Below are 57,671 nucleotides of genomic sequence, written 5' to 3' on the forward strand. Positions count from 1 at the left end.
ATGTAGCACTAGTAGGCGACTTTGCAAAAATACTTCCTGAGTTCGTAGCTCAATATAAAGAAATGAATAAATAGAATAAAAATAATTAGCAAAAAGGGGTATATAATATATACCTCTTTTTAATTTGTAAAATTATTATTATTAAGTATATATTTCTGATATAATTATGATAAGATTTTGTTAAATTCATTTTGAGTAGAATGAATTTATAAGTTACAATATTTAGAAAAAGTCATCATTAAATATAAATAATAAGTTAGAAAAATCTTAATAAATATGGTGTGAAACATAGTGAAAAAAACATGTACACTTCATAAATACTTAGTGAGGTTGATTAGATGTGGATATATTAAGTACAAGTTTATTTGGAGTAGCTGTAGTTCGAGAAAATTCTATAGAACAATATAATTTACTATTTGAAGAATTACTTGCTATGAGTCATGAAGAAATTTTAAAAATAAATATAGTAGAAATGTTCAATAATTGTGAAGATAATGTAATTACCGTGAATGGTAGAATATTAAAATATGAATTTGTTCAATGCTGGTTATTTGTCATAGACATAAGTAAAGAAAAATATTTGATTAAAGAGGTAAATTTATTAAAGAGTTCTTTAGATAGCATAGATGCTGTAATCAATTCTTCTTATGATGGTATATATATTACAGATGGTAGTGGAAATACTTTGAGAGTAAATGAAGCTTATGAAAAAATTAGTGGGATTAAGAGAGAATTAATCCTAGGAAAAAATATGAGAAAATTGGTAGAGGACGGAACTATATCGGTTTCAGCTACAATGATGGCTTTAGAGCGAAGAGTGGCTATAACACTAGAACAAGAGTATAGTACGGGGAAACAAGCTGTAGTTACGTCCAATCCTGTATTTTATGAGGGTACTGATGAAATAAATATTGTAGTTACTAATGTTAGAGATGTAACTGAAATTGTTGCGTTAAAGGATGAAATAAAGGAAAAGGAATATTTAGCTAATAAGTATTTTTCAGAGTTAGAAGAACTTAGAATTGAGGTTTTAAAAGATGGAGAAATCATAGCTCAGGATAAAAAAATGCTTCAATTATTGCAAATGTGTAGAAGAATAGCAAAAGTAGATACAACAGTTTTACTAACGGGTGAAACTGGAGTTGGAAAAGAAGAGGTGGCCTCATTCATTCATAGAAATAGTAAGAGAAGCACGAAAGCTTTTGCTAAAATAAATTGTGGAGCAATACCTGAGAATCTTATTGAATCTGAGCTTTTTGGATATGAAAAAGGAGCATTTACAGGAGCCAGTAAAGATGGAAAAATGGGAGTATTTGAAGCTGTTAATAGTGGAACCTTGTTTTTGGACGAGATAGGAGAACTACCACTAAATATGCAGGTCAAATTACTTAGAGTGCTTCAAGAAAGGGAAGTTGTTAGGATTGGTGGAGTAAAGCCTAGAAAAATTGATGTAAGAATAATAGCAGCTACAAATAGAGACTTAGAAGGAATGATTGAGGCTAATGAATTTAGAGAAGATTTATTTTATAGACTTAATGTAGTTCCTATAGTTATTCCAGCATTACGAGATCGAAGAGATGATATAATTCCCCTTGTAAATCATTTTTTACTTAGTTTTAATACTAAATATGGATTTAAAAAGATATTTTCTAAGGATGCATTAGACAATATGTGCTTCTACAGGTGGCAAGGAAATGTAAGAGAGCTTAAAAATATGGTGGAAAGGCTTGTGATACTTAGTAAAGGGGATATTATATCAGCAAAAGATTTGCCCCCTAAGATATTTGACATAAAGGTTGAAGATGATATTAGTAAAGTTTATGGCACTAGACAGGAAAGTGGGGATATAAGTAGTGAAATTACTTTAAAAGAGGCAGTTGGTAGATTAGAAAAAGAATTAATAGAAATTAGTTATAAAAAATATGGTAATGTTAGAGCAGCAGCAAAAGCTTTAGGAATTGATGGAGCTACATTCGTGAGAAAAAGAAAGAAGTATAGTGAAATACATAGAGCTATTAATGGGGAATTTACTGAATTATTATAAAAGTCATAAAAAATCGAATATTAAGGCTTTGTGTTGCATTTGTGCAACTAAATTGCGTAAATGCAACACAAAAATATATTTAATGGATGATTGAAAACAAAAGGTTCAGAGGAAATAAAAGAATAAGTTCATATATTTAATGATAAACCGTTGCATTATTGCAACGGTTTTCTTGAATTTACTGGGTTATAGGAGAAGAAAATTGGCATGAAAATTGCTTATTAAATATAATATTAAAATATATTTTGGAGGTAACATTTTATGAAAATGTTTAGTTTAAAAACAGAAATGCACAAGTTTTCTACAGTTAAAGAGTTTGTAGAGGAATTTAATATTTGTCAAACAGATTTATTAGTTACTAATGAATTTCTATACACACCATTCATGAAGGATTTAAACCTTAAGTGTCAAGTATTATTCCAAGAAAAATATGGGGTTGGTGAGCCAACATTAGAAATGATTGAAGCTATCTTTAATGATATTCAAAGTAAGGATGTAAAAAGAATTATTGGTATTGGTGGAGGAACAATCATCGATATATCAAAAATATTAATACTTAAAAAGCCAAATAATTTCTTAGATTTATATGATAAGAAAGAGGTTCCGGTTAAAGATAAAGAATTGGTAATAGTTCCTACAACTTGTGGAACAGGAAGTGAAGTTACAAATATATCAGTTGCTATAATTCCAGAAAGACACTCTAAAATTGGATTGGTATCAAATGAACTTATTCCAGATTTTGGTGTATTAATTCCGGAATTAGTTAAAACTTTACCTTATAAATTCTTTGCTCATAGTTCAATAGATGCATTAATTCATGCAGTTGAATCTTATATTTCACCAAAGGCTATAAGTTATACAGAGTTATATAGTGTTAGTGCTATAGAAATGATATTAAATGGATATAAAGAAATATTAGACAAGGGACCAGAGTATAGAACTGAAATTATGGAAGAGTTCTGTGTTGCTAGTAACTATGCAGGTATTGCTTTTGCAATCGCTGGATGTGGTCCAGTACATGCACTTTCATTTCCACTAGGTGGACAATACAAAGTTCCTCATGGTGAATCAAATTATCAATTGTTTACTGAAGTACTTAAAGCATATTACAGACTTGATCCAACAGGAAAAATAGTTGAATTGAACAATATGTTAAGAACATTAATAGGTGCTGATGAAAATGTAGATATTTACCAAGCACTTGAAGTTGTGCTTAATGATATAGTTCCTAAGAAACAATTAAGAGAATATGGGATGAAAGAGGAAGAAATAGTAACATTTACTGATAGTGTTATTGCAAGTCAACAAAGATTGCTAGTAAATGCCCATTCACCATTGTCAAAAGAAGATATGATGGAGATATACAGAAACTTATATTAAAATATTAAATTTGATAATATGAAACATATAGCATCTACACTAAGAAGAACTTAGCGTAGATGTTTAAAATGAAAATTAGGTATATAAAGAGATTTTAAAGTAAAAGGAAAATTAATACAGTATATAAATTGATTTTATAAAAAGCTATAGAAATATATAGCTTATTTAGGGGGAAATGAAAATGGCAATTAAAACAAGTGAGCAATATGTTGAAAGTTTACGCAAGTTAAATTTAAATGTGTATATGTTTGGTAAGAAGGTTAAAAATACAGTGGATAATCCGATAATACGTCCATCAATGAATTCTGTAGCAATGACTTATGAACTTGCTAACAATCCAGAGTATGAAGATTTAATGACTGCAACCTCAAGTCTTACTGGAAATAGAATAAACAGATTCACACATTTACATCAAAGTACCGATGATTTAATTAAAAAGGTTAAAATGCAAAGATTACTTGGACAAACTACAGGTGCTTGCTTTCAAAGATGTGTTGGTATGGATGCTGCTAATGCTGTATTTAGTACAACTTTCGAAGTAGATAACGCTCACGGTACAGCTTATCATGAAAACTTCAAAAAGTTTTGGATAAGAGTACAAAACGAAGATTTAACAGTTGATGGAGCAATGACTGATCCAAAAGGAAACAGAGGATTATCTCCAAGCCAACAAGCAGATCCAGATCTTTTCTTAAGAGTTGTTGAAAGAAGAGCAGATGGAGTTGTTGTTAGAGGTGCAAAAGCTCACCAAACTGGTATGATTAACTCTCATGAAGTTTTAGTTATGCCAACAATAGCAATGAGACCAGATGATAAAGATTGGGCTATTTCATTTGCAGTTCCAACTGATACAGAAGGAATAAAAATGATTTATGGACGTCAATCTTGTGATACTAGAAAACTAGAAGAAGGTGTAGATATAGATCTTGGGAATAAATGTTTTGGTGGACATGAAACATTAGTTATATTTGAAGATGTATTTGTACCAAATGAAAGAATCTTCTTAAATGGAGAAACAGAATTTGCAGGAATGCTTGTAGAGAGATTTGCAGGATATCATAGACAAAGTTATGGTGGATGTAAAGTTGGAGTTGGGGATGTACTTATCGGAGCTACAGCTCTTGCAACTGAGTACGCTGGAGCAGAAAAAGCTTCACATGTTAAAGATAAACTTATAGAAATGGTTCATTTAAATGAAACGTTATATTCTTGTGGAATTGCTTGTTCTTCACAAGGATACAAAACAGAAGCAGGAAATTACTTAATAGATTTATTACTTGCTAACGTATGTAAGCAAAATGTAACTAGATTCCCTTATGAAATAGCAAGACTTGCAGAGGATTTAGCAGGTGGAATTATGGTTACTATGCCATCTGAGCAAGATTACAACAATGAAGAGTTGAAACCATATATTGATAAATACCTTAAAGGTGTAGATGGAGTTTCTACTGAGAATAGAATGAGAGTATTAAGACTTGTTGAAAATATCACATTAGGAACTGCAGCGGTAGGGTACAGAACTGAATCTATGCACGGAGCAGGTTCACCACAAGCACAAAGAATTATGATTGCACGCCAAAGTAACATGGGACACAAAAAATCTCTTGCTAAAGCTATAGCGGGTATAGATGAAAGTAGGAGTTAAATATTGTGGGGGGTGTAACCCCCTATTTAATCGAAGTAACTTTTTAAATCAGATTAAGAAAAATTCTAGATCAAATGTTGAATTTTATTCTGTGAAAAATGGTGAAGTATATGATGGAGTAGTTGTACTTTGTGGGTGTAAGTCACGTTGTGCAGAGTATAAAGATATACAATATAGAAATTTTTTAATAGTCGTGGACTCTCAGAAAGATTACCCAAAAGTTCTAGAAAAGGTAGGGGAAAGTAGTGAGTATTAAAGAAGAATATAAAAGTAAATTAGTTACCGCAGAAAAGGCTGTAACATATATTAAGTCAGGGGATAGAGTTGTATTGCAACATGCAGCTGGTGAACCTATAGCAATAGTTGATGCAATGGTTAAAAATAAAAATAGTTATGATAATGTTGAAATAGTTCATTTAGTTGCTCTTGGAAAAGGTGAGTATACTAAACCAGAGATGGAAGGTCATTTTATTCATAATTCTATATTTGTAGGTGGTTCTACAAGACAGGCAGTCTTAGAAGGAAGAGCTGATTTTACACCTTGCTATTTTTCTGAAGTACCAAGATTATTTAGACAAGGATATCTTCCTGTGGATGTAACACTTATAACAATTACACCACCTGATAAACATGGATATTGTAGTTTGGGTGTATCTGTAGATTACACAAAACCTTCATTAGAATGTTCTAAACTTGTCATTGCACAAGTAAATAAAAATATGCCAAGAACATATGGTGATTCTTTAGTGCATATTTCTCAAATAGATTATATTGTAGAATCTGACACAGATATAATAGAAATTACACCTCCAACTATTGGCGATGTTGAAAAAGCTATAGGAGAAAATGTGGCTACTTTAGTAGAAGATGGAGCTACGCTTCAACTTGGAATAGGAGCTATTCCAGATGCTGCACTTTTATTTTTAAAAGATAAAAAAGATTTGGGAATTCACTCAGAAATGATTTCTGATGGAGTTCTAGAACTTATTAAAGATGGAGTTGTGACAAATAGAAAGAAAACCATTAATAATGGTAAAAATGTGGTTACGTTTTTAATGGGTACTAAAAAATTATATGACTTTGTAGACAATAATCCATCAGTTGAAATGTACCCAGTTGATTATACAAATAATCCAACAGTAGTAATGCAAAATCATAAAATGACGTGTATAAACTCTTGTATTCAATTAGATTTAACTGGCCAAATATGTTCAGAAAGTATAGGAATAAAGCAATTTAGTGGAGTTGGTGGTCAAGTTGATTTTATGCGAGGGGCAAGTATGGCAGTGGATGGTAAATCTATAATTGCAATTCCATCAACAGCGGCTAAGGGTAAGATTTCAAGAATTGTACCAATTCTTGATGAAGGAGCTATTGTAACAACAACTAGAAATGATGTTCATTATGTAGTTACTGAATATGGTATTGCAGACTTAAGAGGAAAGACAGTTAAGGAAAGAGGAAGAGCCCTTATCAATATAACTCACCCCAACTTCAGAGAAAGTCTTATTAATTATTGGGAAGAAAAATTTAATACAGTATTTTAATTTTTAATCAATTTTTAATTGTCAAAATAATTTGTATTATATCGTAGAAATATTGTATAATAAGGTAAATTTATTTAATAAATATCTACTAAATTTGATTTAGTAGATATTTATTATTAATTAGTTGCAAGGAGAAAGAGGAATTATGAAGAAAAAGGTTGAAATAAAAAGTACTTTTAATAAATTGCTAATTTATTACACTATGGTGGTTTTTACAATATTACTATTTTCTATGATTGTATTTTATGTAGGTTATAAAGATAGAGCAATAAATCAAGCGATACATGATTCCAATAGAACTTTACTAAAAAGTAAAGAATACATAAACTCATCATTAAATTGGGCTAAAACATACATTTATCAGTACTACACAGATAAAGATGTAAATGAACTTATGTTTGGTAGTAGTGGTAATCCAGAAAAAGGAATTGAAAAAATAAAAGAAGTTCCATCTCATAACATTAGTGCACATTCAATATATGTTTATAATGATAATGATAAAAAAATATATACTTCTTCGGGTGAAATTGTAGATTATAATAATTTTAGAGATCAAGAATGTATAAAGCTACTACAAGGAAAACAAGATACAACAAGTACAAGAATTATACATAGAAGAATCGATGAGAACGCTAGCTATGACAATAAAGAAAGAGATGTATTTACTTTAATTCTAGCAAATAATATGACTGAAAATTCAGTTATGCCTCATGGAGCTTTAGTACTTAATATAAATATTTACGATATGAAAAATTATTTATCTATAGGTATAGGTGATGACAAAATATTAGTAATGGATAAGCAGGCAAAAGTTATTTTGAATTCATCTAATACAGATGAAGATATATCTGAGGAAGGTTATGTAAAGGACATACTTTCAGTTAATAAAGAAAAGGGTAATTTTATTACTAAAGTAAATGATGTAAAATACATTGTAAACTATGAGTATGATAAATATTCTGAGAATTATTATATATATCTATCATCCTATGAAAGAGTATTTGAAAATGTAATATATATTTTAAATTTAATGATAGCAAATTTTATAATTATGTCTATAGTGGGAATAATAATGATTTTTGTAGTATCTAAAAAAATCTATTCATCCATAGATAATACATTAAATATAATAAAGAGACATTTGAATTCTAATAAAGAATTCGAAAAGTATATAGACAGTGATGATGGCTCTAAGAGTGATATAGATTATATATCTACAGTAATTGAGGATATGTTTTCTAAGGCGGAAATAGAATCAATTGACTCATTAAATTTAAATGAAAAAGATTTAATCTTTATAAGAAAGTTTTGTCTGAAAAGTTTAATTTTTAATAGAAAAGAAGAACTAGAGAATTACAATGAAAGAATGAAGGATATGGGTATAGATTTAGATAATAACACTAAATCTCTTGTATCTATTATAAGTATAAATATAAATAATGCTGATAATTTAGAGGAAGCAGCAGAAAAGGTTTATGAGATAATTGATAAACATTTTGGAAGTTTGTGCGATTATTATACCTTAAATATGGAAAGTAAAGAGATTTGCATTGTTACAATGAACTTTGAAGACGGAGAGCAAATTAAAACTACACTTCATAAAGTGCAAAATAAGTTGTTAAATGAATTTGGAATAATAACTACAATATCAATGGGTAAAGAAGTCGAAAATTTAAAAGATTTAAATGAATCATATAAAATAGCAAAAACAAATATTAAATATAGTTTCAAATATGGTACATGTTCTCTAATAAATAATAAGGTTATAAAAAGAGATATTAATTCTGCCGTTAAATATGATGAAAATTTAGAAACACAAATGTTTGAAATTCTTAAAGAAGGGGACTTTATTAAGGCTAAGGATGTGCTAGATAAAATTTTTAAAACTATGGAGTATATGGATTATGATGATGTTATATTCTACACAAATGAAGTTATAAATAATTCCCTAATATTTATAAGTCAATTTAGTGTTACTGGTGATAATAGTGGTTTAGACGAAAAATCTATAAAACAAAAAGTAATGAAGATTGAAAAATATACAGATGGTAAGGATATATTAGTAGATGTTTTCGAGGAATTTCTTAATACAATGGATAAGAAGAAAAATACAAAAAAAAGCAAACTTATATGCAAGATTAAAGATTATATAGATAATAATTATTCAAATCAGTTATTATCGGTAGAATATATATCAAATGAGTTTAAAATATCATCTAATTATCTTAGAACTTTATTCAAAGAATCAGAAGGTAAGTCTATTTCTAGTTATATTAATGATACTAGATTTGAAAAAGCTAAGTGGTTACTTAAAAATACTAGTCTAACTGCAGGTGATATTAGTAATAAAGTCGGATTTACAAATCCGAATTATTTCTATACTTCGTTTAAAAAGGCTTATGGATTATCACCAACTCAGTACAGAAGTAATGAAATTGGTTGAAAATAAATATAAAAGTATAATTTATAGTAGAGTATTATGTTGTTAAAGTTAAATATTTATAGTTTTTATGAAAATTTAATGTTTTCAATAAAATGAATTTTCTGTATTATTGAGTTAAGTTTACAAGGGATGGATAATTCTTAACAAGAGCATCTTTATAGACTTATACTCAATTTTATTTAATTAGAGGGGGAAATGTAAATGATTAAAAGCAAACGTTTCAAGAAATTATTATGTTTACTTACAGCTACAGTAATTACTGCATCTTTAGTAGGATGTGGGAAAAGCACACCAAAAGATGGTGAGACAACTGATAATGGCGGGGATGACATTGAAGTATCAGTAGTACTAAAAGCATTAAACAGTGACTATTGGAAAATAGTTGAGGCTGGTGCCAAAGCTGCAGCTACTGAACTTGGTGTAAAGGTTAACGTACTTGGACCTAATGCAGAGACAGATATAGCTGGACAAACTTCATTGATGGAAGATCAAATTGTAAAAGGAGTAGATGCCCTAGTAGTAGCTCCATCTCAACCAAGTGCAGCTGTAACTATTTTTGACAAAGCTGATGAGGCTAAAATTCCAGTATTCTTAATAGATACTAATGCTGATTGGGATAAAAAAGTATCATTTATAGGCACTGGTAACTTAATTGGAGGAGAACTTGGTGGTAACTTTATAGCTGATAAATTAAAAGCAGGGGACGAAGTTGCTATAATTAGAGGAGCTTTGGGAGATAACACTCATGATCAGCGTGTTAAAGGAGCTCAAGAGGCTATGGAAGCTAAAGGCTTAAAAGTTATTAGTGTACAACCAGCTGATAGTGATAGAAATAAAGGTATGAGTGTTATGGAAAACATATTACAAACAAATCCTAACGTAAAAGCTGTATATTGCTCAAATGATGAAATGGCACTTGGAGCTTCAAGAGCTTTACAACAAGCAGGTAAAAAAGATGTTATAACAGTAGGATTTGATGGATCACCAGATGCTTTAAAAGCTATTCAAAATGGAGAACTTACTGCATCGGTAGCACAAAGTGCATATAACATAGGTAAATATGGTGTAGAAGCAGCAGTTAAACATATTAAAGGTGAAAAAGTTGAGTCTGTTATAGATACAGGAACAGAAATAATTGATACTAAAAATGCAAAGGCAAAAGAAGATGAAACTAATAAAATGTTAGGAAAATAACTTAAACAATTGCTCCTAGCAGTCAGTGTTAGGAGCAATATTAAAAGAAATTATCAGAAAAGTTTTTAAATTCATACTATCCATTACATAAAGAATGAGGTGAATAATATTGAAGCCATTTTTGGAACTTAATAATATATCTAAAATTTTTCCAGGAGTTAAAGCATTAGATTCTATAGATTTAGAAATTCATTCAGGGGAAGTCCATGGAATTATAGGAGAAAATGGAGCAGGAAAATCTACATTGATTAAAATACTTACAGGTGCTCATAAAAATGACACAGGTAAAGTTATTATAGAAGGTACAGAGGTTAATTTAACAGGTCCTAAGGATTCAATGAATTATGGGATAGGAGGAATCTATCAAGAATTAAATATAATACCTGAGCTTACTGTTTATGAAAATGTCTTTTTAGGAAGAGAAATTAAATGTGGTGGGAAACGTGGATTACTTAACAAAAGTGAAATGATTGAGAAATCTAAAGTATTACTAAAAGAGTTGGGTCAAAATATTGATGTAACAATGAATGTTGCTAAATTAGGGATGGGACAGCAACAGATGGTTGAAATTGCAAAAGCTCTTAGTATCAATACTAAGATGTTAATAATGGATGAGCCTACCGCTAGTTTAACTGGAAGAGAGGTTAAAGAACTTTTAAGAACAGTTAAAGAACTTAAGAAAAAAGGTATAGCTGTAATTTATATATCACATAGACTAGATGAGGTTATGGATATATGTGACAATATAACTGTAATGAGAGATGGTCAAAAAATTAAAACATTACAAAGAAGTAATATTAGTCACGTAGATGAACTAATTAAGCTTATGGTTGGAAGAGATTTAGAGCAACAATTCCCCAAAATAAAAGTTGAAATTGGAGAAGAAGCTCTAAGGGTAGAAAATCTTTGTAAAAAAGATGTATTTAATAACATCAATTTTAACGTTAGACGTGGTGAAATTATTGGTATATCTGGGCTTGTAGGAGCTGGTAGAACCGAGGTCGTTAGTACCATATTTGGTGCTGATAGATTTGATTCTGGGAATCTTTACATTCATGGTAAAAAGGTAGTTATTAAATGTCCTAGGGATGCTATGAAACAAGGAGTTGCATTCTTAACGGAAGATAGAAAAGGACAAGGTTTGTTATTGGATAATACTATTGATTTTAATGTTAATATTTCATCTTATGATAAGCTTAGTTCAAAGTTATTCTTAAGTTCTAAAGAAATGAAATTAAGAACCGAAGATAATATCAAAAAATTAGCTATACAACCACCAAGTGCAAGCTTTATAGCAGGACAGCTAAGTGGTGGAAATCAGCAGAAGGTTGTAATAGGAAAATGGCTTAACACCAAGGCAGATATATTTATTATAGATGAGCCTACGAGAGGTATAGATGTAGGTGCTAAAGTTGAAGTTTATAACGTCTTAAATGAATTGATAAAGAAAGGTGCTGCTATTATCATGGTATCTTCTGAACTTCCTGAGATATTGGGCATGAGCGATAGAATATACGTAATGCATGAAGGAAAGCTTACAGCAGAGATATCTCATGATGATGCTAATCAAGAAAATATAATGCAAGCTGCAACAGGGGGAATGTAAAATGGAAAAAGTGGAAATTAGCCAAGAAAAAAAATCTCGATTTGACTTATCGGAAAAATCTTCTAAAAAAGATATGTTATATAAGTTTGGTTCATTATTGGGGTTAATAATATTATGTGTTATTTTATCTATTGCATCACCTCAGTTTTTAACTAGTAGTAACTTAATGAACGTATTTAGACAATGTACTGTAAATGCATTAATTGCAGTAGGTATGCTTATGCCAATACTTACTGGTGGTATTGACCTTTCAGTTGGATCAATGCTTGCTTTCTCAACATGCTTTATGGGGATTGCAGTAATAAGCTGGGGAATGAATCCAATCCTAGCTATGATACTATCACTTATAGTAGGTGCTATACTGGGAATGTTAAATGGTTTAATGCTTACAAAAATGCATCTTCCACATCCATTTATATCGACTTTAGGTATGAAAAATATAGCTAGAGGGCTTGCATTAGTTATGACTGCAGCTTCACCTATATCTGGATTCCCTCAGTCAATACAATATTTAGGATCAAAAAGTGTGTTTGGAATACCTATAAGCTTTGTATTAGTTATAGTAGTATTTATAGTATTCTCTATATTTTTAAATAAAACGGCACAAGGAAGATATATATATGCAGTTGGTGGAAATAAAGAAGCTGCAAGATTATCAGGGATAAATGTAGATAAAACATTAGTACTTGTATATACAATTTGTGGATTCATGGCAGCATTAGCTGGTGTTATTCTTGTAGGAAGAGTTAACTCAGCATCACCGCTTGCAGGACTTGATTATGACCTTGATGCCATTGCAGCATGTATCATCGGAGGAGCTTCTTTCTTAGGTGGTAAGGGTAATGTTTCAGGAGTTATGATCGGAGTTATGATTATGGCAGTGCTTAGAAATGGACTTAACTTACTAGGAGTTTCTGCAGATATACAAAACGTTGCAGTTGGTGCTGTAATAATTATTGCAGTTTATGTTGATGTTTTAAGAATGAAAGCTTCAAAAAAAGTTAAATGTTAAACATTATTGAGATAAATTTCAATGTTGTTAGTACTGAAATTTAATAATTATAATGGCTAAATTTATCATTTGTGATGAATTGATTGAAAATAGTGAAATCTCAAACATTATAGTTGAAATAATTATGATACAATGAGCGTACAAGATTCAGAAGGGAATTTCCTTCTGAATTTTCTTATAACATTTATGAAAATAATGAAGGAGGATATTTTTATGTTACAAAAAGAAAAAATAAACGACCTTAAAAAGTTGGCTATTGAAATTAGAATTGAAACATTAAGAGCAGTAGGTAATTTAGGGTTCGGCCATATTGGTGGAGCACTATCAATAGTAGATACACTTGCAGTGCTATATGGTGTAGAAATGAAATATGATTCTAAAAACCCTAAATGGGAAGAAAGAGATTGGCTAGTTTGTTCTAAAGGTCATGCAGGCCCTGCTGTGTATTCAAGTTTAGCGCTAAGTGGATTTTTCCCTAAAGAAGATTTATTAACATTAAATACTCCTGGAACTCATTTTCCAAGTCACTGCGATATGAATTTAACTACTGGAATAGATATGACAACAGGTTCTCTTGGACAAGGAGCATCTTTGGCAGTAGGGATAGCACTTGGTCATAAATATGATAAAAGAGACAATTTTACATATCTAATACTAGGTGATGGAGAAATACAAGAAGGTCAAGTTTGGGAATCAGCTTCATATGCAGGACATAAAAAACTTGATAATTTAATTACATTTATAGATGCAAATAAAAAACAATTAGATGGATTCACAAAAGATATAAATGATTCTGGCGATATTAAAGCTAAATTTGAAGCTTTTGGGTGGCATGGACAAGATATAGATGGTTCAGATGTAGAAGAAATCTATGATGCTATTGAAACTGCTAAGGCCGCAAAAGGAAAACCTTCAGTTATAGTATTAAACACAATAAAAGGAAAAGGTTGGGAGTTCGCTGAAACTACAGCATCAAACCATCACATGACAGTTTCAAAAGAACAAGCTGCTGAGGCTATAAAAATATTAGAAGAAGCATTGAAAGAGGTGACTAAATAATGAGACAAAAAGAATCTATGGAAATGAGAGCAGTATACTGTGAGACTTTAATAGAACTTGCAAAAGCAAACAAAAACATAGTTGCTTTAGATTCAGATCTTATGAGTTCTATGGGTATGGCTAAATTTGGAAAAGAATTACCAGAACAAACCTTTAACGTAGGCATACAAGAAGCAAATATGATTGGTGTAGCAGCGGGGCTTTCAGCTACTGGTAAGATACCTTTTGCTCATACATTTGGACCTTTTGCATCAAGAAGATGCTATGATCAACTATTTTTATCTATTGGATATGCAAAGCAAAATGTTAGAGTTATAGGAAGTGACCCTGGAATAACAGCTGCATTTAACGGTGGAACTCATATGCCATTTGAAGATATGGGATTAATAAGAAATATACCTAATGCTACAATACTTGAGCCAGTAGATTCGGTTATGCTTAAATCTTTACTTAAACAAACAGCAGATATGTATGGTTTCTTCTATATAAGATTACTTAGAAAAAATGCAATTGGAATATATGATGAAGGAACTAAATTTGAAATTGGAAAAGGTATAACTTTAAAAGAAGGAACTGATGTAACATTAATGGCATCAGGAATCATGGTTGATGAAGCTTTAACAGCATCAGAAATGTTACAAGAGAAAGGTGTTTCAGCTAGAGTTGTAAATATGTTCACATTAAAACCTATGGATAAAGAGTTAATTGTTAAATGTGCAGAAGAAACAGGAGCAATAGTAACTTGTGAGAATCATAGCATAATCAATGGATTAGGTTCTGCAGTTGCTGAAGTTTTAGTAGAAAATACATCTGTACCTATGGAAAGAATAGGAGCAAGAGACGTATTTGGAGAAGTTGGACCTGTAGATTACTTAAAAGAAAAATTTGAAATGGATGCAAAATCTATAGTAAACAAAGCATTATTAGCAGTTAATAGAAAGAAAGGTGTAAAGTAAATGTATAAGGTTAAACATGAAAATCCATTTAAGTTAGGATATAACTCTATAACTACAATGGAAGAAACAGAAAATAACACTATGATGGACTTCGGAATTTTAAGAGTTACTAAAGGCCATGTAGAAGTTTTACTTGAAGCTGAAAAAGAAATGGCATTGCTTTTAGTAATTGGAGAAGTAACTTTAAAATGGAATGGGGAAGAAAAAAACATAAAAAGAAGTTCTTGTTTTGATGAAGATCCATGGGTTCTTCATGTACCAAGAAATATTGAAGTTGTAGTTGAAGGTATTTCTGAGGAAACAGAAATAAATATTACTAAAGCTAGTAATGATGTTGACTTTGAAAGTAAGCTTTATACTCCAGAAGAGTGTAGATCAGAAGATAGAGGTAAGGGAACATTAAAAGAGTGTTCTACAAGAATAGTAAGAACTGTGTTTGATTATTCAAATGCACCTTACTCAAACTTAGTTGTTGGGGAAGTTGTTGACTATCCAGGTAAATGGTCAAGTTATCCACCACACCACCACCCACAACCAGAAATATATTACTATAAATTCTATCCTGAAAACGGGTATGGTTTCTCTCAATTAGGTGATTCTGCAGAGATGGTTAAGAATGACGATACAATAAAAATCTTAAATGATTTAAGTCATCCACAAGTAACTGCGCCAGGATATGCTATGTATTATATCTGGGTAATAAGGCATATAGATGGAAATCCATATATTACGCCAGTGTTTGAAGAAGAGCACTTATGGACTACAAATAAAGATGCCAAAATTTGGCCGGATAAATAAGGAGAAAGTGATAGAATGGAAACAATAAGACTTACGATGGGTCAAGCCCTAATGAAATTTTTAGATAATCAATACATCGAATTTGATGGCATAGAAACTAAATTCATTAAAGGTATATTCACTATATTAGGTCACGGTAATGTTGTGGGATTTGGTGAAGCTCTAGAAGCTTACAAAGGTGATATAGTAATGTACCAAGGAAGAAATGAACAAGGAATGGCACATGTGGCTATTGGATATGCAAAACAAAAGAATAGAAAAGAAATAATTGCATGTACATCTTCAATTGGACCTGGAGCTCTAAATATGGTCACAGCAGCAGGAACTGCTACTGCAAATAGAATTCCATTACTATTGTTTCCAGGAGACACTTTTGCATGTAGACAACCAGACCCAGTACTTCAACAAATGGAGCAAACTAATAGTGCTGCAACAACTGTAAATGATGCTTTTAAACCAGTTTCAAAGTATTGGGATAGAGTTTCAAGACCAGAACAATTAATGAGTGCTATGATTAATGCTATGAGAGTTTTAACTGACCCAGGAGATACAGGTGCAGTTACAATCTGTCTTCCTCAAGATGTAGAAGGAGAAGCATACGATTATCCAATTGAATTCTTTGAAAGAAGAGTACACCATATATTAAGAAGAATTCCTACTAGAGGAGAGATTGAAAGAGCTATTAAACTTATTTCAAGTAAGAAAAAACCTATGATGATTTGTGGCGGAGGGGTATTATACTCAGAAGCTGGCAAAGAACTTAAAGAATTTGCGAATAAGTTCAACATTCCTTTTGCAGAAACTCAAGCTGGGAAAAGTGCTCTTGTTTGGGATGAAAAAATGAACCTAGGAGGAATGGGAGTTACTGGTGGACTTGCTGCTAATAAAATAGCTGATGAAGCAGATTTAATTATTGCAGTAGGTACAAGACTTACTGACTTTACAACTTCTTCAAAATGGTTGTTTAAGAATCCAAATGTAAAATTTTTAAATATTAATGTATCTTCATTTGATGGTTACAAAATTAATGGTGATATGATTATTGCTGATGCTAAAGAGACATTATTAGCTTTAGAAGAAGCTCTTGAAAAGGTTAACTATAAATCTTCTTATATTAATGAAATAGCTGAAACTAAAGAAAACTGGAATAAGGAAGTAGATAGATTATTTGCTGATGAGCGTGAAAATGGTTTATCTCAAACTAGAGTTCTAGGAGAACTTGATAAATTCATAGATGACGATTCTGTGATTGTTGGAGCTGCTGGAAGTTTACCAGGAGATCTTCAAAGAGTTTGGAGACCTAAGAGTTATAATTCTTATCATTTAGAATATGGTTTCTCTTGTATGGGTTATGAGATAGCTGCTGCAATGGGAGTTAAACTTGCTGAACCTCATAGGGAAGTGTATTCAATGGTTGGTGATGGAAGTTTCATGATGCTTCACTCTGAGCTGGTTACTAGCATTCAAGAAGGAGTAAAAGTTAACGTTGTTTTATTTGATAACGTAGCAAATGGTTGTATTAACAATCTTCAAATGGGTCATGGAATTCCAAGCTTTAATACTGAATTTAATTTTAGAAATTCAGAAACAGGAAGACTTGATGGAGCGCCAATTCCAATAGACTTTGCAATGGTTGCAGCTGGATATGGTGTTAAGACTTTCAAAGTTAGCACTGTAGAAGAATTAAGAGAAGCACTAGCAGAATCTAAGAAATCAGAAGTATCTACATTAATAGATATTAAAGTTCTTCATAGGACAATGACTGGTGATTATGCAGCTTGGTGGAGAGTGGGAGTTCCTGAGGTTTCTGAAAGTGAATCTGTAAGAGCTGACTATGAAAAATTCCGTAAAGATGTAGCAGAAGTTAAACAATTCTAGAAAAATATTAATATTATAAGTCAAATAATTATTAATAATGTAAATAATGCTCATTATGAATGTTATTTTGCAATGAGCTTAATAAAACAATTACAAGGAGTGGACAAAATGTTTAATAGTGAAAAAGTAAAATTAGGAATTGCTCCAATAGCTTGGACAAACGATGATATGCCAGAATTAGGAGGAGAAAATACTTTTGAGCAATGCGTAAGTGAAATGGCATTAGCAGGTTTCACAGGTAGCGAAGTTGGGGGTAAATATCCAAGAAATACAGAGGTATTAAAAAAAGCTTTAGAGCTTAGAAGAATTAATATAGCTAGTGCTTGGTTCAGTTCTTTCTTAACAACGAAGCCACTTGAAGAAACCGTTATTGCATTTATAGAACACAGAGATTTCTTAAATTCAATGGGAGCTAAGGTTATAGTGGTATCAGAGCAAGGTCACAGTGTTCAAGGTCAAAGTGTTCCAGTATTTGATAATAAACCATATTTTACTGAAGAAGAATGGGAAAAGCTTGCAAGAGGACTTGAAGAACTTGGAAGACTTGCATCAGAAAAAGACATGAAAATAGTTTATCATCATCATATGGGTACTGGAGTACAAACTACATCAGAAGTTGATAAATTAATGAGTATGACTGATGAAAATTTAGTTTATCTTTTATTTGATACAGGACACTTTGTATTCTCAGGTGAAGATGCTGAAGCTATTCTTAGAAAATATATCAACAGAATTAAACATGTTCATTTAAAAGATATAAGAAAAGATATATTAGCAGAAGTTAAAGCTAATAATATGAGTTTTTTAGATGGAGTTAGAAAAGGTGTGTTCACAGTTCCAGGAGATGGAATGGTTAATTATGAGCCAATATTTAAAATATTAAGCGAAAATAATTATGAAGGGTGGTTTGTTGTAGAAGCTGAACAGGATCCTGCAATAGCAAATCCACTAGAATACGCTATAAAAGCTAGAAAATTCATAAGTGAAAAGACTGGTTTATAGTATTAAATAAAGTAGTTGCTGTTACTTTTTATAGTAACAGTAGCTATTATAAAATATTTATAACAGTAGACTAAGGATTTAAAGGTAGGAGAATAGATATTTACATAGGTATTATTATGAAATAGGGAATTAAGTTAAGCAGTATAGAGCTGTTAGCTAAAAAATATATTAATTTAAATAGTGGAAAAAGGGAGATGTTATTATGAATAAAAAAGTAAAAGTAGGGGTTATTGGAGTAGGAAGAATAGGTAAACTTCATGCAGAAAATATTGCTAGAAGGTTAGGTGCTTATGCAGAATTAGTTGCTGTAGCAGATGTATTTTTAAATGATTCTATAGTTGAGTGGGCAAACAGCTTAGGCGTAACTAAGGTTTATGATGACTATAAAAAAATAATTGAAGATCCAGCAATAGATGCTGTAATAATATGCTCATCTACAAACACTCACTCTATTATATCAGTTGAAGCAGCTAATGCAGGTAAACACATTTTCTGTGAAAAACCAATCGACTATGATTTAGAAAAAATTAAAATGGCATTAGATGCTGTTGAAAAAGCAGGTGTTAAATATCAAGTTGGATTCAACAGAAGATTTGACCATAACTTTAGAAAAGTAAGAGAAATGGTTGAAGCTGGGAAGGTTGGTAACATTGAAATTGTGAAAGTTACTGCAAGAGACCCAGAACCACCATCAGCTGAATATGCAAGAGTATCTGGAGGAATGTTCCTTGATATGTCTATACATGATTTTGATATGGCAAGATATTTAAGTGGTAGTGAAGTAGAAGAAGTTTACACTAATGCAGCAGTACTTGTAGACCCAGCAATAGGTGAAGCAGGAGACGTAGATACTGCATTAATAAGCTTAAAATTTAAAAATGGATCTATAGGAGTTATAGATAATAGTAGAAGAGCTGCTTATGGATATGATCAAAGAGTTGAAGTATTTGGATCTAAAGGATCAGCAGAAGCTTCCAATGATACTCCTACAACAGTAGTACTTAGTACAGAAGAAGGTGTATCTTCAGATAAACCTAAATATTTCTTCTTAGAAAGATATATGGATTCTTTTGCTGATGAAATGAAAGAATTCTTTGAAGCTATTATAAATGATAAGATAACTCCAGTAGTTGGTAATGATGGATTACAACCAGTACTTATAGGCCTAGCAGCTAAAAAATCATTTGCTGAAGGCAGACCTGTAAAAATATCTGAATTACTATAATATAAAAGTGTTATAAATAATTGCCAATATAGGAAGGATACCATGTAAGTGGTATTCTTTCTTTTGATTAAATAGAAGATTAATAAAATATTAGGTTTCAATATGAAAAGTATCATAAGGTTGGGAAGTGGTATTTCATATGTAGCATATTTGTGATATAACTAAATATGGAAGAAGAATTAATATAAGATTTATTAAGAAGTAAATGTTTGGATAACGGAAATAATAAATATGAAATATGAATAAATACAAATTAAACTTAATATAAATTATCTTGTTCTGTAAATTATAAGGAGGTGAACTTTAGTAGGTGGTGCTAAAGCATATCAACTGTCTAAAGTAAAAACATGTTTAAGAAATATATAGAAGAAAATAAAAGTAACATTATAAATGATTTGGTAGAATTAGTAAAAATTAGGACGGTAGAGGGTAATAAGAAGCCTAATATGCCATTTGGAGAAGAGGTGTACAAAGGTCTTCGCTATGTAATAGATAAGGGAACTGAACTTGGATTTAAGAGCCAAAACTTTTGTGGTTATTGTGGTCATATTGAGGCAGGTAGTGGAGAGTATACTGTAGGTATATTGTGTCATGTAGATGTAGTTTCAGAAGGTTATGGATGGACTAAAGATCCTTTTGAAGGTGAAATCTGTGATGGTAAGATTTATGGTAGAGGTGCAATTAATGGTAAGGGTCCAATGATATCATGTCTTTATGCTATGAAGCTTTTACAAGATGAGAATTTAATTCCTAAAGATAAAAGAGTTAGGTTAATTGTAGGCGGTGACAGAGAAACTAATTTGAAAAGTATTGATTATTATAAAGAGTATGAAAAGGCTCCAGATATAGGTTTTACTACAGAAGGTAAATTTCCAATAATTTATGGAGAAAAAGGCATTATTGATATGGATATAAATATGGAACTTTTAAGTGATTTTGATGCGCCTATTAATATTGTTGAAATAATTGGTGGTGAAACTTCTAATATGGTACCTTCAAGGGCTAATTTCATATTAAGTTGCACTGAAACTTTTAGAGAAAAAGTTGAAGTTGAACTTAAGGGATTTGCAAAGAGAGAAAAAATAAAATATAAAATATTTGTACAGAATAGACTTATGAGCATTGAGTTTATAGGAAGAGAATCTCTTGGTAGTACACCTGAAAATGGAATTAATGCGATTTCTTATGGCATGAAATTTCTTTTAACTTTTGAGGAGTTTATAGATAAGAAGGAATTTGTACAGGAATACAATAGATTAATTTCTACATATTATAATGGGGAAAAAATTGATTGTAATTTTAAAGATGAAGATTCAGGGAAGTTTACTTTCAATGTTGGAGTAATAAATTTAACAAATGATAATGTAAACATTAAAGTTAATATAAGATATCCTATTTCCTATATATATAGTGATGTATTACAACGTATTAAAGATGGATTTAAATACTCACCATTAAAATTAAGTAATATTAATCATGTAAGACCTGTTTCCTTTTCAAGGGATAGCTTTATAATAAAAAAATTAATGAAGACCTATAGGGATGTTACTGGAGACAAAGTGAATGAGCCTTATGTAACATCTGAAGATACTTATGCAAGAGCTATGAGCAACACTGTGTCTTTTGGCCCGGTATTTCCATTGGATGAAGATTTGTCACACAAGCCGGATGAATTTATAAGTATTGATTCTCTTATGAAAATTACAGAAATTTATGCCATGGCTATTTATCAACTATTAAAGTAAGAAAAGGTGGAGATATTATTAAGAAAAAATATATATTATTAATAGTAACTATTTTATGGATTAGTATGATGTTTTATATGTCCAGTCAACCAGCAGTTGAATCATCGGAGGCTAGTTCGAAAATAGTAAATATTATATCGGGGAGATTAGAACTTAGTGAAGCGAAGGTGGAAACTTTAACAATTATAGTTAGAAAGGGAGCTCATTTTACTGAATACTTAATTCTTTCTTATTTGGTAATTATGACATATGGATCTTTCTATAACAGAAAATACAACTTTTCATCCATTCTACTAGTTTGTTTGGTAGTAGCAGTAAGTGATGAATTTTTTCAGGGGTTTATTGAAGGAAGAAGTTCAGAGGTTAAAGATGTAATAATTGATTTCAGTGGATCGATAACTTGTTCTATTTTATATTACTGTGGTATACATATAAATAGATATGAAAAGAAGGTGGTAAAATGAAACAAGTAAAATTATATGATTTAATTATGGTATTTGGTATTTTATCATTAATTTATTATATAATATTGAAGCTATGCACATTTAATATGGCATTTGCAGAATTTTGGCTTTTTATATCAATGGGAAGCTTTATACTGTATTGGGCAATGAAGAATAGATTAATACCACAGGGAATTGGTAAAATTATAATTATCATAATAGTTATGGGATTAATGATATTTATTACTTTAGAATCTATAATTATTTATACTGGGAGCATAGAAGATAAAGATCAAACCAATTATGTATTAGTATTAGGTGCTGGAATAGATGGTGATAAAGTATCTAGAACTTTAAAGTTAAGGTTGGATAAAGCTATAGAGTTTAATAGAGAGTTTGAGGATATACCTATTATAGTTAGTGGTGGTATGGGAGAAGGGGAAACAATAACTGAGGCATTGGCTATGAAAAACTATTTAGTTGATAATGGTGTACATGATAAGAATATTTTAATGGAAGATAAATCTACTAGTACTTATGAAAATTTTAAGTTTTCTAAGGCGATTATGGAAGAAGGTCAGTCTTTAAAAATAGGTGAAGAAAGTTTAGTTAATCTGGATAAAGATATAAGTATAACGCTTATAACAAATAGTTTTCATATGTTTAGAGCTAAATATATTGGTGAAGGTGAAGGCTTGGAAATTCATTGTTTTAATGCACCTACAGAAAAAGTCACAGCACTAAACTTTTATGTTAGAGAGAGTTTTGCTTTAATTAAAGATGTTCTTTTTAGATATATTAAATAATTAATAGATAAAGGAGAAATTTCTGTAGTGTATATTGGAATAGACTTAGGTGGTACAAATATAGGAATTGGAATTGTAGATAAAGAAAATAACTTGATTTTAAAAGATTCAATTCCTACAAGACGCGAAAGAGGATATGCGGAGATTGTACAAGATATAGTAAACTTAATAAACAAAGTTATAGCTAATACAAATATAAATAAGCGTGAAATAGAAGGAATAGGTATAGGGATTCCAGGGATAGTAGAACCACAAAGTGGAATAATTATCAATTCTGTAAATCTTAAGTGGAAACAGGTTCCCATAAAGAAGCTTATAGAAGCTGAATTTCAAATTCCAATATACATTGGGAATGATGCCACAGTAGCAGGGGTAGCGGAGTTTGAAGTTGGAGCAATGAAGGGATGTAAATCTGGAGTTCTATTAACTCTAGGAACTGGAGTTGGGGCAGGTATAATTATTAATGGTAAGGTATATGATGGTTTTAATGGTGTGGGATCTGAAATAGGCCATATGATTGTTGGAGAAAATTATTATCACTGTAATTGTGGAAGGAATGGATGTCTAGAGACATTTTGCTCTTCTACAGCTATTATAAATTACGCTATAAAGTTAATTAATGAGGGCAAAAGTTCAGCTATTCTAGAATATGTTGAGGATGATATAAGTAAAATCAATGGAAAAGTAATATTTGAAGCAGCACAGAATGGCGATAGTGTAGCATGCCAGGTAGTTGATAGAATGGTAAAGTATTTATCTATAGGTATAGTAAACACAATATCTGTAATTGATCCAGAGATTTTTGTTATAGGAGGAGGACTATCTGCATCCGGAGATTTTTTACTGTCTAAGATAAAACAACAAGTATTGGAAAATACTTATTATAAAGAAGTAGAAGTTGGACGAGTTGTATTATCTAATATAGGAAACGATGGTGGAATAATAGGTGCAGCCAATCTATGCAAACATCAGAAATAATGTCAATGCTTATTCTTAAGTAATAATTTAGCTTAAAAGCTTTCCTATTTAGGAGGGCTTTTTTTATTGGGTATAAATTGAAGTGTAAACTATAAAAGAACAGATATCCATTGATGAAAAATTCATGGAAAATTCATAAACTTGAAGGCGGAAATGTATAATAACAGGAAAAGTGTGATATTTATAAAAAATATATTAAATTTTAAAATATAGGTTTATTTTTTGTGAATAATGTATTATGATAATAACATAGACGAACAATAAAAAGATATTAAAAAGTAATATTCGTATTTATTACAAAGAGGGGGATGCGTAGAATGAGCAAAATATTCACAATTTACGTTGAAAAAAAATCTGATTTTAATAAAGAGGCTCAAGAATTACTTAGAGAATTTAAAAATTTGTTATCAATTAACAACATAGAAAAAATAAGATTGATAAATAAATATGATATTTGTGGAATTAGTTATGATGAGCTTCAAGACATAAAATACACAGTATTAAGTGAAAAGAATACTGATGATATATATGAAGAAAAAATAGACCTTGCTGGAAGCAAATACTTTGTGGTTGAGTATCATGAAGGACAATATGATCAAAGAGCAGATTCAGCAGCACAGTGTATTCAACTTATTACTCAAAAAGAAGCTCCTTTAGTTAAAAGTGGAAAAATCATTGCTATATATGGAAATATTACAGAGGAAGATTTGAAGAAGATAAAAACTTATTACATAAATTCAGTGGATTCAAGAGAAAGTTCTTTAGAAAAGAAAAAATCTATTATGGAACAACAATTAGATTCTGAAGATGTAGAAGTAATTTATGGGTTTATTGATATGAGTGATAATGAACTAAAGACATTTTTAGAGGAAAGATCACTGTCACTTAATATAGGAGATATTGTTTTAATAAAAGATTATTTTAAAAGTGAACATAGAAATCCTACAATAACAGAAATAAAAGTACTTGACACTTATTGGTCAGATCATTGCAGACACACTACTTTTCAAAGAGTTTTAACAAATGTAGAATTTCAAGATGGAGAATACATAGAACCTATTAAAAAAAGTTTTAATATATATAAACAATATAGAAAAGAAGTTTATAAAGAAAAAGAAAGACCTATGACTTTAATGGATATGGCAGTAATAGGTATGAAAAAGCTTAGAAATGAAGGTAAACTTCCAAAACTTGATCAATCAGAAGAAATTAATGCTTGTAGTATAGTGATAGACGTTGATATAGATGATAAAACTGAGAAGTATCTTTTGATGTTTAAAAATGAAACTCATAATCATCCTACAGAGATTGAACCTTTTGGAGGAGCTTCAACTTGCCTTGGTGGAGCAATAAGAGATCCATTATCAGGAAGAAGTTATGTGTTCGGAGCTATGAGAATTACAGGAGCTGCAGATCCAAGAAAGGCTATTGAAGAGACTTTAGCAGGAAAACTCCCACAAAGAAAGATTACAAAAGAAGCAGCAAGGGGATATAGTAGCTATGGAAACCAAATTGGTCTTGCAACAGGATATGTTAGAGAAATATATGATGAAGGTTATGTGGCTAAAAGAATGGAAGTTGGAGCGGTACTTGGAGCAGCACCACTTAAAAATGTTGTTAGAGAAACTCCGCTTCCAGGCGATGTAATTATATTACTTGGAGGAAGAACAGGGAGAGACGGTATTGGTGGAGCATCAGGTTCATCTAAGGAGCATACAGAGAATTCAATTGATACTTGTAGCTCAGAAGTTCAAAAGGGTAACGCACCTACAGAAAGAAAAATACAAAGATTATTTAGAAAAGGGGAAGTTACTACATTAATAAAGAGATGCAACGATTTTGGAGCTGGTGGTGTTTCAGTAGCAATTGGGGAACTTGCTGATGGACTTGAAATAAACTTAGATGCAGTTAAGAAGAAATATGAAGGGCTAGATGGTACTGAAATAGCAATATCAGAATCACAAGAAAGAATGGCTGTGGTGGTTAAGAGTGAAAATGTAGATCAGTTTATAAAACTTTGTGAAGAAGAAAATTTAGAGGCTGTAGTTGTTGCTAATGTTACTGAAGAAAAAGCTATGAAAATGAAGTGGAGAGGTAAGGAGATAGTTAACTTAACTAGAGAATTTCTAGACACTAACGGAGCTAATACCTACGGGGAGGTTTTTATATCAGCACCAAAGGAAGAAGATAATTATTTTAAGAATAAAAAGATTCATTCCACATTGAAAGAAGGATTTGAATCAGTTCTTGGAGACTTAAACGTAAGTTCACAAAAGGGGCTTATGAATATATTTGATTCAACTATTGGTGGTAATACCGTGCTTATGCCATATGGTGGAGAAACTCAGAGAACACAAACTGAAGGTATGGTGTTTAAAATTCCAGTTCAAGGTGGAGATACAACTACAACAGCACTAATGGCCCATGGCTTTAACTCAAAGATTTCAACTTGGAGTCCATTCCACGGGGCAATGTATGCAGTAGTTGAGAGTGTCACTAAACTTGTAGCATTAGGCGGAGATTTGGATGCGGTTTACCTTTCATTCCAAGAATATTTTGAAAAGCTTGGAGATGACGCACAAAAATGGGGGAAACCTTTCGCTGCATTACTCGGTGGCCTTTATGCTCAGCATAGTTTAGAGATGGCAGCTATAGGTGGTAAAGATAGTATGTCAGGTACATTTAAAGATTTAAAAGTACCACCAACTTTAATCAGCTTTGCGGTGACAACTGGAGATGTTAAAAATGTTGTAAGCAATGAATTTACAAAGAGTGGTAGTAAGGTAATACTAATAAATACAGAAATAAATAAAGATTTTACAATAAACTTTGAAGAGTTAAACTTAAACTATAAGACAATAAATGACTTAATAAAATCAGGTAAAGTTTTGTCAAGTGGAACAGTTAACTATGGTGGTGTTTTGGAAACTCTCGCAAAAATGTGTTTTGGTAATAATATAGGGTTAAGAATAAACCATGAGATTTCAGTGGAAGATTTACAAGGCTTCAGTTATGGATGCGTAATTTTAGAAGTAAATAAAGATTTTAAATCTACAAATAAGAATATCATTGAGATAGGAAGTACCATAAGTGAAAAAGTAATAATGGGACAAAATGAAAAAGTTTATTTAGAGGACTTAGTTAAAATATATGAATCTCAACTTGAAGATATATTTAATAAGAATTATCAAGAGGATGAATTAAATCATCTTGCAATGAAAGATGAGATACTAAATGATAGAAATATAGATAGGGAAAATATAAAAATATCACCAATGATAAAGATATCAAAACCTAGGGTGATTATTCCGATATTCCCAGGAACTAACTGTGAGTATGACTGTGAAAGAGCATTTTTAAAAGCAGGAGCTGAAGTGGATACTGTAATATTTAACAACTTATCTCCAGATCATATAAAAGAATCAATTAAGATCATGGAACAAAAGATTAAAAACTCTCAAATAATTATGTTGCCTGGCGGATTTTCAGCTGGTGATGAGCCAGATGGATCAGGAAAGTTTATAAATGCTATTGTAAGAAATGAAAAAATTAAAGATTCTGTTATGGAACTTCTAAATAATAGAGATGGATTAATGTTAGGAATCTGCAATGGGTTTCAAGCTTTAATAAAGTTAGGACTTGTACCTTATGGTGAAATAAAAGATATAGATGAGGAGAGCCCAACATTAACTCATAATCTAATAGGAAGTCACCAAAGTATGATGGTAAACACAAAAATAGTATCAAATAAATCCCCATGGCTTAGTCAGTGTAATGTAGGAGATATTCATAGAGTACCAATATCCCATGGTGAAGGAAGATTCTTTGCAAATGAGAAGGTAATAAGAGAATTGTTTAAAAATCGTCAAGTAGCTACTCAATACGTAGATAATAGTGGTAATCCAACCTATGATATTAACTTTAATCCAAATGGTTCTATTTATGCTATCGAAGGTATTACAAGTAAAGATGGAAGAGTATTTGGAAAGATGGCTCATAGTGAGAGAATAGGTAATGGAGTTATTAAAAATGTATTTGGAGAGCATGATATGAAGATATTTGAAAGTGGAGTTAAATATTTCAAGTAAGATCATTGAAAAGAATTTTAAGAAAAGGGTAAATATATAAAATAAAATTAATTAATATGATAATGAGTAAAATAAATCTCTCATCAAAGAGAAGACGGATATGAAAATTAGGAGGTATTCTTAAATGAAGGTAGGAATTATATTTGGAAGTAAATCAGATACAGAAGTAATGAGAGGTGCAGCTAAATGTCTTAGAGAGTTTGAAATCCCTTTTGAAGCATTTGTATTATCGGCACATAGAGTACCTGAAAAGTTAATAGAAACATTAAAGAAATTAGAAGATGATGGCTGTGAAGCTATTATAGCAGGTGCAGGACTTGCAGCTCATCTTCCAGGAGTTATAGCTTCGAAAACTACTATTCCGGTAATAGGCGTACCAATAAATGCTGCGCTAAATGGATTAGATGCTCTATACTCAATAGTGCAAATGCCTAAGGCAATTCCAGTAGCTACTGTAGGAATAAATAATAGTTATAACGGTGGAATGATGGCAGTACAAATGCTTTCAATAAAATATCCAGAGGTAAAATGCAAACTTAATAAATATAGAGAAACAATGAAAGAGAATTTTATAAAAGAAAATGAAGCGGGGGTAGAATTATAATGGATATGAAGAATTTTATTTATGAGGGAAAAGCAAAGAGAGTATTTAGTACTGAAAAAGCAGATGAGGTTTTAGTATATTACAAGGATGATGCAACAGCTTTTAATGGTGAAAAGAAAGCGTCAATAACATCTAAAGGAATACTTAACAATACAATTAGTTCTATAATATTTGAAATGCTAAATGAAAAGAATGTAAAGACTCATTTTATTAAAAAAATCAGTGATAGAGAGCAAATTTGTAAAAAAGTTGAAATAATACCACTGGAAGTAATAGTAAGAAATGTAGCAGCTGGAAGTATGGCCAAAAGATATGGTATTGAGGAGGGAACAGAGCTTAAAACAACTGTACTTGAAATTAGCTACAAAAAAGATGAACTAGGTGATCCATTAATGAATGATTACCATGCTGTAGCATTGGGACTTACAACCTTTGATGAGCTAAATTATATATATGCAGAAGCAGCTGAAGTTAACGATATACTTACAGAATTTTTCCTAAAGCAAGATATTAAATTGGTGGACTTTAAATTGGAGTTTGGAAAAATCAATGGAGAAATAGTTCTTGCAGATGAGGTATCACCAGATACATGTAGATTATGGGACTTAAAAACAGGAGAAAAGCTAGATAAAGATAGATTTAGAAGAGAACTTGGAGATTTAGTAGAAGGATATACAAAGGTGCTAGAAAGAATTAAATAGCATAGTTATGGGTAAAATGTAGATTTTAGGGGGAATAAAGTAATGGATTTTAATTTTAAAGCTTCTTGTTATGACGGGTATGAGTGTTATGATGAAGATAAATTCCATGATGAATGTGGGGTTTATGGAATATATAGCAAAAAAAATAATTTAGATGTGGCGAAAAGATCATATTATGGTCTTTATGCCCTTCAACATAGAGGACAAGAAAGTGCAGGAATTGCAACCTTTGATGGTGAAGAAATGCATTGTAACAAAAACATGGGCCTTGTATCAGAAATATTTAGCAAGGATTCTTTAAAATCTCTTAAAGGATACAGTGCAATTGGACATGTTAGATATTCTACTGCAGGAGATAGTTCGCTAAAGAATGCGCAACCTATTCTTGGTAAGTTTAAACTTGGTAATATTGCAATAGCTCATAATGGAAACTTAACTAATTCAGATGTAATACGAGAAATTTTAGAAGAATCAGGTTGTATATTTCAAACATCTATAGATACAGAAGTAATATTAAATCTTATATCAAGAGGAGCGAACAAGGGTATACTTCAGAGCGTAATTGATGCTATACAAGTTATAAAAGGTTCCTTTGCAATGGTTATCCTAACAGAGAATGAATTAATTGCAATCAGAGATTCATATGGAATTAGACCTTTATGTATTGGTAAAGTAAATGATAGTTATGTTGTATCATCAGAAAGTTGTGCACTTAATGCAACAGGAGCTGAATTTGTAAGAGATGTAGAACCAGGTGAATTAGTTGTTATTAATGATGAGGGACTTAGGTCTATAAAGTTTGGAGAAAAATCTAAACTTGCTACTTGTTCCTTTGAATATATATACTTTGCAAGACCTGATAGTGTTATTGATGGAATTAGTGTTAATAATTCAAGATATAAGGCAGGTGTGAAGCTTTATGAAGTGGCACCAGTAGATGCGGACATAGTAGTTGGAGTACCCGACTCAGGAATGTCTGCTGCTATGGGGTATGCAAAGGCTTCAGGAATACCAATAGATATGGCCCTTATAAAAAATAAATATATAGGTAGAACATTTATTGCTCCAACACAAGAAGAAAGAGAAGCTTCAGTAAATGTTAAGCTTAATGTTATAAGAGAGAATGTAGTAGGTAAAAAAGTCGTTTTAATAGATGATTCAATAGTTCGTGGAACTACGAGTAAAAGACTTGTTGCCATGCTTAAGGAAGCAGGAGCTGCTGAAGTACACTTTAGAGTATGTTCTCCTACAGTTCATTATCCTTGTTACTATGGTATTGATACTCCGTATAGAAGTGAACTAATAGGTGATAAGATGACTGAAAGTGAAGTTGGAGTAGCAATCGGTGCAGACAGCTTAGTATATCTATCTAAAATGGATTTACTCGAATGTCTTGGAAAAGATCATGGATTCTGCTGTGGCTGTTTTGATGGAGAATATCCAATTTCAGCACCAGTAAAACTATAATAAGGAGTGATATAATATGATTACATATAAAGATGCAGGAGTTAATATAGAAGAGGGATATAAAGCGGTAAAGCTTATGAAGGAGTATACTGCTAGAACCTTAACATCATCAGTTTTAAATGGTATAGGAAGTTTTGCTGGAATGGTAAGACTACCATCTGGATATGAAAAACCTGTACTTGTTTCCGGAACAGATGGAGTAGGAACAAAAATTGAAGTTGCCATTAAACTTAATAAGTTTGATACAGTAGGTGTTGACTGTGTAGCTATGTGTGTAAATGATATTTTATGTCATGGTGCAAAGCCTTTATTCTTCTTAGATTATATAGCTTGTGGGAAGTTAGATTCAACTATAGCTAGCGATATTGTTAAAGGTGTTAGTGAAGGTTGTATGCAAAGCTATGCTTCTCTTATAGGTGGAGAAACTGCTGAAATGCCTGGAATGTACAACTTAGGAGATTACGATTTAGCAGGATTTGCAGTAGGAATTGTAGATGAAGATAAAATTATAGATGGAAGTAGAATTAAAGAAGGAGACGCACTTATTGGAATAGCATCTTCGGGAGTTCATAGCAACGGTTACTCTCTTGTAAGAAAGATTGTAGATAATTATGATGAGGTTTTAGAAGGAAGAACGCTAGGAGAAATTCTTTTAGAGCCAACTAAGATATATGTCAAACCAGTATTAGCACTTATGGAAAAATTCGAAATAAATGGAATGGCTCATATAACTGGTGGTGGTTTTTATGAAAATATTCCAAGAATGTTTAAAGAGAATTTCACAGCAGAAATAAAGAAAAGCTCATTTCCAAGACCAGCTATATTCTCATATCTAATTGATAAAGGTGTAGATGAATATCATATGTTTAATACTTTTAATATGGGAATAGGTATGGTTCTTGCTGTAGATGCTTCCATAAAAGAAGATGTAATAAATGAACTTAAAGCTCTTGGCGAAGATGCTTATGAAATCGGCAAGGTGCAAGTTGGGGGTGGAGGCGTTTGCTTAATATAGCGGTATTAGTTTCTGGCGGAGGAACTAATCTGAAGTCCATCATAGATAGCATTGAAAATGGATATTTAATGGATGTAACTATAAAGTATGTTATAAGTGATAAAGAGGGTGTCTATGGACTAGAAAGAGCAAGGGCACATAATATAGAAACTTTAGTATTCGACAGAAAGATTTTAAAAAAAGATTTAAGTTATAAAATATATGAGGTTTTAGACGGAAAAGTAGATTTAATTGTACTTGCTGGATATTTATCAATTGTAGCATCACCTTTAATAGATGGCTTTAAAGATAGAATAATAAATATTCATCCTTCCTTAATACCAAGCTTCTGTGGTAAAGGGATGTACGGGTTAAATGTTCATAAGGAAGCCCTTAGATATGGAGTAAAGGTTAGTGGGTGTACTGTACATTTTGTAGATGAAAACACGGATACGGGAGCTATAATTCTTCAAAATGTAGTTGATGTTCATAGTGGAGATACCCCAGAAGTATTACAGCAAAGAATACTAGTAGAGGAGCATAAGGCTCTTCCACTAGCTATAAAGCTTATAAGTGAAAATAAGGTTGTTATAGAAGAGAGAAAAGTTACTATAAAGGAGTAGAATTTTATGATAAGAAGAGCTTTAATAAGTGTTTATGATAAATGTGGAATTATAGATTTTGCAAAATTCTTAAGAGAACAAGGAGTAGATATAATATCTACTGGAGGGACTTATAGTCTATTAAAAGAAAATAATATAGAAGTTAAAGAGGTAGCAGAAGTTACTAATGCACCGGAGATGTTAGATGGAAGAGTAAAGACACTTCATCCGATAGTTCATGGTGGAATACTTGCTATAAGAGATAATGAAGACCATATGAATAATTTAAAGGCGAGAAATATAGAAACAATAGATTTAGTTTGCGTTAATTTATACCCATTCTTTGAAAAGGTAAGAGAAGGCTTAAGTTTTGAAGATACTGTAGAATTTATAGATATTGGTGGACCTACAATGCTTAGAAGTGCAGCTAAAAATTTTAAAGATGTTGTAGTTATAAGTGATGCAGATGATTACAAAATAGTTATGGATGAAATGGAAATTAATGGAGATATTTCATTTAAGACACGTAAGTATCTTGCTATGAAGGTATTTAATCTTACAACTGCATATGATAGTGCTATATGTGAATATTTATCAAATAATATAGAAAAGGAAGAACCTGCTTCCAGTAAATATTTATCTCTATCATTTGAAAAGATGGATGATTTAAGATACGGTGAAAACCCACATCAAGGAGCTAAAGTTTACACAAATACTAATAAAAAGGGAATGCTTAATAATATTGAGATATTAAATGGTAAAGCGCTTTCTTATAATAATATAAAAGATATGGATATAGCTTGGAAGGTTGTAAATGAATTTCAGGAAATTACATGTTGCGCATTAAAGCATAATACACCTTGTGGAGTTGCAGTTGGTGAATCAGCATTAGATGCTTATAGAAAAGCCTATAACTGTGATAACATTTCAATCTTTGGTGGTATTGTAGCATTAAATACTACGGTTACAGCAGAAGCAGCAGAAGAAATGAAAAAGATCTTTTTAGAGATTGTAATTGCTCCTAAGTTTGATGCAGAAGCTCTAGAAATTCTTAAAGGTAAGAAAAACTTAAGGGTAATAAAATGTAGTGCAAAACCAGATGATAACATAGAAGTTATGTCTGTAGATGGTGGTATCCTAGTTCAGGATGTAGATAAGGAAATTTACAATGAGTTAAAGGTAGTTACTGAAGTGAAACCGTCTAAAGAGCATATGGAAGATATGATCTTTGGAATGAAGGTTTGCAAATATGTAAAGTCTAATGCTATTGTGGTAGTTAAGGACAAGATGGCAAAAGGTATTGCAGGTGGTCAAGTTAATAGAATTTGGGCTACTGCTCAAGCTATAGATAGAGCTGGAGATGGAGTAATACTTGCATCTGATGGATTCTTCCCGTTTAGAGATTCTGTAGATACTGCTCATGAACATAACATTAAAGGAATAATTCAACCAGGTGGATCTATTAAAGATGAGGATAGCATTAAGGCTTGTAATGAATATGGAATACCAATGGTAGTAACAGGCATGAGACATTTTAAACACTAATTTTAATAGTAGAGGTGATTATATGAAAATATTAGTTGTAGGAAATGGTGGAAGAGAGCATGCTATAGCATGGAAGCTTAGTGAAAGTGAAAAAGTTTCTAAAATATACTGTGCACCAGGAAATGGTGGAACATTTATGGAAAAGAAATGTGAGAATGTAAATATAGCAGACAATGAAGGGCTTCTAAAATTTGCATTAGATAATTTAATAGATTTAACAGTTGTTGGTCCTGAAGTATATCTTTGTAATGGTATAGTAGATTTATTTAAAAGTCATAATTTAAAAATATTTGGACCAAGTAAAAAAGCTGCCAGCTTAGAGGGTAGTAAGACTGTGGCCAAACAGTTTATGAAACTTTATGGAGTTAAAACAGCGGCATATGAAGCATTTAACAACGCTGAGGAAGCTTTAGATTATGTTGAAGGTGCACAGTATCCTATAGTAATAAAAGCCGATGGTCTCGCAGCTGGTAAGGGCGTTATAATTGCAGAGAATAAAATTGAAGCAATAGCTGCTATAAATGACTTTATGATAAAAGATGCCTTTTCAGGAGCAGGAAAAGAAATTATTATAGAGGAATTTTTACAAGGTGTAGAAGCGTCTATATTAAGTATTACAGATGGTAATACAATTCTTCCTTTTATATCTTCAAAGGATCATAAAACTATATTTGAAGGAAATAAGGGACCTAATACAGGTGGTATGGGAACTATAGCTCCAAATCCTTACTGTAATGAAGAGGTATTAGAAGCTTTTCAAAAGGAAATATTAGAACCTACGCTTAAAGGTATTAAAGAAGAAAAGCTAGATTATATAGGTATTATATTCTTTGGATTAATGATAAATGAAAAAGGAGTATATCTTTTAGAGTATAATGTTAGAATGGGAGATCCAGAAACACAGGTTGTATTGCCATTGATGGAAAGTTCACTGTTAGAATTAATAGAAGCTGCAATAAGTGTCAAATTAAATGCGAGTGAAGTTAGATTTAAAAATAAGACAGCTTGTTGTGTAATCGGAGCATCTAAGGGATACCCAGATAAATATAAAAAAGGTGAGGTAATATTAGGAATAGAAAGATGTAGTGAAAAAGTATTTATTGCAGGAGCCAAAGAAGCTAATGGTAAAATTATTACTAGCGGGGGTAGAGTTCTTGGAGTTACGGCTATTGGGAACAATCTAGAAGAAGCTACACATAAAGCATATAGTGGATTATCTCAAGTGGGATTTGATGGAATGTATTACAGAAAAGATATAGGAAAGTAACTATAATGGGATAAATTTTAATTTACTATATAAGATGCAGAATAAATGTTTATACAACTAACTATTCTGCATTTTTTGCGTATAAATATAATAGATATTAAAATAAAGAGCGTTATAGATTTAGTTAAGTAGGATTTATAGTGTCCTGGATATATATTAAAGCGAATGAGTATTTGATTAATGTAAGTGAAAAATTTAATCATTTATTAATTTAGATTTTTATATAACTATGGTAAAATCTATATATGATAAGTGAAGTTAGGCTTATATAGGAGGAATTATGGACTATAATAAATTTAATATAGAGGAAAAGTATGATAGTTACAACAATATAAGCGGAGTAGAAGCTGAAAAAATTCTATTAAGGCTTAAAGAGAATGTAGATTATGATAAAGGATATGATTATTATATATTAAAAGGTAAAATGTTATTAAAAAATGATAATATGCAAGAAGCTTTTACTGTTCTTCAAAGAGCTTTAGGATTTAAGGAAACAGATGAGGTTTATGATTTACTTTCATTTGCTTATTATGAAGTTGGAGATTATGAAAAAGCATTGATGTACATAGATTTATCCTTTGGAATAAATGTAGATGAGTATATTTATAACCATAAAGGAAAAATTCTAGAAAAGCTAGGTAAATTAGAAGAATGTTTTGATACATATTACAATGGTCTTAAGTATGCACTTAATACCTATAGCAGCTATGGGGATGTAGAGATTTTTGGAGAGAATGTAGCGAGAATAGGTGGAATATTGAAAAAAGCTTATTCTGATAATATAGAGCAATTTATAAGAAAAGGGGATTACTATAATCTTTATGAAAGCTATATAAAGCTGCTTAAAGTAATTTCAAGGGAAGAAGAAAATGATCATTATCATTCAAGCACAGAATATGTAAATATTAAGTATCTGGAACTTGTAGAAAAAGGAAGGTATATTTTAATTGATAATGATTACTTCTTAGAAATGATAAATATATATAAAATCTTGTATTATATAGAAAATAATTGTGAGTATGAGGATAAAGAGTATATTAATAAAAGCTATATAGATAATAAGGTGAAAGAACTTGTAGATGATGTTGTAGAGAGGACATCTTTGATTAATGATGTTAAGGTTATATTGGAGGTCTTAGATGAAGTTATAAAAATTAGGAATAAGGATTATTATGGGTATTTATATCATAAAGGTTTTATATTTATGAAATTAAAACGTTATGAAGAAGGTATCAATGTATTAAATAGAATTATAGAGCAAGAGGACTGTAGCTATTATATAAGAGTTCAGAGTTATGAATGTATGATAAAGGCTTTACAGGATGATGAAAATAAGTATAAGGATTTACATGTTAATTATAAGAGTAGATTATCTGATTTCTTAAGAATTGAGACTAAGAGAATAATAAATAATGAATTCTTGAGTCTTGATGATAAGTGTGAGAGGATATTTCATAATTGTAAAAGAGCAATAAATTTATCATTAGATGATGATTTTTGGTATGATTATCTAGAGATTTTATCCCTTGAATTTGGGGAAAAGTATGAGGTAATTGGGAAGAATCAGTCAGTATATAGAATAATAGAAAATTATAATAAAGCTATTAGCATATATGATAGATTAATAAATGTAAAAAGTAATTGTGATCATGGATATTATAGAAAGGGTAGAGCTATAGTTTTAGTGCTAAGAATTCTAAATAGTTCTAAGACATCTTTAAAGGATGCAAGTGGTGTTCATGGATTGGATTGTTTTGCTTATTCCGAAGTAATATATAACTTAAATAAGGCAATTAGCTTAAAAAATGATAATGGCAAGTATTTTAATTTATTGGCTAGAACACACTTTGAAATTGGAGAATACGACAAATCTTTAGGATATATAGAACATGCTATTCAATTAGTTCCCAATGACTTGTATATGAATCTTAATATTGTATGTGTTTATATTAGGAAATATAAATATACTGAGGCTGTAGATTATTTATTTAAGATGTCTTATAAGGATATGGATAGAGGAACAGTAAGGAAAACATTTCTTTCAAGGAAAGAGGTACTCAATTTTTTAATGGGAATATTTAATTTATATCAGAGACAAGACAAAATATATTATATTATTGCATATTATTTTTATGGCATTGTAGATTTTCAGTATGATAAAGCACTTACATTTGTAAATAACGCAATAGAGATGTCTGATGATGAAAGGTATTACTTGCTTAGAGCTAAAATATATTTTAAGAATCATAAATATGATGATGCGTTAAAAAGTGTAGAAGAAGCTATTGCAATTGATGATCATTATGATGAAGCATTTGTAATTAAAGAAAAGTGTAATAAAATTTTGGGTATATCATAGAAAAATTACAATATAATAAAAAATAATAACCCATGTGAAATTTTCAATTTTGCATGGGTTATTTTTGTATAAAACTATAAAAAATGTATTAAATTTATTTATATGGAAAGTATTATATATATAATTATATATGAAATGGGAGGTTTGATATGAAAAATAAAAAAATAAAGAGAGATAAAAAGAAGGGGTTTACATTAATGGAACTAATAGTAGTAATGGGAATTATCTCAGTACTAGTATTTATAACAGCACCTACATTTATATCAAAGATTGAAGATGCAAAGTTAAGTGCTGACATAGCTAATGCAAAGTCAATTGCAACGGCTGTGAAAACAGAATTATTGGAAGGGAAATTGGAGGGAAATACCACACTAACTGAGACTGAAAAAAATCATATAGTAAACACATATTTTGACGGAGAACTTCCCAAACCCCAATCAATAAAAGATGGCAATTTCCAGGTATCTATAGTCAGTAATAAGGTTAGTGTAAATGTTGGTGGAAAAGAATTTTATCCTAATTATGTTAAAGATGAAGTGAAAGAGACTGAGTAATTATTTATACTTTGATTAGCATTTATTTTATTGTAATATAATGGAACGAAATGCTGAGATTTTAGTTGGTAATAAGGTAATTAAATTTAATACAAGAAAATAAATATCTCAGAATGATTTTAAAATTATTCTGAGATATTTATAATATATTCTATTTTTGAAGAAATGAATATTTAGGAAGACCATTCTCATATTGAATTTTTGGTTCTCCCATGATTAATGGTAATGTATACTCATATGCTTCCTTAGTTACATTGTTTCCAGCTTCATTAATCCATTCCTTAGGGAAGTATTTTATAGAGTTTGCTACTTTAGAAGTATGAACAGCAAAAGTTTCTGATTTATATGGATTATCAGATACACGTTTAATACCAATCATATTGCCGCTTTCTCCATCTACAGAGTATTTTAATGCAGTAAATCCACAGTTGAAAGCTTCATCAATATCAGTTTGTGATGCAAAATGCATAGCACAACGTTGCATTGTTGAAAGCTCTATTGCTCTTACTTTTTTACATACACCACTATCGGTGATTAGATTTTTAAGGTAGCTACATACTCCACCTAATTGTGCATGGCCAAATTTATCAAGACCTGTACTACCCATTTCTCCAAGGAAGGTACCATCAGATGTTCTGATTCCTTCAGAAACAACAATTACAACGGAATTTTTTACTTCAAGTTTTTTTGAAATATCTTGTAAAAATTTATTATTATCGAAGGCAACTTCAGGAAGGTATATTAAGTCAACTACAGGTTCGCCATTTAAAGTTGCAACGCATGAACTAGCAGCAAGCCAACCAGTGTCACGTCCCATAGCTTCAACTATAAATACATTTTTAGCACTATAAACACTTGAATCTAATTTGTTTTCTAAAGCTATAGTAGAAATAAATTTAGCTGCACTACCGAATCCAGGAGTATGATCCATCACAGGAAGATCATTATCAATTGTTTTAGGCACTCCAAAAAATTTAACATGAAGATTATGTTCTTTTGCGTAGTTGCTTAGCTTATGAACAGTATCCATAGAATCATTTCCACCGATGTAAAAGAAAGTTTCAATTCCATATTTTGTAAAAATATCAAAAAGTTTAATATATTCTTCTTTATTATCTTCGTAGGTTTTTAATTTATATCTGCATGATCCTAGACCAGATGATGGAGTATAGATTAATCTATCTATAACATCCATTTCTATTTCAGAAAGGTTTATTATATTTTCATTTAGTATTCCTTCTATGCCGTTAATTCCAGCGTAAACAGTATCATAATAGTGGAATTCTTCATTTGCTTTAAATACTCCCATAGCACTTGCATTTATTACTGAAGTAGGGCCTCCAGATTGAGCTACTATACAATTTTTCATATATCAAACACTCCTTTTATCTTGTGCAGTAATTACTACACAGATTATCACGTCTTTTATATTATAATACAATTTATAATTCATAACAATTAGTATAATTAAATAGCATATATATTAATAATATATATATAAAATTTAAATAACTTTACATTTGGAAATTATGGTAAATTAAATAAAAGTTTAATTTTCAAATACTAACTATTAAATGACTTTTTAATTCTACAAATGGTATAATATTCATATGTTTTAAAACTAAAGGAGGAAAAAATATGAGAAGATATCCAATTGAAATAAATAATAAGTATGGCTATATAGATGAAAATGGTTCGGTGATTATACCCTTTAAATTTGATTTTGCAGATGATTTTGAAAATGATATTGGGTTTGTAGAGATGGATGGTTTATGTGGATTTATTAATAAAGAAGGAAACTATATTATAAATCCTAAATATGATGATATTAATTATTTTAATGAAGGAAGAGCATTAGTAGAATTAAATCATAAGTATGGATATATAGACTGTAAAGGTAATGAAGTTATACCTATAAAATATGAAGAGGGTAAAGGCTTTACTGAGGGTTTAGCAGCGGTAAAAGTTTTAGGAAAATGGGGATACATTAATAGAAAAGGGGAAGTAATTATTCCTCCAACATTTGATGAAGCAAATGAATTTGAAGAAAATGGTTTTGCAGTAGTGATGAAAAATCATAAGTATGGATATATAAATAAAGAAGGTAAATGTGTAAGTAATTTTATATATGAATATGCTAATAACTTTAGTGATGGATTAGCATCGGTAGGCTTAAATGGGAATAATGTATATGTAGATAGAAAATTTGATGTTATTATTAAAGCAAATTTTGACTTTACTACAGAGTTTTTAAACAGTACGGCTGCAGTTTCTGTTGAAAATCTATGGGGATATATAAACCTTAAAGGAGATTTTATTATAAAACCACAATTTAGTTGGGCAGATAGCTTTAATACTAATTATGCAGCTGTGTCAATAGATGATAAATATGGATTTATAGATAAGTTAGGAAATGCAGTAATACCTGTAGAATATGATAATGTGCTTGAATACAGTGAAGGATTATTTTCTGTAGAAGTAGATGGGAAATGGGGATTCTTAGATTTAAAAGGCGAGATAGCTATAAAACCAAGTTTTGATGAAGTAGAGAATTTCTATGATGGAATATGTAAAGTTATATTAGATGAAAAGGAAGGATACATAAATAAGCATGGTGAATTTATAATATAGTATATTATAGTTTAATAATTAATGCTATGAAAAGCACTTTAATGGTAATGTGCTTAACATTAATAAAATAATGGTATTAAGTAAAAATAAGGGGGAAATAATATGAGTATAATTGATTTGCATTGTGATACAATTTACCATATAGCTGACAATAAACAGTTAGAATTAAGAAAAAATGAGTTAGCTATAGATTTAGATAAGCTAAAAAAAGGAAATTCATTAGCACAGTTCTTTGCTTTATTTATTGATTTAGATGAACACAATAAACCCTTTAATAGAGCAATGGATATGCTAAATAAATTTTATGAAGAGATTGAAAAAAATATCCATAGTATTGATATAGCAAAAAATTATGAAGAACTGATGATTAATAAAGAAGAAGAAAAGATTTCTGCTTTTTTAACCATTGAAGAAGGAGAGGCAATAGAAGGTTCTATAAAAAATCTTAGAAACTTTTATGAATTAGGTGTCAGACTTATAACATTAACTTGGAATCATGAGAATGCTATTGGTTATCCAAATTGTAAGAAGGAATTTATGAATAAAGGGTTAAAGACATTTGGATTAGAAATGATAAGTGAAATGAATAATATGGGTATGATAATTGATGTTTCTCATCTATCAGATGGTGGATTTTATGATGTGTCTAAATATAGTAAATCTCCATTTGTAGCATCTCATTCTAATAGTAGAGAGATATGTAATCATTCTAGGAATTTAACTGATGATATGATAAAAGTACTTAGCAATAAGGGTGGAATTATGGGAATCAATTTTGAAAAGACATTTTTGAATAATAGCGGAAAATCTAGTGATGTGGATAGCATGATAAAACACATCAAGCATATTTATAATGTTGGAGGTATTGATGTTTTAGCTATAGGTAGTGATTTTGATGGAATTGATCCTGAAAATCTTGATATTAGAAGTATGGGAGAAATAAACAAACTTGCTAATCGATTAGAAAACTCAGGATTTACTGGAAGTGAAATAGATAAGATTTTATACAAAAATGCATTAAGAATTATTAAAAGTGTTCTATAGTTCTAGAAAATTATTAAATTTGTTTAAATATTACGAGTAAATTAAGTTATTTTAAGAATTTTCTGATAACATATAAATATATGTTGTTATTTTACATGAAAAGGGGCGGATGACATGGAGTATGAAAAACTAGAAAATAGCATTTCTTGTGGCAAAATTACACTAAAAAGAGTAGACATAGAAGGCAATGTTTGTGGAGAATTTGTAGAGTTTACAATTAGTCATGTATACGAAAATACAGGGGAAGAAGACGTTAAGGGTGTATACACCTTTCCTATACCGGATACTGCAGTTATATCAGGTTTTGAGGCAAATATAGGTGGAAGGCTTATAAAAGGCAAGGTAGAAGATAAACGAGAGATAGAAAAAATTTATGCTAACATTACAGATGACGCTGAAAATAAGATTACACTTGAAGAACTGAATAAAGAAAATTTTAAAATGTCAATTGGTACAATTTTGAAAGGTGAAACTGTAACCATAAAAATTTCATATATTGAAGAGCTAGTTTATGAACTTTCTAGGTTAAAATTAGTTATACCTAAGATAGTGCCACCATTTAATCCAGGTGATTATATAAATAATAAAGATGATTATGGCTTATCGTTAACTCTACTTGTAGAAGCCTTTGAAAAAAGCAAGTTATACTGTAACACTCATAGTATAAAGATAGAGGAAGGAGATAACAATTTATATAAAATAACTCTAGATAATGATAATCAAAGTTTAGATAATAATATGATTATATATTTAGAAGAATACAAGGAAAATGAAACCAGTGGAATAGTATATGAAAACTATAGTGAAGATAGCGGAATAGTTTATCTTAGATTTTTACCAGATATAGAAGAAGATGTAGAAGAGAAGAGTGATAATTATATTTTTCTTATAGACATATCAGAGTCTATGATAGGGGATAAAATTAAAGAAGCAAAAACAGCTCTTCATTTATGTCTTAGAAACTTAAATAAAGGTGATACCTTTAATATAGTTGCAATGGGTGATACTCTTAAGTATTTCTCTGAGGAAAGAAAAGTTAAATTTAATGAAAATAGTTTGAAAACAGCTTCAAAGTGGATTGATAATCTTAAATGTGAATATGATGCTGCAATATTTGAAGGTATAAAATATTCCTTTGAGAAAGAAAAGTATGGAGAAGAAAATATCATTATATTATTTACTGATGATGTTGTAGATGATGAAAAAGAGATACTAGATTATGTTGAGGACGTATGTAAGGAAAGCAGAGTTTTTCCTTTTGGAATTGATGCATCGGTAAACACATATTTTATTAACAAAATTGCTAGACTTACTTTTGGTAAGGCTGAATTTATTAATAGAAGTATTAGAATTGAAGATATTGTATTAAAACAATTTAATAGAATTAGAGGACTTCAAATCACAGATATTAAAATCGATTGGGGAACAATGAGTGTTCAAAAGACATATCCAAGAACAATTGAATATATGTACGATGGAGAGCCATTTTCAATATTTGCAAAAATCAATGGTAATCTTGAGGGTATAGTTACCTTAAATGGTATGGTTGATGGTAGGAGAGTTCAAAGGAGAATAGTTTTAACAAAGCTTGATTTGGAAGTTAATGCAAATCTTATTGAAAAGGTTTGGTATAAGAAAAGAATTGAATCCTTAGAAAATAGAATAGTATATGAACGTGGAGATATTCATGAGTCAATGAAAGAGAAGATAATTGAGATTTCTTCTGACATTGGTATTATTAGTGAGGAAACATCATTTATTCTAATTGAAGAGATTTATGAGCCAGTCTTAGGTGGAGTAATGAGAAAAATTCTACCAATAAATATTGAACTTAATAAGGTTGATACAAGGATCATATCTCCAAAAATTTATTATAGTCAAAGTCTAGAAGAGTTAGAAATGGATAATTTAAATCTTTATGGAATAGATAAAGTGGAACTTTTACGAATACTTGCTACTCAACAATTAGCTGGAGGTGCATTTGCTAATTCTATAGATGATGATGATGTAGATAAGCTTAAATATACTACTAAAAGCATATTGGCATTTACTATGCAAAGTGAAGGAATAGATATGTATAAAAATCTATTGATGAAGGCAGTTATGTACATTTTAGAAAACTATAAAAGTTTTATTAATAATAGCGAAGTTTTAATTTTAATATATTTAGCACTTAAGTCTGTTACTTCTAAAGTAGTTTTTAAAGATAATAAGAAAGTACAAATCATAGAAGCTTTAAACTTTGTAGAAAATGAATTAAAAAATAATAGTATAGATTTAAATACAATAGAAAATCAAGTTATGGAAGAAATAAAAGAAGAAAAACTCAAGAGTCAATTAAATATACTTATATATAATACTATAAGATAAAAAGAATTCCATAGGAAATTGAAGATAAATTTCCTGTGGAATTTATTTGTAAATATTAACACATAATGTTATTGTTATGAGTCGAATAATAAACAATGTTGTTTATTATGAATTTTATATACTGAGAGGTATGAACATGTTTTATGAATGATTATCAAAAAAGAGAAAAAAAGATTAAAGAGTCAAGACAATGGATAAAAAGTACTTTTTGCAGTAGATGTAAGGTATATGAATTTAACAACCTTAGTAACATAACTATAGAAAATATAGATATGTTAGTTAAACTTTATGATTATTATATATTTCATGGGCATTTAAGTAATTCACTAGATAATAATATTAAGATATCATTATCTAGTAGAATGACATCTAGTGGTGGTAAAACTATTTTTACTAAAACATACAAAGAAACTAATTACGAGATAAGGGTAAGTAGAAAAATACTTGAAATTTTTATAGAGGATGATCAGTCTAAGGTTATATGTGGAATTGAGGGTAATGACGTTATAGATGCTCTTATGCTTATATTAGAGCATGAGTTATGTCATGTGTTAGAGTTTAGTAGTTATGGTAACTCAAATTGTAAGAGACAGAGATTTAAGGATATGGCTTATAATATATTTGGACATAAAAGTAGCTATCATGAAATATTAAAGAATCCCTCAAACACGAATAAAGAAATTTGTTTTAGAAAAGGACAAGTAGTTAATTTTATATATAAAGGAAAGTGTATAGAGGGAATAATAGCAAATATTAATAAACGTGCTACAATTATGGTAAAAGATATAGAAGGTAACTATAAAGATAGTAATGGAATAAGTTATGTAAAATGGTATATACCTCTTTGCATGCTTAGGAATAAGGAGTATGAAAATGATTAAAGCAATTTTATTTGATTTAGATGGAACAATAATTGATACCAACGAACTAATATTAACATCTTTTGATTATGTATTAAATCGTTATCTAGGGTTAAAGGTATCAAAAGAAGATATTATAGAATCATTTGGGATACCCTTAACACAAGTAATATCACGTTATTCTGAAAATAGAGTAGATGAAGTTGTGGGTGAATATATAAGATATTCACTAGATAACCATGATCGATATATAAAGTCATATAACCATGTAGAAGATGGATTAATAAAATTAAGGGAAGCAGGATTAAATTTAGCTATTGTAACATCAAAACGAAAGAGAACTGCACTAAAAGGACTAAGATTCTTTGATCTTGAAAAATATTTTAATGTAATTATAACGCCAGAGGATAGCATAAATCATAAACCAGATGGAGAACCAGTTTTAAAGGCTTGTGAATATTTAAAGGTTAGTCCAAAAGAAACTATCATGGTAGGGGATAGTCATAATGATATTCTTTGTGGGAAGAATGCTGGAGCAAGCACATGTTTAGTTAGGTACACAGCTTTAGATGTAGATAAAATAATGAAGCATGAGCCGGACTTTGTAGTTGATAGAATTGAAGAAATTCTAGAAATTGCATTGGGGATAGTGTAAGGGTTAAAGAATTACTGCCTATTAGTTGTAATAGCATAAGTTCTTTTATCGAAATATACCATTCCATAAACGATCGTTTATGGAATGGTATATTTGTTTTAATAGCAAAACCAATTAATGCGTAGTTAAGTAGTGCCAGAATATAGTACTATAATTAATATACACCATATTTCCATGAATAAGTAAATTTGAAAGAGACCTTATACCATAAATAAGTTGCTGGAAGAGAAAAATGCAATACCAGAAAATATGAACTACAGCGAGGGGTTTTGGGAAACTGTAAAGAGTTGAAAGGATTAATATAGTCATATATATCATTGTCATAATTGAAAATATAAACTAATTGTTTTCTTAATTAATTAATTTATAAAATATGTTAAGACAAATTAATAGATTTTATATAATAGAAAATCACCAGAAACAATATTGCTGTTTCTGGTGATTTATTTATCTATAAAATCTATTTTTATTTCTTTTTCTATGTTTTTTCTTTATTTTAGAAATAATTATAAAGATAAAACATACAATAATTATTATTACTAAAATTGCTAATGCATAATATAATATATTACTTTTTATTATATCCATATTAGATATGTTTGGATATAAATCATACTCTTTCGTATATCCTTTTACAGATACGGTAGCTTTACCAATAGGCTTATCCGTATTTAAAGACCATGTGTTAATTTTATCTAATGCATAATTGAATTCTGGTGTTATTTCTGAATTATATAAGGTTATGTCTTCATGAATTGTAGTAGGTACCTTTATAGTTTTCTTCGGACCAATTATAGGTAAGATATTGTATTCAACTGTAACTTCTGTAACATTTGAAGATTTAGCCTTAAAAATTTCTTTTTGAGCATTAAATCCATAATTTGAAAGATCAGTAGTATCCTCGAATACTTGTACATCCTTAGGAAAATCATATTCAGAATCTAATACAACTATAGCAAGTGTACGATTATCTCTCTGATATAAAGATGCTAAGCATCTTCCGGACTTTTCGGTGTAACCTGTTTTTCCACCAATATTTCCATCAATTCCAATAAGCTTATTTCTATTTTCAATTATAGCAGATGGCCCATTAGCAGATGTTACTTCAGATTCTTTTTTCTTCATAGTCTCTCGAATCCATTCATTATCATAAACAGCATTTAAGAGTAGTGCCAAATCATATGCTGTTGTATAGTGCTCATCAGTATTATCATCAAGACCATTAGGCGTTACAAAATTAGTATTAGTCATGCCTAGTGCTTTTGCTTTATCATTCATCATCTTAATAAAGGTTTCTTCACTACCACCGATATTTTCAGCAATCATGTAAGCAATATCATTACCTGAATAAAGTAATAATATATCCATAGTACTTGAACCGGTAAATGTATCACCAGGAGTAATTGGATGAACATTAAGTCCATAAGAGTATGGTTCTTGGGTTAAAGCTGCCGCTGGATAAGTTAATAAGTCTGTTTTAGTCTTATTTTCTGATAAAAGTAGTGCCGTCATAAGTTTAGTAATACTAGCTGGTTGTTTCTTTTCATCGATATTTTTAGAATAAATTATTTCTTTAGTTTCTAAGTCCATGACAATAGCTGAAGTTCCTACAATTTCAGGAACTGAATCAGCTAGTACTGTACTTGAGAAAGATAAAGTAAATATTAAAGTAAAAAATATCCCAAATGCTAATGTTTTCTTTTTCACAAGTCATCTCTCCATTTACTATATTTTTAATCATTAAATCTTATTAAGTATAACATTTACTATATTTTTCAACAAGGAAAAGAAATAATAAGTTATACTTTTATAGTAATAATTTATGATATTCTATATACATAGATATTTATAGGAGTGGTAATTATATGAAAAATAGAAATGTGGAAGAAATATTAGATATATTTAATGGAAGAAAATCAAAATCAATACAAAATATAAAAGAGGCTGCAGTAATGATATTGTTGGAATCAATAAATGATGAACTATATATAGTTTTTCAAGTCAGGTCTAGAAAGTTAAATCATCAACCTGGAGATGTTTGTTTGCCAGGCGGGAAAGTAGAAAAGAATGAAACTTTTAAGGAAGCAGCAATAAGGGAAACTATGGAAGAAATGAATTTAAAAGAAGGGGATATAGATTTTATTGGAGAGATGGATTATTTTGTATCACCCTATGGTATGAAGATATATCCATTTATATCAAGGCTTAATGTTGAAACAATCAATTTCAATGAAGATGAAGTGGATCATATTTTTAAAGTACCTATAAGTTTTTTCATGAAAACAGAGCCCCTATTATATAACATGGAGATTGGACCCATTAATCAACAAGGATTTCCATATCATTTAATAAGAACTGGAGAAAATTATATCTTTTCTAAAGGTATCCTAGAAGAATATTTTTATCAGTGGAATAATTATGTTATATGGGGATTTACAGCTCATATAATAAAATCTTTTATAGATATCATAAAACACTAAAAGTAAATCATATAATACAATAAAAGGTATAGTGGCAATTAAATTTGCCTTTGGGAGGTATTATATGTGTGACAATAAGTGTGTAAGTATATTCATAGAGAATGCTATGGAAACCCTCCAAAAAGTAGGTATTCATAGCATCTATGTTAAATCTAAAGAAGAAGCTAGAAATTTTATAATGTATCACATTAATATTGGAACTGTAGTTAAATTGGATAGTTCTTTACAAGCTTTGGATTTAAGACTAGAAAAATCAATAATAGAAAAAGGTGGTAATATTGTTAATGATTATTCAGACAATATAATAGTTGATGAATTACATTATAGGAAAAGTAGTATTGCAGAGCTTTATTTATGTGGAGGAAGTTACATGTTTTCAAAAGATAGTATGATTTTATCAAGTTCTCTTAATAATAATTGTTTCGGAATCAATAATAAGGGTAAAAAGATTATAGTAGCGATTCATACAAATTCTAATAGTATAGAAAATAAAAGCAATAAGTACATTTTTAAGGAGATTGCACGTATTGAAAAAATGGTTACAAATAAAAAAGGTACTATAAATAAAGCATGCAAAGGCACAGAAGAAAGTAATGAAAATAATTTTTTAAGACAAAAAAATACTAACAATGACATAAGTGTTGTTTTTATAGAGTAATATTTATTTAATAGACATAATTGCAGTGATTATAAGATTTTAATCACTGCAATTATTAGATATGATTTAATAATATTAAACAAAAGAAATAACAATTTTAAAATAGATAAAAAGTCTAATTAATCTACTAAAAAAGCTTTATTTTGAGAAAATTCTAATTTATAATTTAGGGTATTAAAGGATATGTGTTTATTTAAGTGGGGGGTGTTATGAGTGTTTAAATGTACTTTTTTGTCAACTTATGATGAGTATGTGGAATGTTCGAAAGAGTGTACCCTTTATAATTGGGCTGAGAATGATAATAAGTGCCCCTTTACGGAACTTAGGAGCAAAGGTAAAAAAGTAAGAAATATTTATGATTATGATCTTTATAAAGAGGATAAATCTTTACCTGTATCAATTGCCTATAAGGATAATTATTTGTAATACTCATAGTGGTTAGATTGAGAATTAAATTAATCTATTTAAAATAGATTAATTTAGCAATATCAAAAATATTAGAAAGTATAAATATAGAGACTCCTCAGCAATAATAACAACTGAGGAGTCTCTATTTATTTCTTCAAATAAAATATACATGTAGTATTACTTTGTCTTGCTGTTACATCCTAAACAACTATTGCACTTTGAAGATTTTAACAAGATATTTTTAGTTAATGGAGTTAATTTTAAATAGAGTTTATCATTTTTCAATATTATGGTAACATCTTTAAATTTATTTACTAGTTCACTATTATAACATACATTTAATCCGCAGATATCTTCTACTATAGAACTATTTTGGCAATTATCTAATAAAATATCTATTTTCGAAGATTTGCAACATCCATTAGATGTACTTTCACTTAAACATATACAGTCATATTCATCATGAAATAATAATAAATTATTAATAAAATCAAATGCTTCATTTGAAATTCTTATTTTAAGCTTATTTTCCAATTTTTATCATACTCCTCATAAATTAAGATATTAATATTATTCTTCATACATTGAAGAGTATTCATGTAATAATGATTCTTTTAGGTTCCACAAATCTTTTGATAAATCAACATAATATTTATGTGGATTTTGAAGTCTTCTTATTTCAGACCATAAATTTGATCTTTCTTTAATACTAAACTCCTTTATATCCATAACAGAGGGACTTTCATATATGCAAGTACCTTTATCAAAAATTTGAACCATAAGCATTTTAATATTATAGTTTTTAATTTTTTTCTTTTTCCAAGTATAGTTAGGATCAAATAATTCTAAAGGCTTATTATAGTCAAAGCATTCACCGTTTAAAGCTATTAAATCTGCTATAGCTTTATTTGTTTTCTTGTCATAAACTCTATACAACGACTTAAAACCAGGATTTGTTATCTTTTCTACATTTTCACTTATTTTTATTTTAGGAACTATAATATTATCTTTTTCAATAGCTACAAGCTTATATACACCACCAAATACAGGTTCACTTCTTGCAGTAATTAATCTTTCACCTACTCCAAAACTATCAATTTTTGCGCCATTATCTAGAACGGCCTTTATTATGAATTCATCTAGAGAATTAGAGATAGTTATCTTAACATCATCATATCCAGCTTCATCTAGCATTTTTCGAACTTCATAAGAAAGGTATGCTATATCTCCACTATCGATTCTTACAGCCTTTGGTCTTTTTCCAAGAGGTTTTAAAACTTCATTAAATACCTTAATAGCATTAGGTATACCTGATTTTAGCACATTATATGTGTCAACAAGAAGCACTGTATTATCAGGATAGGTGTTTGCCCAAGCGGTAAATGCCTCATATTCATTATCAAATAGTTGAATCCAAGAGTGAGCCATAGTTCCAGTAACCGGAACATGGAATAATTCATCAGCCATAGTGCAGGCTGTTGAGTTACAACCTCCTATAATTGCAGCTCTAGCACCGTATAATGCACCATCATATCCTTGAGCTCTTCTAGAACCAAATTCCATAACAGGTCTTCCTCCAGCAGCTTCACATATTCTAGCAGCTTTTGTAGCTATCAATGTTTGATGATTAATAGTTAAAAGAATCATAGTTTCAATAAATTGAGCTTGCATTACAGGGCCTCTTACAGTTATTAGTGGCTCACTAGGAAATACAGGTGTACCTTCAGGAATTGCCCATACATCACAACAAAACTTAAAATTTTCTAGATAATTAAGAAAAGCTTCGCTGAATAAATTTTTATCTTTTAAATAATCAATATCTTCTTTGGTGAATTTAAGGTTAGTCAAGTATTCAATTAATTGTTGAACACCAGCCATTACGCAGTAACCTCCACCATCAGGTATTTTTCTGAAAAACATGTCAAAATAGGCTACGGTATCTTCAACATTATTATTTAGATATCCATTAGCCATAGTAAGTTCATAAAAGTCAACTAGCATTGTAAGATTTCTTTGACTTTTTATATCAAATTTAGTTATTGTACTCATTTTAGTTCTCCTCACTTATAAACCATAAAATTTTATAAATTACAGATAAATTTAACATTTACATCTAATATATAGTACCACATAGGTAATTTCATTTCTATAGTATAAGTGCAAATATTATGGTAATATTAATAAATTGAAAATATAAAAAAGGGAAGATTTGTATTATGGTAGAAAATAAATTTAATAATCTTAGTAAAGAACAAATTGAAGCAATCACGTGTGATTATGAAAATATACTAGTGAGTGCAGGCCCAGGAAGTGGAAAGACTGTTGTTATTGTTAATAGAGTATATAATCTTATAAATAATAAAAAAGTTTCTCCCAAAAATATTATTGTAATAACTTTTACAAAAGCTGCAGCAAATAATATGAGAAGTAGATTTTTAGCTATAGACAATAGCAAAACAAGTCCTTTTTTTGGAACTTTCCACGGGTTATGTTATAAAATTTTAAAGTCTTATTATGGAGATATAAAAATTATAGAAGGATGGGAAATCTATAAGATAGTTAAAAACTTTCTCACTACATATGTGGAGGATGTAGGTGATGAACGTGTTAAAGAATATATAAATGCATTATCTACATATAAATGTAAAGGTTGTTATGAAAAGGAAGGAAACACATCTGTAGATAAGGATATATTGAAAAATTGCCTTGATTTTTATGAAGCCTATAAAAAAGAAAAAGGTGTTATAGATTTTGAAGATCTTCAAATAATGTGCAGAGATTTATTTGTGAAAAATTCTCGTATATTAGATTATTATAAAAGTCAATTTAAACATATACTAATAGATGAGTTTCAAGACAGCGATGATGTCCAAATAGATATATTAAGTCTTTTAAAGGGAGATAATAATTTATTTGCGGTCGGCGATGAAGACCAATGTATTTATAGTTTTAGAGGAGCAAACCCTTCTTATATGGTAAACTTTGAGAAGAAATTTAATGATGGGAAAATATTATACCTATCTACTAATTATAGATCTAAAAGAAACATAGTAAGTTTATCTATGAAATCAATTAAACACAATTTAGTAAGAAATTCTAAAAGTATTATTTCGAATAAAAATCAAGATGGACTTATATGCTTTCAAGGGGTAAGAAATGAAACAATACAAGGTTCATTTATAAGTGATTATATTTTGAGATTAAAAGAGAGTTCAATTTGTGATTTTAATGATTTTGCAGTTGTATATAGAACTAATATGGAAAGTAGAAGTATAATAGATAATTTTATAAGGAAAAAGATACCTTTTAGGTTGATAGATAAACAATATAATTTTTTTACACATTTTATCTGTCAAGACATCTTAGCATATCTTAAATTAAGTATATATCCATTTAGTATTGAGTCTTTTGTTAGAATAATAAATAAACCATATAGATATATTAGTAAAAATAATTTAGATACAATAAAGCGAGATGTTGGATTAAATAATATTTTTATAAAATTAAAAAATTTAGAAAGTATTCCTATTTTTCAATTAAAAATACTTGATAAGTTGGAAAAAGATATATCTTATTTAAATAAGATGTCACTCCCTACTGCTGTAGATTTTATAATAGGAGATTTAATGTATCATAAGTATTTAGTGGAGTATGGAAATAAGTATAACCTTTCAATAGAAGATTTAGAAAATGTATTAAATGAATTTAAGGAAAGTGTAAAGGGATTTAAAACTATAAGTCAGTTTTTAGAACATGTATCTTTAGTTGAAGAAGAAACTAAAAAGGCCACAACTAGGAATAATGATAAAAAGGAAGGTGTTGTTTTAAGCAGTATTCACGGCGTGAAAGGAATGGAGTTTAACACTGTATTTATGATAAATGTTGTAGATGGTTTTATACCTTATAACAATAATAGTTTAGAAGAGGAAAGAAGATTATTTTATGTGGGAGTAACTAGGGCAATTAATAATTTAATATTTGTAGCTCCTGAATTTATTAGAGGAGAGAAAAAAGATAAATCTAAGTTCTTAACAGAGTGTAATTTACAAGCTGAGATGTTAGGACAGTCAGAGTTTAAGGTAGGGATAAGAATCACACATAAATTTTACGGAATTGGGACTATAAAAAGTATAGATGATTCTAATATAAGCATATTATTTGAAGATATGCAAAGAAAGTTTGATTTTTCTGTACTGATAAATAATGGACTTATAGAGACTAAAGATGATGATGTATAGTTATTAATTAATTCTTGTGTATTGAAATAAAAAGAGTTCTGTTATATTATAATGGGTAGAGGTAACATTATAGTTTGATATATAATAGGCTTTATGTCTATTATTTTTTTATATATAATCAAATAGGATTAATTTCTATAGGAGGAATAAAATGAATTTTATCTGTGAGGCTGAAGAAATAAATCAAGAACTGATTCAGATTAGAAGAGAATTTCATAGAAATCCAGAATTAGATTTTGACTTATATGAAACTTCTGAAATGATAAAGAAGTTTTTGAATAATGAAAAGATCGAATTTTATAGTTGTGCTAAAACTGGTATAGTAGCTAATATTTATGGAGAAGCTGAAGATAAAAATGAAAAAACAATTGCAATAAGATGTGATATGGATGCACTACCTCTAGATGATAAGACAAATAATGCCTATTCATCTAAAACAATAGGTAAAATGCATGGGTGTGGACATGATGCTCATATGACTATGGTGTTAGGAGCGGCAAAACTATTAAATAAACATAGAAAAGAGATTAAGGGAAATATAAAGTTTATTTTTGAGCCAGCAGAGGAGACATCAGGTGGAGCTAAAATCATGATTAAAGAAGGAGTATTAGAAAATCCACATGTAGATGCAATAATAGGGTGTCATGTAGATGAAAGTTTAGAAGTAGGAACAATAGGTGTAAAGCGTGGAGTTGCATATGCAGCATCGAATCCATTTACTATAAGTATATTGGGTAAGGGAGCTCACGGAGCTAGTCCACACAAAGGGGTAGATCCGATAATAATTGCGTGTCAAGTTATAAATTCCCTTCAAATTTTAGTTAGTAGAGAAACTAGTCCTGTATCTCCAGCAGTTATAACTATTGGAACAATAAATGGTGGAACAGCATCAAATATAATACCAGATAAAGTTACTATAACAGGGATAATTAGAACTATGAACATAGAAGATAGAGAATATATAAAATCAAGATTAGTACAAATTGTGGAACTTCAAGTTGAAAGCTTGCGGGGAAGATGTGAGATTGTAATAGATGAAAGCTATCCATGCCTTTATAATGATGATCACATATTTGATATTTTTCAAAATGAAATAAAAGCTTTATTGGGAGATGATAAAGTTAAGCTGTTACATGAGCCTACAATGGGAGTTGAAAGCTTCTCATATTTTTCATTAGAAACACCAGCTATGTTTTATCAACTAGGGTGTGGAAATAGAAATAAAGGAATAATTCATCCTCTTCATAGTAGTTTATTTGATATTGATGAAAAATGTTTACAAGTAGGAGTTGCAACTCATTGTACAATGGCTATAAACTATCTAAATAAAATACGATAAGAGATAAAATGGAGGAAAATATGAATATAGAAATAGGATCCAACGAAGCAGGTCAAAGGTGTGACAAATTTCTTAGGAAGTTATTAAAGGATGTTCCATTAAGTGCTATTTACAAAAGTTTTAGAAAAGGTGATATAAGAGTAAATGGCAAGAAAATAAAGGAACAATATGTTTTAGAACAAGGCGACAATATAGAGATTAGATATATTAAAACTAGTGGAGAGAAGAAAGAATTCAAACGTATAGAGAATAGTATTTTAAAGATAACCTATGAAGATGAGAATATTCTTATGGTAGAAAAATGGCCTAATCTTTTAGTTCATAGTGATACTAAAAATGGAGAAAATACACTAACAGATTATGTACTTTCATACTTATACGATAAGGGAGATTATGAACCTGAAAAAGAGATAACATTTACACCAGCATCTTGCAACAGATTAGATAGAAATACCTCGGGAGTAGTTATGTTCGGAAAGAATTTTAAGTATTTAAAAGTTCTTAATGAAGCTATAAGAGAAAGAAGTATAGAAAAATATTATATGTCACTGGTAAAAGGTAGAATTAAGGATGGAGTATATACAGGATATATACTTAAGAATGAGGATGCTAATATATCTAAGGTATACCCAAAGGAAGTACCTAATAGTAAAGAAATTGCAATGGAAGTTAAAAACATACAAAGTTGTGGTACATTCTCACTTATAGAAATCAATCTACTTACTGGAAGAAGCCATCAGTTAAGAGCTCATTTAGCTGAACTAGGAAATCCAATAGTAGGAGATTTAAAGTATGGAGATAAAAAGCTTAATAGCTTTTTTATAAATAGATATGGACTGGATTATCAATTTTTATATGCTTATAAGGTTATATTTAAGTCTAATTCAGAGGAACTTGAATACATGAAAAATAAAACTATTGCTGAGTCCTTACCACCAGTATTAAAAAAGATTAAAAATGATGTGTTTAAGTTTTAGATGTATTTGGGTTTTAATGGAGGGGTAATATGAATGACAGAACTGAGTTAACTCAGAACTCTGTAGCCAAGGGGTTTATGGTTATGACTATAGCTATGATGTCAGTAAAGGTATTATCAGTGCTGTATACTCCAATACTAAGATATATATTAGGTACAGAGGGATATGGGATTTACTATTCATCCTATACAATTTTCACATATATATATACAATAGCAAACGCAGGGATTCCTGTGGCTATTGCAAAGCTAGTATCAGAACTTCAAGCACAAGGTAACTATAAAGATGCAATAAAAACATTTAAAGCTTCAAGATTTATGCTTATTATAGTAGGATTAGTTTTATCTATTTTTATGTTTGTAGGTGCAGCTCCTTTAAGTGCATCATTTAACAGTATAGAATCAACACTATCTATGAGGTGGTTAGCTCCTGGAATATTCTTTACATCCTTAATGTGCGCTTATAAGGGGTATTTTCAAGGCACAGGAAATATGACACCAACAGCAGTAGCTCTTGTAGGTGAACAGACTCTTAATATTATATTTAGCTTGTTATGTGCTTATCTCCTTGTAGGTTCAGGTAAACCGTTTGGAGCAGCGGGAGGAACTATTGGTACTGTGGTTGGAGCTCTTGGAGCTTCACTATACTTTATTTGGATATATAATAGAAATAAAGATGGTCTTAAGTATAAAAAAAATGAGTCTGGTGTAAGTAGATTAAGTAATACTGATATTGTAAAATCTATACTAAAATATGCTATTCCTATAACTATAGGTTCGGGGCTCCAAAGCTCAGGAACCCTTGTAGATTTGAAAACTGTAAAAGCACGGCTTTTATCTACGGGGTTAAGTCAAAAAAATGTAGATATACAGTGGGGATACTTATCCTTATACAATACTCTTATTTCAATTCCTATGGCTATAATTGGAGCACTAGCTATATCATTACTTCCAGCTATTTCGAGAGTAAATACACTAAATGATAAGAAAAAACTGAGATTTAGTATTAAGTCATCATATAGAGTTACATTTATGATAGCTATTCCATGTGCAATAGGACTTGGGGTTCTATCAATGCCTATTGTAAGAATTCTAGGATATGACAGTGAAGTATCACCACTTTTAATATGGGGATCTTGGGTATTGATATTATATGCAATTAGTTTAGTGCAAACATCCATTCTTCAAGGAATGGGGAAGGTAACGATAGTAACCATATTTTCAGTCTTGGGTATTATAGCTAAAATTTTTGTTAACTATATGTTAGTAGCTGTTAGTGGTATTGGAATACTAGGTGCCATATTCGGTAATGCAGTTTGTTATTTAATAATGGTAATATTATTTCAATATCAGATAAATAAATCTTTAGGAGATAAGATTAGTTTGATTCCTTGTGGATTTAAACCGATAATAGCAGGCTTTGGTATGGGTGTTATAACTATTCTCTCATATAAAACTATAAATATAATATTTAGTTTTATCTTAAATAGATATATTTTAAATGTTATTACGGTAGTAATAACAATAGCTATTGCAGCCCTTGTATATTTATTATTACTTATATCTATAGGTGGTGTTAAAAAAGCTGATTTAAGAGCTTTACCTAATAGATTTATTAAATTTATACCAGTTAAAATTTACCATAAGTTAAGATAAAAATAGAACCACTTGTAGGTGGTTCTATTTTTATGAACTTTTTCTTATTAATATACTTGACATAAAGAACAATGAAAAAGAAACAGTGATAATTATTATAGACTTTATAACCATAACAGAGTCGGATATAGTAGTGTTCAATACCTTTGAGATAATAAATATAAATATAGTTAACAATATCATAATTATAAGTTCTCCTATTGGAAGAGAAAGTTCTATCACTTTTCCTATATAATAGAGATTTATTAAAAGTCCTATAATAGATGTAATAATTATGGATATACCATATCCATAGATATTAATACTTGGAATGCCGATAAGTATAAATAATAGAACTAACTCTATTAGGGCTGTGACAATAGAGCTTACAAGAATGACCTTTTGCTTACCTATACCATTTAAAATACTATATGT

46 protein-coding genes (1 of these 46 running past the window's edge) are annotated in these 57,671 nt (G+C 29.9%); 41 read left to right on the plus strand and 5 right to left on the minus strand.

The features are described from left to right. Nucleotides 1-340: 340 nt before the first annotated feature. From RSD37_RS07360 to RSD37_RS07500, 29 genes are all read left to right on the plus strand, one after another. Nucleotides 341-2,044: a sigma 54-interacting transcriptional regulator gene (locus RSD37_RS07360; RefSeq protein WP_346946071.1), complete on the plus strand. Its 1,704-nt coding sequence runs from the start codon at nucleotides 341-343 to the stop codon at nucleotides 2,042-2,044. Between the two features lie 261 nt (nucleotides 2,045-2,305). Next, nucleotides 2,306-3,424, plus strand: coding sequence for a 4-hydroxybutyrate dehydrogenase (locus RSD37_RS07365; RefSeq protein ID WP_346946072.1), 1,119 nt, complete (start codon nucleotides 2,306-2,308; stop codon nucleotides 3,422-3,424). 181 nt (nucleotides 3,425-3,605) lie between these two features. After that, complete coding sequence (locus tag RSD37_RS07370) at nucleotides 3,606-5,069, plus strand: 4-hydroxyphenylacetate 3-hydroxylase family protein (protein WP_346946073.1); 1,464 nt, start codon at nucleotides 3,606-3,608, stop codon at nucleotides 5,067-5,069. Then, nucleotides 5,053-5,325 carry a hypothetical protein gene (locus RSD37_RS07375; protein ID WP_346946074.1) on the plus strand — a complete coding sequence of 91 codons (273 nt, stop codon included), beginning with the start codon at nucleotides 5,053-5,055 and terminating at the stop codon, nucleotides 5,323-5,325. The genes RSD37_RS07370 and RSD37_RS07375 overlap by 17 nt, the downstream gene beginning before the upstream one ends. Continuing rightward, entirely contained in the window at nucleotides 5,315-6,616 is a 1,302-nt protein-coding gene (locus RSD37_RS07380) for an acetyl-CoA hydrolase/transferase C-terminal domain-containing protein (RefSeq protein WP_346946075.1), read from the plus strand. The genes RSD37_RS07375 and RSD37_RS07380 overlap by 11 nt, the downstream gene beginning before the upstream one ends. Nucleotides 6,617-6,761: 145 nt before the next feature. Further along, the gene (locus RSD37_RS07385; protein ID WP_346946076.1) at nucleotides 6,762-9,059 is read left to right on the plus strand and encodes a helix-turn-helix domain-containing protein; all 2,298 of its coding nucleotides are present in this window, start codon (nucleotides 6,762-6,764) and stop codon (nucleotides 9,057-9,059) included. 201 nt (nucleotides 9,060-9,260) lie between these two features. Next, nucleotides 9,261-10,253 (plus strand): sugar ABC transporter substrate-binding protein, encoded by a 993-nt coding sequence (locus tag RSD37_RS07390; RefSeq protein WP_346946077.1) that lies wholly within the window; start codon nucleotides 9,261-9,263, stop codon nucleotides 10,251-10,253. Between the two features lie 109 nt (nucleotides 10,254-10,362). Beyond that, the gene (locus RSD37_RS07395) at nucleotides 10,363-11,859 is read left to right on the plus strand and encodes a sugar ABC transporter ATP-binding protein (RefSeq protein WP_346946078.1); all 1,497 of its coding nucleotides are present in this window, start codon (nucleotides 10,363-10,365) and stop codon (nucleotides 11,857-11,859) included. Between the two features lies 1 nt (nucleotide 11,860). Further along, nucleotides 11,861-12,871 (plus strand): ABC transporter permease, encoded by a 1,011-nt coding sequence (locus RSD37_RS07400; RefSeq protein ID WP_346946079.1) that lies wholly within the window; start codon nucleotides 11,861-11,863, stop codon nucleotides 12,869-12,871. Between the two features lie 213 nt (nucleotides 12,872-13,084). Continuing rightward, a complete protein-coding gene (locus tag RSD37_RS07405; RefSeq protein WP_346946080.1) occupies nucleotides 13,085-13,930 on the plus strand; it encodes a transketolase in 846 nt (281 codons plus the stop codon). Then, on the plus strand, nucleotides 13,930-14,886 hold the full coding sequence (locus RSD37_RS07410) for a transketolase family protein (protein ID WP_346946081.1): 957 nt from the start codon (nucleotides 13,930-13,932) through the stop codon (nucleotides 14,884-14,886). Before RSD37_RS07405 ends, RSD37_RS07410 begins: the two co-directional genes overlap by 1 nt. Next, nucleotides 14,887-15,684, plus strand: a complete 798-nt coding sequence (locus RSD37_RS07415) for a 5-deoxy-glucuronate isomerase (RefSeq protein ID WP_346946082.1) — start codon at nucleotides 14,887-14,889, stop codon at nucleotides 15,682-15,684. It begins immediately after the preceding gene. Nucleotides 15,685-15,699: 15 nt separating this feature from the next. Then, nucleotides 15,700-17,562 (plus strand): 3D-(3,5/4)-trihydroxycyclohexane-1,2-dione acylhydrolase (decyclizing), encoded by a 1,863-nt coding sequence (gene iolD / locus RSD37_RS07420; RefSeq protein ID WP_346946083.1) that lies wholly within the window; start codon nucleotides 15,700-15,702, stop codon nucleotides 17,560-17,562. Nucleotides 17,563-17,670: 108 nt separating this feature from the next. Then, nucleotides 17,671-18,564 carry a myo-inosose-2 dehydratase gene (gene iolE, locus RSD37_RS07425; RefSeq protein WP_346946084.1) on the plus strand — a complete coding sequence of 298 codons (894 nt, stop codon included), beginning with the start codon at nucleotides 17,671-17,673 and terminating at the stop codon, nucleotides 18,562-18,564. 202 nt (nucleotides 18,565-18,766) lie between these two features. Next, nucleotides 18,767-19,789, plus strand: coding sequence for an inositol 2-dehydrogenase (iolG, locus tag RSD37_RS07430; RefSeq protein WP_346946085.1), 1,023 nt, complete (start codon nucleotides 18,767-18,769; stop codon nucleotides 19,787-19,789). Nucleotides 19,790-20,136: 347 nt separating this feature from the next. Beyond that, nucleotides 20,137-21,534 carry a dipeptidase PepV gene (pepV, locus tag RSD37_RS07435; RefSeq protein ID WP_346946086.1) on the plus strand — a complete coding sequence of 466 codons (1,398 nt, stop codon included), beginning with the start codon at nucleotides 20,137-20,139 and terminating at the stop codon, nucleotides 21,532-21,534. 50 nt (nucleotides 21,535-21,584) lie between these two features. After that, nucleotides 21,585-21,998, plus strand: a complete 414-nt coding sequence (locus RSD37_RS07440) for a VanZ family protein (protein WP_346946188.1) — start codon at nucleotides 21,585-21,587, stop codon at nucleotides 21,996-21,998. Continuing rightward, on the plus strand, nucleotides 21,995-22,783 hold the full coding sequence (locus RSD37_RS07445; RefSeq protein WP_346946087.1) for a YdcF family protein: 789 nt from the start codon (nucleotides 21,995-21,997) through the stop codon (nucleotides 22,781-22,783). The genes RSD37_RS07440 and RSD37_RS07445 overlap by 4 nt, the downstream gene beginning before the upstream one ends. A gap of 27 nt (nucleotides 22,784-22,810) precedes the next feature. Continuing rightward, the gene (locus tag RSD37_RS07450) at nucleotides 22,811-23,761 is read left to right on the plus strand and encodes an ROK family glucokinase (protein ID WP_346946088.1); all 951 of its coding nucleotides are present in this window, start codon (nucleotides 22,811-22,813) and stop codon (nucleotides 23,759-23,761) included. Between the two features lie 317 nt (nucleotides 23,762-24,078). Next, nucleotides 24,079-27,849 (plus strand): phosphoribosylformylglycinamidine synthase, encoded by a 3,771-nt coding sequence (locus RSD37_RS07455; protein WP_346946089.1) that lies wholly within the window; start codon nucleotides 24,079-24,081, stop codon nucleotides 27,847-27,849. Nucleotides 27,850-27,973: 124 nt separating this feature from the next. Then, nucleotides 27,974-28,453, plus strand: a complete 480-nt coding sequence (gene purE, locus RSD37_RS07460) for a 5-(carboxyamino)imidazole ribonucleotide mutase (RefSeq protein ID WP_346946090.1) — start codon at nucleotides 27,974-27,976, stop codon at nucleotides 28,451-28,453. Next, entirely contained in the window at nucleotides 28,453-29,154 is a 702-nt protein-coding gene (gene purC / locus RSD37_RS07465) for a phosphoribosylaminoimidazolesuccinocarboxamide synthase (RefSeq protein ID WP_346946091.1), read from the plus strand. The genes purE and purC overlap by 1 nt, the downstream gene beginning before the upstream one ends. 42 nt (nucleotides 29,155-29,196) lie before the next feature. Beyond that, nucleotides 29,197-30,621 (plus strand): amidophosphoribosyltransferase, encoded by a 1,425-nt coding sequence (gene purF / locus RSD37_RS07470; RefSeq protein WP_346946092.1) that lies wholly within the window; start codon nucleotides 29,197-29,199, stop codon nucleotides 30,619-30,621. Between the two features lie 16 nt (nucleotides 30,622-30,637). Beyond that, complete coding sequence (gene purM / locus RSD37_RS07475) at nucleotides 30,638-31,636, plus strand: phosphoribosylformylglycinamidine cyclo-ligase (RefSeq protein WP_346946093.1); 999 nt, start codon at nucleotides 30,638-30,640, stop codon at nucleotides 31,634-31,636. Next, nucleotides 31,624-32,238 carry a phosphoribosylglycinamide formyltransferase gene (gene purN, locus RSD37_RS07480; RefSeq protein ID WP_346946094.1) on the plus strand — a complete coding sequence of 205 codons (615 nt, stop codon included), beginning with the start codon at nucleotides 31,624-31,626 and terminating at the stop codon, nucleotides 32,236-32,238. The genes purM and purN overlap by 13 nt, the downstream gene beginning before the upstream one ends. A gap of 6 nt (nucleotides 32,239-32,244) precedes the next feature. Then, the gene (gene purH, locus RSD37_RS07485; RefSeq protein WP_346946095.1) at nucleotides 32,245-33,762 is read left to right on the plus strand and encodes a bifunctional phosphoribosylaminoimidazolecarboxamide formyltransferase/IMP cyclohydrolase; all 1,518 of its coding nucleotides are present in this window, start codon (nucleotides 32,245-32,247) and stop codon (nucleotides 33,760-33,762) included. Nucleotides 33,763-33,784: 22 nt separating this feature from the next. Further along, nucleotides 33,785-35,029 carry a phosphoribosylamine--glycine ligase gene (gene purD, locus RSD37_RS07490; protein WP_346946096.1) on the plus strand — a complete coding sequence of 415 codons (1,245 nt, stop codon included), beginning with the start codon at nucleotides 33,785-33,787 and terminating at the stop codon, nucleotides 35,027-35,029. 280 nt (nucleotides 35,030-35,309) lie between these two features. Then, nucleotides 35,310-37,388 carry a hypothetical protein gene (locus RSD37_RS07495; RefSeq protein ID WP_346946097.1) on the plus strand — a complete coding sequence of 693 codons (2,079 nt, stop codon included), beginning with the start codon at nucleotides 35,310-35,312 and terminating at the stop codon, nucleotides 37,386-37,388. A gap of 149 nt (nucleotides 37,389-37,537) precedes the next feature. Further along, a complete protein-coding gene (locus RSD37_RS07500) occupies nucleotides 37,538-37,942 on the plus strand; it encodes a prepilin-type N-terminal cleavage/methylation domain-containing protein (protein ID WP_346946098.1) in 405 nt (134 codons plus the stop codon). 151 nt (nucleotides 37,943-38,093) lie between these two features. Here the strand turns inward: RSD37_RS07500 and RSD37_RS07505 are convergent, their stop codons facing one another. After that, nucleotides 38,094-39,311, minus strand: coding sequence for a 6-phosphofructokinase (locus tag RSD37_RS07505; protein WP_346946099.1), 1,218 nt, complete (start codon nucleotides 39,309-39,311; stop codon nucleotides 38,094-38,096). Nucleotides 39,312-39,580: 269 nt separating this feature from the next. Between RSD37_RS07505 and RSD37_RS07510 the strand changes: the two genes are divergently transcribed. From RSD37_RS07510 to ppaX, 5 genes are all read left to right on the plus strand, one after another. Next, a complete protein-coding gene (locus tag RSD37_RS07510; RefSeq protein ID WP_346946100.1) occupies nucleotides 39,581-40,573 on the plus strand; it encodes a WG repeat-containing protein in 993 nt (330 codons plus the stop codon). A 102-nt stretch (nucleotides 40,574-40,675) separates the two neighbouring features. Then, on the plus strand, nucleotides 40,676-41,617 hold the full coding sequence (locus RSD37_RS07515; RefSeq protein ID WP_346946101.1) for a dipeptidase: 942 nt from the start codon (nucleotides 40,676-40,678) through the stop codon (nucleotides 41,615-41,617). A 114-nt stretch (nucleotides 41,618-41,731) separates the two neighbouring features. Then, entirely contained in the window at nucleotides 41,732-43,987 is a 2,256-nt protein-coding gene (locus RSD37_RS07520; protein WP_346946102.1) for a VIT and VWA domain-containing protein, read from the plus strand. Nucleotides 43,988-44,130: 143 nt separating this feature from the next. Next, entirely contained in the window at nucleotides 44,131-44,868 is a 738-nt protein-coding gene (locus RSD37_RS07525; protein WP_346946103.1) for a hypothetical protein, read from the plus strand. Continuing rightward, a complete protein-coding gene (ppaX, locus tag RSD37_RS07530) occupies nucleotides 44,861-45,502 on the plus strand; it encodes a pyrophosphatase PpaX (RefSeq protein ID WP_346946104.1) in 642 nt (213 codons plus the stop codon). The genes RSD37_RS07525 and ppaX overlap by 8 nt, the downstream gene beginning before the upstream one ends. A gap of 447 nt (nucleotides 45,503-45,949) precedes the next feature. On the opposite strand, the gene RSD37_RS07535 is transcribed toward ppaX, so the two are convergent. Further along, nucleotides 45,950-47,209 carry a D-alanyl-D-alanine carboxypeptidase family protein gene (locus RSD37_RS07535; protein WP_346946105.1) on the minus strand — a complete coding sequence of 420 codons (1,260 nt, stop codon included), beginning with the start codon at nucleotides 47,207-47,209 and terminating at the stop codon, nucleotides 45,950-45,952. A 158-nt stretch (nucleotides 47,210-47,367) separates the two neighbouring features. Here RSD37_RS07535 and RSD37_RS07540 point away from each other — a divergent pair, with 158 nt between their 5' ends. From RSD37_RS07540 to RSD37_RS07550, 3 genes are all read left to right on the plus strand, one after another. After that, nucleotides 47,368-47,982: a CoA pyrophosphatase gene (locus tag RSD37_RS07540; RefSeq protein ID WP_346946106.1), complete on the plus strand. Its 615-nt coding sequence runs from the start codon at nucleotides 47,368-47,370 to the stop codon at nucleotides 47,980-47,982. A 64-nt stretch (nucleotides 47,983-48,046) separates the two neighbouring features. After that, entirely contained in the window at nucleotides 48,047-48,640 is a 594-nt protein-coding gene (locus RSD37_RS07545; RefSeq protein ID WP_346946107.1) for a hypothetical protein, read from the plus strand. Between the two features lie 213 nt (nucleotides 48,641-48,853). Then, complete coding sequence (locus RSD37_RS07550) at nucleotides 48,854-49,066, plus strand: hypothetical protein (protein WP_346946108.1); 213 nt, start codon at nucleotides 48,854-48,856, stop codon at nucleotides 49,064-49,066. Nucleotides 49,067-49,225: 159 nt separating this feature from the next. Here the strand turns inward: RSD37_RS07550 and RSD37_RS07555 are convergent, their stop codons facing one another. Continuing rightward, on the minus strand, nucleotides 49,226-49,582 hold the full coding sequence (locus RSD37_RS07555; protein ID WP_346946109.1) for a hypothetical protein: 357 nt from the start codon (nucleotides 49,580-49,582) through the stop codon (nucleotides 49,226-49,228). A 36-nt stretch (nucleotides 49,583-49,618) separates the two neighbouring features. After that, nucleotides 49,619-51,097 (minus strand): nicotinate phosphoribosyltransferase, encoded by a 1,479-nt coding sequence (locus tag RSD37_RS07560; RefSeq protein WP_346946110.1) that lies wholly within the window; start codon nucleotides 51,095-51,097, stop codon nucleotides 49,619-49,621. Between the two features lie 167 nt (nucleotides 51,098-51,264). Between RSD37_RS07560 and RSD37_RS07565 the strand changes: the two genes are divergently transcribed. From RSD37_RS07565 to RSD37_RS07580, 4 genes are all read left to right on the plus strand, one after another. Then, nucleotides 51,265-53,286 (plus strand): ATP-dependent helicase, encoded by a 2,022-nt coding sequence (locus tag RSD37_RS07565; RefSeq protein WP_346946111.1) that lies wholly within the window; start codon nucleotides 51,265-51,267, stop codon nucleotides 53,284-53,286. Nucleotides 53,287-53,437: 151 nt separating this feature from the next. Continuing rightward, a complete protein-coding gene (locus RSD37_RS07570) occupies nucleotides 53,438-54,625 on the plus strand; it encodes a M20 family metallopeptidase (RefSeq protein WP_346946112.1) in 1,188 nt (395 codons plus the stop codon). Between the two features lie 20 nt (nucleotides 54,626-54,645). Further along, nucleotides 54,646-55,602 (plus strand): RluA family pseudouridine synthase, encoded by a 957-nt coding sequence (locus RSD37_RS07575; protein ID WP_346946113.1) that lies wholly within the window; start codon nucleotides 54,646-54,648, stop codon nucleotides 55,600-55,602. 29 nt (nucleotides 55,603-55,631) lie between these two features. Continuing rightward, nucleotides 55,632-57,257 (plus strand): polysaccharide biosynthesis protein, encoded by a 1,626-nt coding sequence (locus RSD37_RS07580; protein WP_346946114.1) that lies wholly within the window; start codon nucleotides 55,632-55,634, stop codon nucleotides 57,255-57,257. A gap of 30 nt (nucleotides 57,258-57,287) precedes the next feature. Here RSD37_RS07580 and spoVB read toward each other — a convergent pair whose 3' ends face one another. Continuing rightward, nucleotides 57,288-57,671 carry the 3' end of a stage V sporulation protein B gene (gene spoVB / locus RSD37_RS07585; RefSeq protein WP_346946115.1) on the minus strand. The gene runs 1,119 nt beyond the window's last position, so only the last 384 of its 1,503 coding nucleotides appear in the window; its start codon lies off the right edge, out of view — the gene reads right to left on this strand; its stop codon occupies nucleotides 57,288-57,290.

This window comes from Clostridium sp., from assembly GCF_036646415.1.
In the GTDB taxonomy this organism is placed as follows: domain Bacteria; phylum Bacillota; class Clostridia; order Clostridiales; family Clostridiaceae; genus Clostridium_J.

What these genes read in the sequence shown, in the direction of transcription:
- RSD37_RS07545 (WP_346946107.1), top strand. Translation starts at nt 48,047, where the DNA reads ATGTGTGACAATAAGTGTGTAAGTATATTCATAGAGAATGCTATGGAA.
- purM (WP_346946093.1), top strand. Translation starts at nt 30,638, where the DNA reads ATGATTACATATAAAGATGCAGGAGTTAATATAGAAGAGGGATATAAA.
- RSD37_RS07375 (WP_346946074.1), top strand. Translation starts at nt 5,053, where the DNA reads ATGAAAGTAGGAGTTAAATATTGTGGGGGGTGTAACCCCCTATTTAAT.
- iolG (WP_346946085.1), top strand. Translation starts at nt 18,767, where the DNA reads ATGAATAAAAAAGTAAAAGTAGGGGTTATTGGAGTAGGAAGAATAGGT.
- RSD37_RS07365 (WP_346946072.1), top strand. Translation starts at nt 2,306, where the DNA reads ATGAAAATGTTTAGTTTAAAAACAGAAATGCACAAGTTTTCTACAGTT.
- RSD37_RS07400 (WP_346946079.1), top strand. Translation starts at nt 11,861, where the DNA reads ATGGAAAAAGTGGAAATTAGCCAAGAAAAAAAATCTCGATTTGACTTA.
- RSD37_RS07390 (WP_346946077.1), top strand. Translation starts at nt 9,261, where the DNA reads ATGATTAAAAGCAAACGTTTCAAGAAATTATTATGTTTACTTACAGCT.
- RSD37_RS07520 (WP_346946102.1), top strand. Translation starts at nt 41,732, where the DNA reads ATGGAGTATGAAAAACTAGAAAATAGCATTTCTTGTGGCAAAATTACA.
- RSD37_RS07575 (WP_346946113.1), top strand. Translation starts at nt 54,646, where the DNA reads ATGAATATAGAAATAGGATCCAACGAAGCAGGTCAAAGGTGTGACAAA.
- RSD37_RS07410 (WP_346946081.1), top strand. Translation starts at nt 13,930, where the DNA reads ATGAGACAAAAAGAATCTATGGAAATGAGAGCAGTATACTGTGAGACT.
- RSD37_RS07455 (WP_346946089.1), top strand. Translation starts at nt 24,079, where the DNA reads ATGAGCAAAATATTCACAATTTACGTTGAAAAAAAATCTGATTTTAAT.
- RSD37_RS07560 (WP_346946110.1), bottom strand. Translation starts at nt 51,097, where the DNA reads ATGAGTACAATAACTAAATTTGATATAAAAAGTCAAAGAAATCTTACA.
- RSD37_RS07525 (WP_346946103.1), top strand. Translation starts at nt 44,131, where the DNA reads ATGAATGATTATCAAAAAAGAGAAAAAAAGATTAAAGAGTCAAGACAA.
- iolD (WP_346946083.1), top strand. Translation starts at nt 15,700, where the DNA reads ATGGAAACAATAAGACTTACGATGGGTCAAGCCCTAATGAAATTTTTA.
- iolE (WP_346946084.1), top strand. Translation starts at nt 17,671, where the DNA reads ATGTTTAATAGTGAAAAAGTAAAATTAGGAATTGCTCCAATAGCTTGG.
- RSD37_RS07405 (WP_346946080.1), top strand. Translation starts at nt 13,085, where the DNA reads ATGTTACAAAAAGAAAAAATAAACGACCTTAAAAAGTTGGCTATTGAA.
- RSD37_RS07515 (WP_346946101.1), top strand. Translation starts at nt 40,676, where the DNA reads ATGAGTATAATTGATTTGCATTGTGATACAATTTACCATATAGCTGAC.
- RSD37_RS07370 (WP_346946073.1), top strand. Translation starts at nt 3,606, where the DNA reads ATGGCAATTAAAACAAGTGAGCAATATGTTGAAAGTTTACGCAAGTTA.
- RSD37_RS07510 (WP_346946100.1), top strand. Translation starts at nt 39,581, where the DNA reads ATGAGAAGATATCCAATTGAAATAAATAATAAGTATGGCTATATAGAT.
- ppaX (WP_346946104.1), top strand. Translation starts at nt 44,861, where the DNA reads ATGATTAAAGCAATTTTATTTGATTTAGATGGAACAATAATTGATACC.
- RSD37_RS07415 (WP_346946082.1), top strand. Translation starts at nt 14,887, where the DNA reads ATGTATAAGGTTAAACATGAAAATCCATTTAAGTTAGGATATAACTCT.
- purH (WP_346946095.1), top strand. Translation starts at nt 32,245, where the DNA reads ATGATAAGAAGAGCTTTAATAAGTGTTTATGATAAATGTGGAATTATA.
- purE (WP_346946090.1), top strand. Translation starts at nt 27,974, where the DNA reads ATGAAGGTAGGAATTATATTTGGAAGTAAATCAGATACAGAAGTAATG.
- RSD37_RS07495 (WP_346946097.1), top strand. Translation starts at nt 35,310, where the DNA reads ATGGACTATAATAAATTTAATATAGAGGAAAAGTATGATAGTTACAAC.
- RSD37_RS07500 (WP_346946098.1), top strand. Translation starts at nt 37,538, where the DNA reads ATGAAAAATAAAAAAATAAAGAGAGATAAAAAGAAGGGGTTTACATTA.
- RSD37_RS07385 (WP_346946076.1), top strand. Translation starts at nt 6,762, where the DNA reads ATGAAGAAAAAGGTTGAAATAAAAAGTACTTTTAATAAATTGCTAATT.
- RSD37_RS07570 (WP_346946112.1), top strand. Translation starts at nt 53,438, where the DNA reads ATGAATTTTATCTGTGAGGCTGAAGAAATAAATCAAGAACTGATTCAG.
- purC (WP_346946091.1), top strand. Translation starts at nt 28,453, where the DNA reads ATGGATATGAAGAATTTTATTTATGAGGGAAAAGCAAAGAGAGTATTT.
- purF (WP_346946092.1), top strand. Translation starts at nt 29,197, where the DNA reads ATGGATTTTAATTTTAAAGCTTCTTGTTATGACGGGTATGAGTGTTAT.
- purD (WP_346946096.1), top strand. Translation starts at nt 33,785, where the DNA reads ATGAAAATATTAGTTGTAGGAAATGGTGGAAGAGAGCATGCTATAGCA.
- pepV (WP_346946086.1), top strand. Translation starts at nt 20,137, where the DNA reads ATGTTTAAGAAATATATAGAAGAAAATAAAAGTAACATTATAAATGAT.
- RSD37_RS07445 (WP_346946087.1), top strand. Translation starts at nt 21,995, where the DNA reads ATGAAACAAGTAAAATTATATGATTTAATTATGGTATTTGGTATTTTA.
- RSD37_RS07540 (WP_346946106.1), top strand. Translation starts at nt 47,368, where the DNA reads ATGAAAAATAGAAATGTGGAAGAAATATTAGATATATTTAATGGAAGA.
- RSD37_RS07580 (WP_346946114.1), top strand. Translation starts at nt 55,632, where the DNA reads ATGAATGACAGAACTGAGTTAACTCAGAACTCTGTAGCCAAGGGGTTT.
- RSD37_RS07505 (WP_346946099.1), bottom strand. Translation starts at nt 39,311, where the DNA reads ATGAAAAATTGTATAGTAGCTCAATCTGGAGGCCCTACTTCAGTAATA.
- RSD37_RS07565 (WP_346946111.1), top strand. Translation starts at nt 51,265, where the DNA reads ATGGTAGAAAATAAATTTAATAATCTTAGTAAAGAACAAATTGAAGCA.